At 66.2% G+C, this 56,207-nt stretch carries 53 protein-coding genes and 2 tRNA genes (1 of these 55 running past the window's edge); 19 read left to right on the top strand and 36 right to left on the bottom strand.

The genetic code is table 11. The annotated features are described in order from the left end of the window. A protein-coding gene (locus OKW37_RS18405; protein WP_429357139.1) for a PQQ-dependent sugar dehydrogenase crosses the window boundary here: on the bottom strand, positions 1 to 397 show its 5' end (the start). It extends 698 nt beyond the left edge of the window; only the first 397 of its 1,095 coding nucleotides appear in the window; its start codon is at positions 395 to 397; the stop codon falls past the left edge of the window. 261 nt (positions 398 to 658) lie between these two features. On the opposite strand from OKW37_RS18405, the gene rpsP reads away from it, so the two are divergent. The 6 genes from rpsP (at position 659) to OKW37_RS18375 (ending at position 5,047) form a co-directional block, all read left to right on the top strand. Next, positions 659 to 913, top strand: a complete 255-nt coding sequence (gene rpsP, locus OKW37_RS18400; protein ID WP_013090118.1) for a 30S ribosomal protein S16 — start codon at positions 659 to 661, stop codon at positions 911 to 913. A gap of 134 nt (positions 914 to 1,047) precedes the next feature. Beyond that, a complete protein-coding gene (rimM, locus tag OKW37_RS18395; protein ID WP_184061361.1) occupies positions 1,048 to 1,782 on the top strand; it encodes a ribosome maturation factor RimM in 735 nt (244 codons plus the stop codon). A gap of 25 nt (positions 1,783 to 1,807) precedes the next feature. Then, on the top strand, positions 1,808 to 2,575 hold the full coding sequence (gene trmD, locus OKW37_RS18390; RefSeq protein ID WP_184061362.1) for a tRNA (guanosine(37)-N1)-methyltransferase TrmD: 768 nt from the start codon (positions 1,808 to 1,810) through the stop codon (positions 2,573 to 2,575). A gap of 149 nt (positions 2,576 to 2,724) precedes the next feature. Then, complete coding sequence (gene rplS / locus OKW37_RS18385) at positions 2,725 to 3,111, top strand: 50S ribosomal protein L19 (RefSeq protein ID WP_013090115.1); 387 nt, start codon at positions 2,725 to 2,727, stop codon at positions 3,109 to 3,111. A gap of 87 nt (positions 3,112 to 3,198) precedes the next feature. Further along, positions 3,199 to 3,957, top strand: a complete 759-nt coding sequence (locus OKW37_RS18380) for an NUDIX hydrolase (protein WP_429404860.1) — start codon at positions 3,199 to 3,201, stop codon at positions 3,955 to 3,957. A gap of 151 nt (positions 3,958 to 4,108) precedes the next feature. Continuing rightward, positions 4,109 to 5,047 (top strand): CobD/CbiB family protein, encoded by a 939-nt coding sequence (locus OKW37_RS18375; RefSeq protein ID WP_187612408.1) that lies wholly within the window; start codon positions 4,109 to 4,111, stop codon positions 5,045 to 5,047. A gap of 72 nt (positions 5,048 to 5,119) precedes the next feature. Here the strand turns inward: OKW37_RS18375 and OKW37_RS18370 are convergent, their stop codons facing one another. From OKW37_RS18370 to OKW37_RS18360, 3 genes are read right to left on the bottom strand one after another with little or no spacing between them, the layout of a single operon-like run. Beyond that, the gene (locus OKW37_RS18370; protein ID WP_184006321.1) at positions 5,120 to 5,440 is read right to left on the bottom strand and encodes a DUF2007 domain-containing protein; all 321 of its coding nucleotides are present in this window, start codon (positions 5,438 to 5,440) and stop codon (positions 5,120 to 5,122) included. 1 nt (position 5,441) lies between these two features. Continuing rightward, complete coding sequence (gene rsgA / locus OKW37_RS18365) at positions 5,442 to 6,440, bottom strand: ribosome small subunit-dependent GTPase A (RefSeq protein ID WP_429404863.1); 999 nt, start codon at positions 6,438 to 6,440, stop codon at positions 5,442 to 5,444. After that, the gene (locus OKW37_RS18360) at positions 6,437 to 7,696 is read right to left on the bottom strand and encodes a M48 family metallopeptidase (protein ID WP_184061366.1); all 1,260 of its coding nucleotides are present in this window, start codon (positions 7,694 to 7,696) and stop codon (positions 6,437 to 6,439) included. Before OKW37_RS18360 ends, rsgA begins: the two co-directional genes overlap by 4 nt. 228 nt (positions 7,697 to 7,924) lie before the next feature. On the opposite strand from OKW37_RS18360, the gene orn reads away from it, so the two are divergent. Further along, positions 7,925 to 8,536, top strand: a complete 612-nt coding sequence (orn, locus tag OKW37_RS18355; protein WP_429404865.1) for an oligoribonuclease — start codon at positions 7,925 to 7,927, stop codon at positions 8,534 to 8,536. Between the two features lie 38 nt (positions 8,537 to 8,574). Here the strand turns inward: orn and mog are convergent, their stop codons facing one another. After that, the gene (gene mog / locus OKW37_RS18350) at positions 8,575 to 9,216 is read right to left on the bottom strand and encodes a molybdopterin adenylyltransferase (protein ID WP_429293661.1); all 642 of its coding nucleotides are present in this window, start codon (positions 9,214 to 9,216) and stop codon (positions 8,575 to 8,577) included. Next, a complete protein-coding gene (gene yjgA, locus OKW37_RS18345) occupies positions 9,197 to 9,814 on the bottom strand; it encodes a ribosome biogenesis factor YjgA (RefSeq protein ID WP_187619756.1) in 618 nt (205 codons plus the stop codon). Before yjgA ends, mog begins: the two co-directional genes overlap by 20 nt. 150 nt (positions 9,815 to 9,964) lie before the next feature. On the opposite strand from yjgA, the gene pmbA reads away from it, so the two are divergent. After that, positions 9,965 to 11,335 carry a metalloprotease PmbA gene (pmbA, locus tag OKW37_RS18340; RefSeq protein ID WP_184061368.1) on the top strand — a complete coding sequence of 457 codons (1,371 nt, stop codon included), beginning with the start codon at positions 9,965 to 9,967 and terminating at the stop codon, positions 11,333 to 11,335. A gap of 97 nt (positions 11,336 to 11,432) precedes the next feature. On the opposite strand, the gene OKW37_RS18335 is transcribed toward pmbA, so the two are convergent. The 9 genes from OKW37_RS18335 to OKW37_RS18295 form a co-directional block, all read right to left on the bottom strand. Further along, positions 11,433 to 11,933 (bottom strand): dihydrofolate reductase, encoded by a 501-nt coding sequence (locus OKW37_RS18335; protein ID WP_184061487.1) that lies wholly within the window; start codon positions 11,931 to 11,933, stop codon positions 11,433 to 11,435. A 71-nt stretch (positions 11,934 to 12,004) separates the two neighbouring features. Beyond that, positions 12,005 to 13,564, bottom strand: a complete 1,560-nt coding sequence (locus OKW37_RS18330; protein ID WP_184061369.1) for a sigma-54 dependent transcriptional regulator — start codon at positions 13,562 to 13,564, stop codon at positions 12,005 to 12,007. Positions 13,565 to 13,588: 24 nt separating this feature from the next. Continuing rightward, positions 13,589 to 15,040 carry a hypothetical protein gene (locus OKW37_RS18325; RefSeq protein WP_429404868.1) on the bottom strand — a complete coding sequence of 484 codons (1,452 nt, stop codon included), beginning with the start codon at positions 15,038 to 15,040 and terminating at the stop codon, positions 13,589 to 13,591. 92 nt (positions 15,041 to 15,132) lie between these two features. Then, complete coding sequence (locus OKW37_RS18320) at positions 15,133 to 15,942, bottom strand: peptidase C39 (protein WP_429404870.1); 810 nt, start codon at positions 15,940 to 15,942, stop codon at positions 15,133 to 15,135. Between the two features lie 7 nt (positions 15,943 to 15,949). Then, positions 15,950 to 16,663: a C39 family peptidase gene (locus tag OKW37_RS18315; protein WP_429404872.1), complete on the bottom strand. Its 714-nt coding sequence runs from the start codon at positions 16,661 to 16,663 to the stop codon at positions 15,950 to 15,952. 105 nt (positions 16,664 to 16,768) lie between these two features. Next, positions 16,769 to 18,160 (bottom strand): hypothetical protein, encoded by a 1,392-nt coding sequence (locus tag OKW37_RS18310; RefSeq protein WP_184061373.1) that lies wholly within the window; start codon positions 18,158 to 18,160, stop codon positions 16,769 to 16,771. A gap of 25 nt (positions 18,161 to 18,185) precedes the next feature. After that, positions 18,186 to 18,854: a hypothetical protein gene (locus OKW37_RS18305; protein WP_429355936.1), complete on the bottom strand. Its 669-nt coding sequence runs from the start codon at positions 18,852 to 18,854 to the stop codon at positions 18,186 to 18,188. Further along, on the bottom strand, positions 18,851 to 19,402 hold the full coding sequence (locus OKW37_RS18300) for a hypothetical protein (RefSeq protein ID WP_429404875.1): 552 nt from the start codon (positions 19,400 to 19,402) through the stop codon (positions 18,851 to 18,853). The genes OKW37_RS18305 and OKW37_RS18300 overlap by 4 nt, the downstream gene beginning before the upstream one ends. Positions 19,403 to 19,521: 119 nt before the next feature. Next, complete coding sequence (locus tag OKW37_RS18295) at positions 19,522 to 19,998, bottom strand: hypothetical protein (RefSeq protein WP_429404876.1); 477 nt, start codon at positions 19,996 to 19,998, stop codon at positions 19,522 to 19,524. 538 nt (positions 19,999 to 20,536) lie between these two features. On the opposite strand from OKW37_RS18295, the gene OKW37_RS18290 reads away from it, so the two are divergent. Next, complete coding sequence (locus OKW37_RS18290; protein WP_184061377.1) at positions 20,537 to 21,931, top strand: sigma-54 dependent transcriptional regulator; 1,395 nt, start codon at positions 20,537 to 20,539, stop codon at positions 21,929 to 21,931. A gap of 334 nt (positions 21,932 to 22,265) precedes the next feature. After that, entirely contained in the window at positions 22,266 to 23,237 is a 972-nt protein-coding gene (locus OKW37_RS18285; RefSeq protein ID WP_090801238.1) for a thymidylate synthase, read from the top strand. Between the two features lie 112 nt (positions 23,238 to 23,349). Here the strand turns inward: OKW37_RS18285 and OKW37_RS18280 are convergent, their stop codons facing one another. Beyond that, the gene (locus OKW37_RS18280; protein ID WP_429404878.1) at positions 23,350 to 25,905 is read right to left on the bottom strand and encodes a DUF6600 domain-containing protein; all 2,556 of its coding nucleotides are present in this window, start codon (positions 25,903 to 25,905) and stop codon (positions 23,350 to 23,352) included. Positions 25,906 to 26,054: 149 nt separating this feature from the next. Continuing rightward, positions 26,055 to 26,768, bottom strand: coding sequence for an ArsR/SmtB family transcription factor (locus tag OKW37_RS18275; protein ID WP_184061380.1), 714 nt, complete (start codon positions 26,766 to 26,768; stop codon positions 26,055 to 26,057). A gap of 210 nt (positions 26,769 to 26,978) precedes the next feature. Here OKW37_RS18275 and OKW37_RS18270 point away from each other — a divergent pair, with 210 nt between their 5' ends. Both OKW37_RS18270 and OKW37_RS18265 read left to right on the top strand, forming a co-directional pair. Then, the gene (locus tag OKW37_RS18270; RefSeq protein WP_167368602.1) at positions 26,979 to 27,119 is read left to right on the top strand and encodes a hypothetical protein; all 141 of its coding nucleotides are present in this window, start codon (positions 26,979 to 26,981) and stop codon (positions 27,117 to 27,119) included. Positions 27,120 to 27,237: 118 nt separating this feature from the next. Beyond that, positions 27,238 to 27,744, top strand: a complete 507-nt coding sequence (locus OKW37_RS18265; protein WP_090801232.1) for an acyl-CoA thioesterase — start codon at positions 27,238 to 27,240, stop codon at positions 27,742 to 27,744. A gap of 10 nt (positions 27,745 to 27,754) precedes the next feature. On the opposite strand, the gene fumC is transcribed toward OKW37_RS18265, so the two are convergent. The 5 genes from fumC to OKW37_RS18240 all read right to left on the bottom strand — a co-directional run bounded on the left by fumC (position 27,755) and on the right by OKW37_RS18240 (position 34,250). After that, the gene (gene fumC, locus OKW37_RS18260) at positions 27,755 to 29,152 is read right to left on the bottom strand and encodes a class II fumarate hydratase (protein WP_429404881.1); all 1,398 of its coding nucleotides are present in this window, start codon (positions 29,150 to 29,152) and stop codon (positions 27,755 to 27,757) included. Between the two features lie 15 nt (positions 29,153 to 29,167). Then, on the bottom strand, positions 29,168 to 30,769 hold the full coding sequence (locus OKW37_RS18255) for a phospholipase D family protein (protein ID WP_429408370.1): 1,602 nt from the start codon (positions 30,767 to 30,769) through the stop codon (positions 29,168 to 29,170). A gap of 250 nt (positions 30,770 to 31,019) precedes the next feature. Beyond that, entirely contained in the window at positions 31,020 to 31,979 is a 960-nt protein-coding gene (gene panS / locus OKW37_RS18250) for a ketopantoate/pantoate/pantothenate transporter PanS (RefSeq protein ID WP_429404883.1), read from the bottom strand. Positions 31,980 to 32,312: 333 nt separating this feature from the next. Then, complete coding sequence (locus OKW37_RS18245) at positions 32,313 to 33,737, bottom strand: MATE family efflux transporter (RefSeq protein WP_429404885.1); 1,425 nt, start codon at positions 33,735 to 33,737, stop codon at positions 32,313 to 32,315. A gap of 294 nt (positions 33,738 to 34,031) precedes the next feature. Continuing rightward, positions 34,032 to 34,250, bottom strand: a complete 219-nt coding sequence (locus OKW37_RS18240; protein ID WP_013090085.1) for an RNA-binding S4 domain-containing protein — start codon at positions 34,248 to 34,250, stop codon at positions 34,032 to 34,034. A gap of 339 nt (positions 34,251 to 34,589) precedes the next feature. Here OKW37_RS18240 and OKW37_RS18235 point away from each other — a divergent pair, with 339 nt between their 5' ends. Continuing rightward, positions 34,590 to 35,108, top strand: coding sequence for a hypothetical protein (locus OKW37_RS18235; protein ID WP_429404887.1), 519 nt, complete (start codon positions 34,590 to 34,592; stop codon positions 35,106 to 35,108). A 73-nt stretch (positions 35,109 to 35,181) separates the two neighbouring features. Then, positions 35,182 to 37,377, top strand: coding sequence for an ATP-dependent helicase (locus OKW37_RS18230; RefSeq protein ID WP_429404889.1), 2,196 nt, complete (start codon positions 35,182 to 35,184; stop codon positions 37,375 to 37,377). Between the two features lie 89 nt (positions 37,378 to 37,466). On the opposite strand, the gene OKW37_RS18225 is transcribed toward OKW37_RS18230, so the two are convergent. From OKW37_RS18225 to fdxA, 8 genes are all read right to left on the bottom strand, one after another. Next, a complete protein-coding gene (locus OKW37_RS18225; protein WP_184061386.1) occupies positions 37,467 to 38,234 on the bottom strand; it encodes a DUF4088 family protein in 768 nt (255 codons plus the stop codon). 335 nt (positions 38,235 to 38,569) lie between these two features. Beyond that, positions 38,570 to 38,893 carry an AzlD domain-containing protein gene (locus OKW37_RS18220; protein ID WP_187612389.1) on the bottom strand — a complete coding sequence of 108 codons (324 nt, stop codon included), beginning with the start codon at positions 38,891 to 38,893 and terminating at the stop codon, positions 38,570 to 38,572. After that, the gene (locus OKW37_RS18215; RefSeq protein WP_429404892.1) at positions 38,890 to 39,651 is read right to left on the bottom strand and encodes an AzlC family ABC transporter permease; all 762 of its coding nucleotides are present in this window, start codon (positions 39,649 to 39,651) and stop codon (positions 38,890 to 38,892) included. Before OKW37_RS18215 ends, OKW37_RS18220 begins: the two co-directional genes overlap by 4 nt. Positions 39,652 to 39,829: 178 nt before the next feature. After that, a complete protein-coding gene (locus OKW37_RS18210; protein WP_429404894.1) occupies positions 39,830 to 40,672 on the bottom strand; it encodes an AraC family transcriptional regulator in 843 nt (280 codons plus the stop codon). 120 nt (positions 40,673 to 40,792) lie between these two features. Continuing rightward, positions 40,793 to 41,269 carry a CreA family protein gene (locus OKW37_RS18205; RefSeq protein WP_090805411.1) on the bottom strand — a complete coding sequence of 159 codons (477 nt, stop codon included), beginning with the start codon at positions 41,267 to 41,269 and terminating at the stop codon, positions 40,793 to 40,795. Between the two features lie 159 nt (positions 41,270 to 41,428). Further along, positions 41,429 to 41,504: transfer RNA gene (locus OKW37_RS18200), tRNA-Asn, on the bottom strand. Positions 41,505 to 41,566: 62 nt separating this feature from the next. Next, positions 41,567 to 41,642 (bottom strand) — tRNA-Asn (locus OKW37_RS18195). Positions 41,643 to 41,760: 118 nt separating this feature from the next. Further along, positions 41,761 to 42,084, bottom strand: coding sequence for a ferredoxin FdxA (gene fdxA / locus OKW37_RS18190; protein ID WP_090801209.1), 324 nt, complete (start codon positions 42,082 to 42,084; stop codon positions 41,761 to 41,763). A gap of 291 nt (positions 42,085 to 42,375) precedes the next feature. On the opposite strand from fdxA, the gene pncB reads away from it, so the two are divergent. The 5 genes from pncB (at position 42,376) to OKW37_RS18165 (ending at position 48,435) form a co-directional block, all read left to right on the top strand. Then, entirely contained in the window at positions 42,376 to 43,572 is a 1,197-nt protein-coding gene (pncB, locus tag OKW37_RS18185; protein ID WP_187612385.1) for a nicotinate phosphoribosyltransferase, read from the top strand. Positions 43,573 to 43,758: 186 nt separating this feature from the next. Continuing rightward, the gene (locus OKW37_RS18180) at positions 43,759 to 44,421 is read left to right on the top strand and encodes a LutC/YkgG family protein (RefSeq protein ID WP_018421304.1); all 663 of its coding nucleotides are present in this window, start codon (positions 43,759 to 43,761) and stop codon (positions 44,419 to 44,421) included. A gap of 139 nt (positions 44,422 to 44,560) precedes the next feature. Beyond that, the gene (locus tag OKW37_RS18175) at positions 44,561 to 45,952 is read left to right on the top strand and encodes a sodium:proton antiporter (protein ID WP_429408372.1); all 1,392 of its coding nucleotides are present in this window, start codon (positions 44,561 to 44,563) and stop codon (positions 45,950 to 45,952) included. Between the two features lie 48 nt (positions 45,953 to 46,000). Further along, entirely contained in the window at positions 46,001 to 46,990 is a 990-nt protein-coding gene (locus tag OKW37_RS18170; protein ID WP_090801203.1) for a 2-hydroxyacid dehydrogenase, read from the top strand. Then, on the top strand, positions 46,987 to 48,435 hold the full coding sequence (locus OKW37_RS18165; RefSeq protein ID WP_429404898.1) for a DNA recombination protein RmuC: 1,449 nt from the start codon (positions 46,987 to 46,989) through the stop codon (positions 48,433 to 48,435). Before OKW37_RS18170 ends, OKW37_RS18165 begins: the two co-directional genes overlap by 4 nt. 18 nt (positions 48,436 to 48,453) lie before the next feature. Here the strand turns inward: OKW37_RS18165 and OKW37_RS18160 are convergent, their stop codons facing one another. The 6 genes from OKW37_RS18160 to OKW37_RS18135 all read right to left on the bottom strand — a co-directional run bounded on the left by OKW37_RS18160 (position 48,454) and on the right by OKW37_RS18135 (position 55,851). Continuing rightward, entirely contained in the window at positions 48,454 to 48,936 is a 483-nt protein-coding gene (locus OKW37_RS18160; RefSeq protein ID WP_429404900.1) for an N-acetyltransferase family protein, read from the bottom strand. Next, entirely contained in the window at positions 48,936 to 49,211 is a 276-nt protein-coding gene (locus OKW37_RS18155; protein ID WP_008923126.1) for a hypothetical protein, read from the bottom strand. Before OKW37_RS18155 ends, OKW37_RS18160 begins: the two co-directional genes overlap by 1 nt. A 100-nt stretch (positions 49,212 to 49,311) precedes the next feature. Continuing rightward, complete coding sequence (gene moeA / locus OKW37_RS18150) at positions 49,312 to 50,628, bottom strand: molybdopterin molybdotransferase MoeA (RefSeq protein WP_429509889.1); 1,317 nt, start codon at positions 50,626 to 50,628, stop codon at positions 49,312 to 49,314. A 61-nt stretch (positions 50,629 to 50,689) separates the two neighbouring features. Beyond that, positions 50,690 to 51,316 (bottom strand): molybdenum cofactor guanylyltransferase MobA, encoded by a 627-nt coding sequence (gene mobA, locus OKW37_RS18145; protein ID WP_429404902.1) that lies wholly within the window; start codon positions 51,314 to 51,316, stop codon positions 50,690 to 50,692. 11 nt (positions 51,317 to 51,327) lie between these two features. Then, positions 51,328 to 52,437, bottom strand: coding sequence for a GTP 3',8-cyclase MoaA (gene moaA / locus OKW37_RS18140; protein WP_429346142.1), 1,110 nt, complete (start codon positions 52,435 to 52,437; stop codon positions 51,328 to 51,330). A 186-nt stretch (positions 52,438 to 52,623) separates the two neighbouring features. Continuing rightward, positions 52,624 to 55,851, bottom strand: a complete 3,228-nt coding sequence (locus OKW37_RS18135; protein WP_429404904.1) for an Rne/Rng family ribonuclease — start codon at positions 55,849 to 55,851, stop codon at positions 52,624 to 52,626. Positions 55,852 to 56,207 lie beyond the last annotated feature (356 nt).

Here is a 56,207-nt window from a genome sequence, read left to right as displayed (position 1 = left end):
GCGTGTCCGTCGGCAGCTTGTCGGTGACAACGACCGGTTTCGGCGGATCGTTCAGGTGCGAGTCGATCGCATCGAAGCGCACGATTTTCGACACGGCCGACACATACAGCGCGCCGTCGCGCCACGCGACGCCAGCGGGCATCTGCAGCCCGGACGCGATCACGTGGTGACCCGTCACGCGGCCGTTCCGCAGCTCGAGCGCATACACATGGCCATCGTCGCTGCCCACGTAGAGAATGCCCTTGGGCGACAACGTCATCGCGCGCGCGCTCGGCACCTCGTCCGACAACACTTCGATGTGAAAGCCCGGCGGCAGCTTGATTTTCTCGATGGGCAGCGCGGCGATTGCCGTCAACGCCTGCGCGGCGATAACCGCGGCCGCTACCGCACGTAGAATCCGGCTGCACGAGGTGCGCGAAAGTCCAGCAAAGCGTACGAAAAAGGCACAAAAGGCGAACGGAAACGGGAGTTTCGGCTGGCGTTGCACAGGCGCTCCTTCAGGTAATTCGGGCGTTTGAACGGGTTCTCGCACCTCTTGTAGAAGGTGGGTGCAGCCCGGTTCCGCAGTTTATCCCGGTAAGTGTTTGTTATGGCGTCGGTTTCCCGCTATAATCGCGTGTTTCAGTCGTTCCGAACCCCGGTTTTCAAGGATTCTAGTATGGTCATCATCCGCTTGGCTCGCGGCGGCTCCAAGAAGCGCCCGTTCTACAACATCGTCGCCACCGACTCGCGCAGCCGTCGTGACGGCCGCTTCATCGAGCGCGTCGGTTTCTACAACCCGGTCGCTACGAAGGGCGAGTCCCTGCGTATCGCTCAGGATCGCCTGACGTACTGGCAAGGTGTTGGCGCGCAACTGTCGCCGACCGTCGAACGTCTCGTGAAGGAAGCGCAAAAGGCGCAGCCGGCTGCTTGATATGGCGGCCCGCAGGCGTATCGTCGTCGGTTCGGCCGGCGGCTCGCGCAACTCGCGTGAGCAGTCCGATGCGCAATTTGTTTTACTGAAGCAGACGCCAAAGCAGGCTGCGAAGTTGTTGTCGAGGTTATTCGATGTCTGAGCGTGATTCCGGCAGTTCTGGTAGCGTCAAGGCAGCTTCGCGCGCAAAGGCGTCTGGTCAGGCGTCGTTCGGTGCATTCGTCCGCAAGCCGGTCGAACGAACCGACGGCAAGGCGAAAGAGGCGCAAGCCAATGCCGCGAACGCCGATTTCGAAGCGGCAGAAATGCGCATCGAAACGGCGGCAAGCTGGCCGGCCGATGCGGTCGAAGTCGGCGCAATCGTCGACGCCTATGGTCTCAAAGGCTGGGTCAAGGTAGCCGCGCATGCGGATGCCGGGCAAGGCGGCGACGTCTTGCTGAGCGCGAAACGCTGGTGGCTGGTGAAAGGCCAGGAGCGCAAATCGGCGCCGTCCTTGCAGGCCAAAACACATAGCGACAGCGTGGTCGCCCGTCTGGGTGGCGTCGCTGACCGCGATACGGCGTTGGCTTTGCGCGGTTCCCGCGTATACATCGGCCGTAGCGAATTTCCGGCGCTCGAAGCCGACGAATTCTACTGGGTCGATCTGATCGGCCTGGACGTGGTGAATCTCGCCGGGCTCAACCTCGGCAAAGTCGCCAGCATGATCGACAACGGCGCGCAGTCGGTGCTGCGCATCGAATATCCGGCGACCGACAAAAACGGCAAGCCGGTCGCAGGCGAGCGTTTGATCCCGTTCGTCGGCGTCTTTGTCAAAACGGTGGACCAGGCGGCAAAGCATATCGTCGTCGACTGGGAAGCTGACTATTGAAATCTATCGTTGAGCGGGGAGAGCGATGCAGTTCGATGTCGTGACGCTCTTTCCAGAAATGTTCCGCGCGCTGACTGACTGGGGTATCACCAGCCGGGCCGCGAAGCAGCAGCGCTATGGGTTGCGTACGTGGAATCCGCGCGATTTCACGACCGACAACTACCGCACGATCGACGATCGCCCATACGGCGGCGGCCCCGGCATGGTTATGCTGGCCCGGCCGCTCGAAGACGCGATCAGTGCCGCGAAAGCGGCGCAGTCGGAGCAGGGCATCGGCGCGGCGCGCGTCGTGATGATGTCGCCGCAAGGCGCCACACTGAATCACGAGCGCGTGATGAAGTTCGCGGCCGAACCCGGTCTGATCGTGTTGTGCGGGCGTTACGAAGCGATCGACCAGCGTCTGCTGGACCGTGTAGTCGACGAAGAAGTAAGCCTTGGCGACTTCGTGCTGTCGGGCGGCGAGTTGCCCGCGATGGCGTTGATGGATGCGGTCGTGCGTCAGTTGCCTGGCGTGCTGAACGACTCACAGTCGGCGGTGCAGGATAGCTTCGTCGATGTGCTGCTCGATTGTCCGCACTACACGCGTCCCGAGGAATACGAGGGCGTGCGGGTGCCTGATGTGCTGCTCGGCGGCCATCATGCGGAAATCGAAGCGTGGCGGCGGCGCGAAGCATTGCGCAACACGTTGAACAAGCGGCCCGATCTGATCGTGAAGGCCAGAAAGAACAGAATGCTGAGCCGTGCCGACGAGGCGTGGCTCGCGAGTCTCGCGAAGGAAGAGCCGAAGGCCTGAGGCCCCGGTCTTTCGAGCGGACACAAGGCGGTGCCGTGCATGCGTGTGCGGTACCAGATGTGAACCCATCCTCTATCGGGGCCGTAGCCGAACGCAGTAAGCGCGTGAGGCAGGTACGAACGCCGACAAGATGGATCTAGGAGTCAGTGATGAATCTGATTGCAAAACTCGAGCAGGAAGAAATCGCGCGCGTTCTCGGCGAAAAGACCATTCCGGATTTTGGTCCGGGCGATACGGTCATCGTAAGCGTGAACGTGGTTGAAGGCACGCGTAAGCGTGTGCAGGCTTACGAAGGCGTCGTGATCGCCAAGCGTAACCGTGGTCTGAATTCGTCGTTCATCGTCCGTAAGATTTCGTCGGGCGAAGGCGTCGAGCGTACGTTCCAGACGTATTCGCCGCTGCTGGCTAGCATCGTCGTCAAGCGTCGCGGCGATGTGCGTCGTGCGAAGCTGTACTATCTGCGCGAGCGTTCGGGCAAGTCGGCTCGAATCAAGGAAAAGCTGGTCTCGAAAGACCGCGCTGCTTCCCAAGCGTAAATGCTGTAAGAAAAAGCACCCCTCGCGGGTGCTTTTTTGTTGGCCAGGTCAAAATAGCGGCATGTCCACGCTCATCAGAGAGACCCGTTGATCCGCCCCGTCTTTGAGCCCGAAACTCTGCCTGTCATCGCGACAGGCGCCGATCTGCCACCGGTCGCGCGCGAGCGTCTGACGCCCGATGCACTGCGGGCGCGCTTTGATCGGCAGCTTGCCTGGACACCCGAGAAAATTGCCGATGCGCCGTGGCGCAATACCGACCTCGATCCGCGCGTGGCCGCGGTGCTGGTGCCGCTCGTCGTGCGCGCGCATGGTCTTACCGTGTTGCTCACGCAGCGCGCGGACCATCTGAACGATCACGCCGGTCAGGTGAGTTTTCCCGGCGGCCGCCAGGAACCGTTCGACGCTGATGCGACTGCTACGGCTCTGCGCGAAGCGCGCGAAGAGGTGGGCCTCGACGCGTCGCGCGTCGAAGTTCTCGGCGCGTTGCCCGACTATCTCACTGGCACCGGCTTTCGCGTGTCGCCGGTCGTCGCTCTTGTGCACCCGCCGTTCTCGCTGGAGATCGATACGCTCGAAGTGGCCGAGGTCTTCGAAGTGCCGCTCGCGTTCCTGATGGACCCGTCCAACCACGAAGAGCGCCTGTTCCGCTACGAGGGCGGAGAGCGCCGCTTCTTCGCGATGCCGTATCCGCGCGGCGAATTGACGGCGGCTCCGGAGGCCGCCGAGCAGCGCGGCGCGCAACACGCGCAGACGGTCACGCCAGCAGCCGTGCAAGGCGGCCATCATTTCATCTGGGGCGCGACGGCGGCGATGCTGCGCAACCTGTATCGGTTCCTCGCCGCATAAATTACGTGACTCGCATCGCCGCGTCGACGATGCACAGTTGCGCGAACGACGCACTTGTCGGCGCTTTGTCAGCGTCCGCGTTCAGACTCATCCGACCCTGTGCTATCGTTATAAAACAATCGTAAAAAACTTAAAAAGCACGGCGCATCGCATGACTTTTTTCTCCGTATTGCTGGCTCTGATCATTGAACAGGTACGCGCGCTGTCGCCGAACAATCCGTTGTCCGCGTTGCTTCAATACCATGCGGAGTCGGCGGCGCACGGATTCGATGCTGGCAAGCAACGTCACGGTCTGCTCGCGTGGCTCGTCGTGGTGGTGCCCTGGACGCTCGCGGTCGCGCTCGTCTACTACGTGCTGTATCACATTCACTTCATGCTCGCGTTCCTGTGGAACGTCGTGGTGCTGTACTTCACGCTCGGCTTCCGGCAGTTCAGCCATTACTTCACCGACATCCATCTCGCGTTGAACAACGACGACGTGCCACGCGCGCGCGAAATTCTCAACGAATGGACGGGGCTCGAGACCGTCGACATGCCGGTCAGCGAGATCGTGCGTCACACGCTGATCCACGCGGTGGTCGCGTCGCATCGTCATGTGTTCGGCGTGTTCTTCTGGTTCCTGATTCCGGCCGGTCCCGCTGGCGCGGTGCTGTACCGTTGCGCGGAATATCTCGCGCGCGCATGGGCGCGGCCGGCCGACGACCGCACCGTCGCGTTTTCGAGCTTCGCGCAGCGCGCGTTCTTCGTGATCGACTGGGTGCCGGCGCGGCTGACGTCGCTGGGCTTTGCGATCGTCGGCAATTTCGAGGATGCGATTTACGCGTGGCGCAATCATGCGCGGCAGTGGCCCGATACGAACGACGGCGTGTTGCTCGCCGCGGGCAGCGGGGCGCTCGGCGCGCGCCTGGCCGGGCCACTCGCGGAGCCGTCGAGCCTCGACGCGCTCGCCACCGGCGACGGCGGTCCGATGCAGGTCGGCGACGACTGCACGCCGCGCACGCTGCAATCGGCAGTGGGGCTGGTGTGGCGTGCAGTCGTACTGTGGATGATCCTGCTGTTGATGCTGACCATCGCGGTGTGGCTCGCCTGAAGCGGCGAGGCCACGCGCGCAGCACAAGAAGAAGCCGGGCAATGCCCGGCTTCTTCAATTCCCGACTCCGCTTCACCCCTTCAACGGATCGCGCACGGTCCCGCATTGCCAGCACACGGTGAACTGCGCCTCGAGCACCTCGCCGCACTGCTGACATTGCCATGGAGGCGCGCCCGGTGCCGGTCCTCGCGAGGCCGCTTCGATCAGCCGCCGCGCGATCGCCTCATCGCGTTCATCGACGAGCCACAACTCCGGCGCGCACTGGTCGGCCGGAATCTCGCCGAGCGCACCGTTCAGATAGCGGTTGTGCAGCTCGCAAGCGATGCCCGCGGTCTCCAGCACGTTGACCCAATGCTGTCCGATGATCAGGTTCGGCGCGCGCATCAGTTTCATGTCAGCGGACAATCTGGCTCGCCTCGTGCACGAGCTGCGCATAAAGCGCATGCCGTTCGCGGCGGATACGCCCGTCGGCGACGGCTTCGAGGATCGCGCAGCCAGGCTCGTGCAAATGATGGCAGTTATAGAAACGGCAGTTTGGCAGCAGCGGCCGGAACTCGGGGAACGCGCGTTCGAGCCGGCCTTCGGTCAGGTGATGCAGGCCGAATTCCTGAAAGCCCGGCGAGTCGATCAGCGCGCCGGCCGCGCCGTTGACGCCATTCACGCCGGTCGTGCCCTCCGACCGTTGCAGCGGATAAAGACGCGTGAACGTCGTGGTATGGCGCCCGCTGTTCAGCGCGGTCGAGATCTCGCGCGTCGCGACTTCGGCATCGGGAATCAGCAGGTTCACGAGTGTCGATTTGCCCATGCCGGACTGGCCGAGCAGCAGCGTCGCGTGACCATGCAGATGTTCGGTCAGCGTGGCGCGTGCCGCCTCGGGCTGCATCCGGATCGACGCTTCGAGCACCGGATAGCCGAGAGCGCGATACGGCTCGAGCCGCTTGCGCGCGCCGTCCAGAGCATCGGTGACGTCGATCTTGTTCAGCACGATCAGCGGCTTCAATTCGTTCGCCTCGGCGGCGACGAGCGCGCGGCCGAGCAGATCCTCGCTGAAATGCGGCTCGGTGGCGAGCACGATCAGCAACTGGTCGAGGTTCGCGGCGAACAGCTTCGACTTGTACTGATCCGAGCGATACAGCAGATTGCGCCGCTCGCCGATCTCGACGATCACGCCTTGATCCGCCGAGGTCGGCTCATAGATCACGCGATCGCCGACCGCGACCTCGCTGCGCTTGCCGCGTGGGAAACATTGCAGCAACGCGCCGCCGTCTTCAGGAGCGACCAGATAGTGGCGGCCGTGCGCGGCCACCACGAGGCCGCCCGTGCGCACGCCGTACATGCCGGATGCGGTGGCCGACGCGCCGCGCGACGCCTTCTTCGGAGCGCGGCCGCTCATGCGTGCTGCAGCAGTCGGTCGATCCGCTGCGAGGCCGGCGGATGCGAATAGTAGAACGCGGTGTAGATCGGATCGGGCGTCAGCGTCGACGCGTTGTCCTCGTACAGCTTGACGAGGGCGTTGACGAGATCGTGCGCGTCGGTTTGCGTCGCCGCGAACGCGTCGGCTTCGAACTCGTGCTTGCGCGAGCTGAGACTGCCAAGCGGCGTGACGAAGAACATGAACACGGGCAGCGCGAGGAAGAACAGCACGAGCGCGAGTCCGCTATTGCCGCCTACGAGCGACGGCCGCACGCCGAGCCCTTCGTAGAACCACACGCATTGCGTCAGCCAGCCGAGCAGCGCGAGCATCGCGAGGCTGATCGCGAACGTCACCAGCATGCGCTTCATCACGTGACGACGCTTGAAGTGGCCGAGCTCGTGCGCGAGCACCGCTTCGATCTCGCGGCCCGACAGGCGCGCGAGCAGCGTGTCGAAAAACACGATGCGCTTGCTCGCGCCGAAGCCGGTGAAGTACGCGTTGCCGTGTGCCGAACGGCGGCTGCCGTCCATCACGAACAGGCCCTTCGCGGCAAAGCCGCAGCGCTTCATCAGCGCCTCGATGCGGGTCACGAGCGCTTCATCCTTCAGCGGCTCGAACTTGTTGAAGAGCGGCGCGATGAAGGTCGGGAAAATCAGCAGGCCGAACATCTGGAACGCGACCCACACGACCCATGCCCACAGCCACCACAGGTTGCCCGCGCGGTTCATCAGCCACAGCACGACGAACAACAACGGCAGGCCGAACGCGATGCCGAGCAGCGCGCCCTTCAGACGGTCGAAAAAGAACAGGCTTTTGCTCATGCGATTGAAGCCGAAGCGTTGCTCGACGACGAACTGCCGGTAGTAATCGAACGGCAGGTCGATCGCGCTCGTGATCGCGATCACAGCGGCTACCAGCGCGATCTGACCGACGTAGCCGCGGCCGAGCCAGTCGGAGATCGCGAGATCGAGCAATTGCACGCCGCCGAGCAGCGTGAGCCAGATCAGCACGGCCGCGCCGACGACGATCTCGACCATCGCGAGCCGCGTGCGCTCGACCGTGTAGTCGGCCGCGCGCTGATGCGCGGTGAGCGCGATGGTGTTCGCGAACTGGCTCGGCACCTGTTCGCGATGCGCGACGACGAAGCGGATCTGCCGCGACGCGAGCCAGAGTTTGGTGCCGACCATCGCGACGACGGCGACGACGAACAGGGCGGTGAAGTACAGGGTAGGCATCCGGGGATTCCGTGGTATCTATGCGAGAATTATATGTTTCTTCCCGCCTCGCGGCGGAGATACGGTTTAAAGCGACGGTTCAACGCACGAGCTCCGGCGTAGCAGTTCAGGGCGGCGCTTTGGCGCGGCCGGCCCGGCTCGAACCGCGCGAATCGATTTCAAACGAACACATGCCGCGCCGCGCGGGTTTCCAGCGAAGCCCGCCGCGCGGCCCTCAGGGTTGCCTTCATGACTGACATCCTCGCATCCACCGAACAGCCGCCGCTCGTGCGCTGCGACATGAATCTCGTCTGGCTGGACATGGAAATGACCGGGCTCGAGCCCGACACCGACCGCATCATCGAGATCGCGGTGGTGGTGACGAATTCGACGCTCGACAGGATGGTCGAAGGTCCGGTGCTCGCGATTCATCAGAGCGATGAAACGCTCGCGAAGATGGACGCGTGGAACCAGAACACGCATGGCCGCTCGGGGCTGATCGATCGCGTGAAGGCGTCGACGGTCAGCGAGGCCGACGCGACCGCACAGATCCGCGAGTTCCTCGGCCAGTACGTGCCGCCGGGCAAGTCGCCGATGTGCGGCAACTCGATCTGCCAGGACCGCCGCTTCATGGCGCGCTGGATGCCGGATCTGGAGAGCTTCTTCCACTACCGCAACCTCGACGTGAGTACGCTGAAGGAGCTGTGCCGGCGCTGGCAGCCGGTCATCTACAAGGGCTTCCAGAAGCGCGCGATGCACACGGCGCTGGCCGATATCCACGAGTCGATCGACGAGCTGAAGTACTACCGCGAGCATTTCCTCGTGCCGTCGGCGCCGGACGCCGCCGCGAGCGCTCAGTAAAGCGCGGGCCTGCACGGGCAGGCCCCGAACCTCGAACCTCAGTCTTGCCGCGGCGCGCGTTGCGCGCTTTTCGGCCGGAACGCCTTGACCACGTCGACGTTCGTTTCTACGTAAGGGCCGCCGATCAGGTCGATGCAGTACGGCACCGCCGCGAAAATCCCTGGCACCTTGACCATGCCGTCATCGCGCAGGCCTTCCAGCGTTTCCCTGATGGATTTCGGCTGGCCGGGCAAGTTGATGATCAGCGCGGCGTGTCGTTCGGTTTCGCGGATCACCGCGACCTGGCGCGACAGGATCGCGGTCGGCACGAAATTCAGGCTGATCTGCCGCATCTGCTCGCCGAAGCCGGGCATCTCCCTGGTCGCGACAGCGAGCGTCGCCTCGGGCGTCACGTCGCGGCGCGACGGTCCGGTGCCCCCGGTCGTCAGCACCAGATCGCAGCCCACTTCGTCGACCAGCTCGATCAGCGTCGCCGAGATGGTCGGCGCGTCGTCGGCGATCAGCCGCGTGACCACCTGCCATGGCGAGCTCAAGGCCGCGCCGAGCCACTCCTGCAACGCCGGAATGCCCTTGTCCTCGTACACGCCCGTCGACGCGCGGTCGCTGATCGACACGAGGCCGATCACGATTTCGTCGGGGTGCTGACGTTGCTTACGTTGATCAGGCGTCGCGGTCGTCATCGTCGTCTTCCGCGGCGAGGTTGGGGTCGTGCGCGTCTTGCGCTTCGTCGTCGGTGCCGGCCGCGCTCTTGATCCACTGGAACAACTCGCGGAAGTAGCGCGGCGGCTTGCTCTGCTCCGCTTCCTTGCGCGCGTTGCGGATCAGCGTGCGGCCCTGCTGCGGGTCGGCGCTCGGGTGCCGGCGGATGAACTCGGTCAGCGCGGCGTCGTCGGCCAGCAGCTTTTCGCGGGTGCGCTCGATCCAATGGAGCTTCGCCGTCTCCGACTTGTTGATGCCCTTGTAGGTGTCGAGCGCGGTGCGCAGCGCGGCGGTTTCGGTGTCGAGCAGCGAGCGCATCACGCGGCCGACGTACTGGATCTGGCGGCGCTTGCCTTCGTGGTCGGTGATGCGGCGCGCTTCGCGCACGGCTTCGTCGAGCTTTTCGGGCATCGGCATGCGCTTGAGCGCGTCTTTCGGCAGCGCGACGAGTTCCAAGCCCAGATCCTGCAACGCCTGCATTTCGCGTTTGACCTGGGACTTGCTCGGACGATCGTAGCCGTTTTCGTCGACTTCCGTGACGACGGATTCGATCGGTTGAATGCGGGTTTTGCGTGTCATGCCGGTATTGTAACTTGCCGCGCCGGCCCGACCCGCGGCGGCGCGTACCTTGCTATGATCGCGGGATGCATCTATCCCGCACCCGCGCGCCTGCCCCGAATACGGTGTGCATACCCAGGGCCGCGCGGCCCCAACAGGACGGCAACCACAATGGCAGCAGACATGGACGTCAAGCAGCGCTTTTTTCCGCATACCCAGGATGAGCTGAAGGAAATCGCCTCGGACATCCTTCGTCACGCGAAGGCGCTCGGCGGCACCGACGCCGCGACCGAAATCTCCGAAGGCGACGGCCTGTCCGTCTCGGTACGGCGCGGCGAAGTCGAGACGATCGAGCACAACCGCGACAAGATGGTCGGCGTGACGGTGTTCATCGGCAACAAACGCGGTAACGCGAGCACCTCGGACTTCTCGCCGCAGGCATTGAAGGACACGGTCGCGGCCGCCTACAACATCGCGCGCTTCACCGCCGAAGACAATTGCGCGGGCCTCGCCGAAGCGGAGCTGCTCGAAACCGCGCCGCGCGACCTCGATCTGTACCACCCGTGGAATCTGTCCGCCGACGAAGCGGTCGAAATCGCGCGCCGCGCCGAAGACGCCGCGTTCGCGACCGATCCGCAGATCAAGAACTCGGAAGGCGCGAGCGTGTCGGCACAGCACTCGCAGTTCGTGCTGGCGACCTCGCGCGGCTTCCTCTCCGGCTATCCGTATTCGCGCCACTACGTCGCGTGCGCGCCGATCGCCGGCAGCGGCCGCAACATGCAGCGCGACGACTGGTACACGTCGACGCGCAGCGCCGACGAACTCGCCGATCCCGAAGCGGTCGGTCGTTACGCGGCGCAGCGCGCGCTCGCGCGCATCGGCGCGCGCGGCCTCGACACGCGCAAGGTGCCGGTGCTGTTCGAGGCGCCGCTCGCGGCGGGCCTGCTCGGCGCATTCGTGCAGGCGACGAGCGGCGGCGCGCTGTATCGCAAGACTTCGTTTCTGGTCGACAGCCTCGGCAAGCCGGTGTTCGCGCCGCACGTGCAGGTGGTCGAAGACCCGCACGTCGCGCGCGCGATGGGCAGCGCGCCGTTCGACGAGGAAGGCGTGCGCACGCGCCAGCGCTCGGTCGTGAAGGACGGCGTCGTCGAGGGCTATTTCCTGTCCACCTACTCGGCGCGCAAGCTCGGCATGAAGACCACCGGCAACGCGGGCGGCTCGCACAACCTGTCGCTGCTCAGTTCGAACACGCGCCCCGAGGACGACTTCGAGGCGATGCTGAAGAAGCTCGGCACGGGTCTGCTGCTGACCGAGCTGATGGGGCAGGGCGTCAATTACGTGACCGGCGACTACTCGCGCGGCGCGTCGGGTTTCTGGGTCGAGAACGGCAAGATCCAGTATCCGGTCGAGGAAATCACGGTCGCGAGCACGCTGCAGGAGATGTTCCGCCATATCGTCGCGATCGGCGCGGATACGATCACGCGCGGCACCAAGCAGACCGGCTCGGTGCTGATCGAGCGGATGACGATCGCGGGGCAGTAAGCCGCACGGCGCGTTCCAACGCAGCCCCGTATCAAACGAAAACGCCACGCAACTGAACGTTGCGTGGCGTTTTTTATCGCTTGCGCGGCGCGCGCCCTCAGACGTCCTTGCGCTGATAAGTGACGAATGCGTAATCGAAGTCGTTGGGCGCATTCGAGTGATGCGCTTCGCGCGCGATTTCTTCCCACACTTGCGGGTCGATCGCGGGGAGGGTCGCGTCGCCGTCGAAGTCGGCGGCGATTTCGGTGACGATCAGCTTGTCCGCATGGCGCAGCCCTTCGTCGTAGAGCTCTGCGCCGCCGATCAGAAACGCCTGCGGCGCCTGGTCCTGCGCGGCGAGCGCGAGCGCTTCGTCGAGATTGGTCGCGGTGTCGCAGCCCTGGAAGCGTCGCGAGGCATCGCGCGTGACGACGATGTTGCGGCGTCCCGGCAGTGGCCGGCCGATCGATTCATGCGTTTTGCGGCCCATGATGATGGGCGCGCCCATCGTCGTGCGCTTGAAGAATTTGAGGTCTTCGGGCAGTCGCCAGGGCAACTGGTTGTCGCGGCCGATCACGCCGTTGCTGGCGCGAGCGACGATCAGGGTGAGCGTCGTCATCGAATGGAAAGAGGAGGGTAACCGGGCGATTCTACCCGAGCCGTCGATCCACACCGACGCGTACCCGCCGCTCACGCCCGCGCCGGCCCGTCCGCGGGGAGCGCTCCCTTGTCGTCGGCGCTGCCCGGTTCGCGCAAGCCGTGCACGCCCATCAGCCGATACAGCGTCACGCGGGAGATGTTCAGATCCACCGCCGCCTCGTTCAACCGGTGCCGATGGCGCAGCAGCGCGGCCTCGATCGCGCGCTTCTCGGCAGCCTCGCGCGCCTGCGTGAGCGTCATGCTTTCCTGCTCGGTGTAGCCCGCGAGGTCGAGGTCGTCGGCCGAGATCAGCTTGTTCTCGGCCATCACGATCGCGCGGCGCACGCGGTTGATCAGCTCGCGCACGTTGCCGGGCCAGTTGTAGTTGTAGAGCGCCTCGATCGCCGACGGCGTGAAGCCGCGAATCTTGCGCGCGTTGTCGGTCTTGAACTTGTGCAGCATGTGGTACGCGAGAATCTCGATGTCCCGCCCCCGCGCGCGCAGCGGCGGCTCATCGACGCGCAGCACGCACAGGCGATGAAACAGATCCGCACGGAACTGGCCCTCGCGCATCGCGCCGTCGAGATCGACGTGGGTCGCCGAGATGATGCGCACGTCGACCGGAATCGATTCGCGTCCGCCGAGCCGCTCGATCTTGCCTTCCTGCAGAAAGCGCAGCAGGCTCGCCTGGCTTTCGAGCGGCAGATCGCCGATCTCGTCGAGAAACAGCGTGCCGCCGTCTGCCGCCTCGACGCGGCCGATCTTGCGCTGATTCGCGCCGGTAAAGGCGCCGCGCTCGTAGCCGAACAGTTCGGATTGAAGAAGATGAGGCGGGATCGCGCCGCAGTTGATCGGTGTGAAAGGCGCCTTGCGGCGCGGCGAGCGCTCGTGGATCGCGAGCGCGGTCAGCTCCTTGCCAGTGCCCGATTCGCCCGCGATGAACACGCTCGCGTCGGTGTTCGCGACCTTGCGGATCGTGCGAAAAAGCTGTTGCATCGCCTCGCAGGTGCCGACCATTTCCTCGTCGCCCGCTTCGCTGACGGGCGGCGGAAGTTCCGGGTCGCACAGCGCGACCATGCCGAACGCGTGGCCGGCCAGATAGTCGATCGTGGCGTGCGCGACGGGCAGCTTCACGAAGTCGAAGCAGTAGTGGCGCACGAGGCGTCGCACGAGCGGATCGTCGAGCCGCTCGTTGGTCGCCAGCGCGATCCAGCCGATCTGCTGCTGACGCAGGCTCGCCTCGAGCCCGCCGATGTCGCGCGGCGCGAAGCTCGCCAGATCGACGATCCCCGCGCATGCGATGTCAGGTTTCACGAGCCGCCCGAGTTCGTGCGCCGAGCGCGCCGCCGCGACCTGCCAGCCGCGGCTTTTCAGATGCGCGATCAGCGTTTCGTCGGGCGTGCGCGCGACGTACAGCAACTGTCGCTCGACGCCGCGCACCGCGGCGCTCGCCGGGGCGCCGGCTTCGTTGCTTGCCGGTGGGGGAACGCCCGGCGCCGCCGCGGACTCGGCGGACGGCATTGCGGCGCGCTGCTTCGGCACCGCGAGCGACAGATGCGATCCCGCTGCCGCGACGGAAGCCACACTGGTCAGATGAGGTGATTCACGCACGTTCGACCTCGTATCGTTGGCACGTCAGAAGGTGTACGGAAAGCGCATGCCGACCACGAAGTTCGGCGCGTCGGGTGTGAGTCCGATCGATACCGAGCCGTTGATGGTCAGATGCTTGTTCACGACGTGGTTCAGGCCAAAATTCATCGCCGCGGCCGTGGTTTCGCTGCCCGGCACCTTCTGATAGCTGCTGCCCGGCGACTTGGTCTGCGACGCGGGTTCGAGCGCCATCGTGAACGACACGCTGGCCGAATCCTTGTCGGAGAACGCGAGCGCGACGCCTCCGCCGAACTGCACGATGTCGCCGAGCTTGACCGTCGCCGGTTCGGTTTGTCCCTGCACCGACGAGATGTCCGCGAACGAACGCGCAAGGTTGTAGGTATAGGAAACGCTGCCGAACAGCACGACCGGGTCGTAGGTCTTCAGCACCGACAGACCCGCCGTGATGTTCCAGAAGCCGGTGCCGGTCGGCAGTCTGGTCGGCGCGACGAGGTTGGTGTTGTCCGCGTCGACCTGCACGACTTTTTCGCCGAACGGCGAGCTGCCGGTCGGCGCCTTCACGCGCAGACTGCCGACCACGTCCGGCAAGGCATTGGTTTCCCTAACGAACTGGTAGTAGATGCCGAAGTTCACGTCGCCGATGTCGTGACTCGACACCGTCGCGTCCGACAGCGTGCTCGCCGCGCCGCCCGCGCCGCCGACGATGAAGGTGCTGCGCCGATACACGTACGGCACGTCGACGTCGACATTGATGCGGTCGGACACGCCGTAGCGCGTGTCGAGGTCCGCCATCACCTGGTGCGACTTGGTCTGGCCGAGGTTGATGTTGCCGAGGAAAATCGCGTCGAGCGCGAGGAAGCCCGACAACTGCAACTGGCGACGGTCGTAGTAGGTGTCGCTGATGCCGAAGTCCATCGTCAGCTTGTGGTCGAAGAGCGGCGCATGCTCGCGTTGCACGACCGCCTGCTCGGCCTGCGTGCGCACCGGTTCGTTCGCGCGCTGGGTCCGGCCGACCGCGCCGCTGCCGTCCGTGGCGGCGGGCAGGCCGCCGGCGCTGGCGTTGCCTGCATTGCTGCCGTCCGGCGTCGGCGGATTGACCGGCACGCCGGTCGCGGTGCCGGTGGTGCCCGCCGGCGCGGGCGCGCCGGGCGCGATCTGCGCGAGCGGCGGCAGCGGCACCGGCAGGCCGTCGGCGCCGGGCTGCTCGGCCACCGTGTCGCTGCCCGCGGGGGCGCCGGCGCCCGGCACGCCGCGTCCGCGCTGCGCCATCTCGAGTTCGGTGACCTGCCGTTCGAGCGAATGGATCTGCCGCTGCTGCTCGTCGACGACGCGCATCAGCGTGTTAAGACGGTCCTCCACGGATTGACCGGCGAGCGCCTGCGCGCTCGCCGACTGAGAAAGAGCCCACAGCATGACGGCGGCCGGAATGGCCGCGAGAGCCATGCGCGGTGCCCTGGTCGATGACACTTTTTTCATTTTTGCTCCCCCGGTGGTCCGGCCGCGCGGTGCTGACTGCGCGGCCGTTTCTTTACTGCTTGTGCTGCAACTGGCGGTGGCGGCCCGCCTCGTCATCTCCTGTTTTGCAGTGCCTGTAGCACGCCCAACTGACGAAGCATCGAAGCCGACATCTGCTGGGTTTGCAGATGCAGTTGCAGGGCGTTGGCGACTTGCTGGTTATTGCCTGCAATCTGCAGCAACTGGGCGATCTGCCCGTTGCTCGGCGCGATGGTCTGGGTGGCGAGCCCAGCGGGTGTCTGCAGCGCCACGTTCACGCCGTTGCTGGCGAACGAAATGCCGGCTTTCACGGAGCCGGTCGAATTGCTGGCCGATGCCGACGGCGCGTTGGCGGAGCCCGTCAGCGTCACGGCGCTGTTGTTGAAGTCGATTAGCGCGGTGTTGGTGCCGCTGTTTCGATCGCCCGCGACCTGGGTGACCTGCGACACGCCATTGACGCCGACGCTCTGGCCGCCGCGCGCCTGGGCATTCGGGTTGGCGCCCGAATCGCCTGGATGGCCGTGCGCGCCGCCGCTCACGCTGGCGAACGTGCTGACGGAGCTCGTGAGCTGGCCGCCGCCGTTCTGCACCGCGCTCAGCGATCCCTGGGCGAGCGCGCTCGCGCCGTTGGGCAACTGCCATTGCGAAATGACGTTCAGCACGAAGCCGGAGATCATCGTCGCGCCGGCGTATTTGCCGGTCTGGGTCGCGAGCACGTCGTCGCCGACGAGTTGCACCCGCAGGGGCGCGGCGCCTGGCTCTGGCGGTATCGAAAGTTCGGGAGCCGGTGGCGAGGCGGCGCCCTCCGAAGCGTGGGCAAGGCCGCCTGCGCCGCAGGCGATGGTGCAGAGCACGAACCCAAGCTGTGTGAAGTGTGACTTCATGGCGGGATCAGAACATGTCTGCCTTGTTCAAGCCGTACTCGAAAAAGGGAGTCGCGGCGGTGCCGGCTGCCAGCGCAGCGGCGCGCAGCTTCAGCGCGAGCGACTCGTTGTCCTGCAACAGTGGTGAATCCTCCCTGAAGGGTTTGCCGAGGACCGCGAACACGAGACCGTTCCAGGTCTTCGCGAAGTCCTCTTCGAGCACGATGCGATTGCCGAGCGCCGGGTCCGCGATGAACACGCGGCCGTCCTGCGCATGCTTGACGATCACGAAATGCTCGTAGCCGTCGATGTTCATCAGGACCATCACGGGGATCTGAAGATGGTGGAGCGCTTCGACGTTGACGCGAAAGCCGCGGCCGCGCAGTCCGATGGTCTCGACGAAGTGCTTCATGTCGAGCATCGAGAAGCCGTTCTTGACGACGACTTCGGGGGTTGAAAAGACCATCATCCGGCGAATCAGTTCGGTTTCCGGAATATCGATGCCGTAGCCGTACTTGAGGAGGGTGGCGAGCGCCGCCGCGCCGCAGCTGTAATCGAATTGCTGATTGACGATGTGGTTGTAGCGCAGGTCCTTCATCGAACGGACCGTCTTCGTCAACGGCACGCCGACGAACGTGGACGTGTCGATGCTCGACTGTGCGGCGGCGTGATCCGCGCACAGCATGCACCCTGCCAGCGCTACGGCGAACGGTAGCGCCGGGAACCCCTTGAACCCGGTCATGCTGGTCTCCTGCCCGATCCGCGCCGGCAGCTTCGATGGCTGCCGGCGCGCCCCTCCGACTGCTTTGTGCTTCTTCTGCCTGCCCGCGCTCGCCGCGTCGTCGGCTTACTTGCCGCTGTTCAGCGCCGCGATGGCGAGGCCGTTGTGCTGCAAGTTGCCCGCGCCGCCGGCGATGTTCACGCCGATGTTTCCGGAGGCGCCTTTCAGCGTATCGGCACCCAGACTCGCGGTGCCCTGGAATTGCCCGTGGACGGTCATCGTCGCGGATTGCGAGTTGTCGTCCGTCGCATCCATCGCGGTGGTCAGCGCCTTGCCCGGCGAGGTCGTCGTCACGGCGCCGGCAAGCGCGTTGTCCTGCGCGTTGCCGATACCGGAAGCGATGTTCACGCCGACGTTGCCCGTCACACCCGACAGCGACCCGTTGCCGACCGACGCGTTCAGATTGAAGTTGTGGATCGTCGCGCTGCCGCCCGAGGACTGCACGTTGAAGGCCTGCGCGTTGCCGAACACGTTGCCGACGTCGACCGAGGCGAGCGACACGTCGTTGCTCTGCGCGTTGTCGATGCCTTCCGCGATGTTGATGCCGAGGTTGCCCGACACGTTGCTGGCTGCGTTGGTGCCGGTGGTTGCATTCAGCGTGGCGGCAGCTTCGTTGTTGATGTGCTGCGTGATCGAGCCGCGCGTCGTCACGTCGGTCGTCGACATGCCTGCGTCGATGCCCCAGGCGGCGCCATACGAGTCGCTCGACGAGGAGCGGCTGCGCGAGTAGCCCGACGATTGCTCGCCGACCATCGCATAGCCGGAGCCTTCGCTCGCCCTGAAGCCCCATGAACGGCTTTGCCCGGACGCTTCGCTCGCTTCGAAGCCGCCGGCGACGCCCGACGAGTTCGCGTAGCTCGATTCGCGATAACCGGCCTGCAGGCCACCGCGGGCGCTGAACGAGCCGCTGCCGTGCGAGAACGTGTTGTGGTCCTGATAGCTGTAGCTGCCGCCGATCGAGCCGCCGGCCGACAGATGGCCGCCCGAGTTCTGACTTGTGTGCGAGAAGCTGCCCGCAATGCCGGCTGCCTGCTGGCTGGTTTCATAGCCGCCGCTCGTCACGCTCGCGCTCTGGCTGCCGTACGCATAGCCGCCGGAGGCTTCGAAGCCCTGCGAGCCCGAGCTCGACGACGTATGGTTTTGCGTCGTGAACGCGAATGCCGAGCCGCCGCCCCTGACCGACGTTCTGCTGTTGTTCAGGGTCGTGGTCACGTTGCCGCTGGTGTAGGTCTGCGCCTGCGGATCGAGCGTCGCATTCACGTTGACGGTCTGATTGTTGTTGATCACAGCGTTAGCCGTGCTGGAGACATGCACGCAGCCAAACAGTCCGACCAGACCTTCGACGCCGACCATCTCACCGACGACCGTCGTATTGAACAGGTAGGCCTTCTGCGGCGCGGCAAGCACGCTGCCGGACGCGGCAACGAGAACGGCCGTGGCAATAAGAGTGCGCTTCATGATTCGCTCCGATACTTAAGTGTGGTCAGTTAAAAAAAGTGCCCGCCGGGGGACGGAGCACAAAACTGTTTGCCGTGGCATTACCGGCGCCGGCTGCCTGGTTGACCTGCACGATTCCGTTCGCGTTGCGCAAGGCATCGCTGGAAATGCTTGCCTCGCGCACGCCGTGAATCGCGTTCGACTGCCCCGGACTGCCGTTTTTCGGGGCCGTCGCGGATAGCTCCCCATCCGAGACGGTCTCGACTCCGAGCGCCGCAGTCCCGATCTGGGTACTGTTGCGCTGCAGATTCCCTGCTCCGGCCGACTGGTTCACCAGCACCGCGCCGGATGTGTTCGAAAACGCATTGGCTTCGATCGACGCCTGCGCGCGCGGCACGTTCGCGGCCACCGACGCGCTTTGCACGCTCGCATTCGCGTTGCCGACCGCGGCGCCGTTCGTCACCGTGATCTGGTTGGCCTGCGCGTTGTCGAGGCCAGCCGTTTCGTTGACCGTGAGCGCGCCCGTCGCGCCCATGCCCGCGCCGGTGCCGATCGTCGCGATGGCGCCGACGATGGGCACCGCTTGCGCCTGCGCGTGAGCCGCGCCGGCGACGAACGCAGCGACGCCCATGCACAGGCACGCGCAGACGCGCAGGGCCGGGCGTGCCGCAGCGATTTGCCGCGAGCGCAGCGAGGGGCGCAGGCGTGTGCTCATTTCAGACCTCCGAGCGCGCCGCCGAGGACGTTCGATAGCGGCGCGAGCGCGCCCGTCACCGACGAGCTGATCGTGCCGCCGACGCCCGTCGCCGGTCCGCCAATGCCGCCCGAGTTCAGCGGGATCGTGTTGCCGGTCGCCTTGCCGGAGAGGATCTGCGTGACGGCCTGCATGCCGGTGCCGCCGAGTACGCCGCCGGCGGCGACGCCGTTCGAGCCGTGCGCGTTCGTCAGATCGGTGTCGCCGACGAGCGTCGCGATCGTCGGATCGAACGAGTTGGCTGGGAACGTGGTGGCGCGCACGGCGACCGGGTCCTGGTCGCGCGGCACGGGGACGAACGCGTCGCGCGGCGTGACGCTGCGCTCGACGACGAGGTCGCCCGGATTGGCAACCTGCTCGGCATAGGCATGGCTCGTGAAGCAGACGGTGACGAGGACGCTGGCGAGAAGGGCGGTGCCGGCCGAGGCGGCGCGCGGCAAGACGGGAACGTTGCTGAACGACGCCGCCGGCAGCCCGAGGGCGTGCGGCGTCTGTTGGTTCGTACTCATGTCCCGGTCCCTTCTCTCTTGTTGCCTGTGTCCCGCCGTCGTGGGGCGCGTCACTGCTCGCGCGGCCACCGGTCCTGCATTGCTTGGTTATTTGCCGTCTGTTCGTGGCTTTGTCCTGCTTACTTGCGCTGGTATGTCGCGACGTTGCCCTGGGCGGCGCGCGCGGCATCGACGGGCACCGGCAGCGGCGAGGGTGGCGCGATCTCGTCCCACAACGTCACCTGGTTGCCGCCGCTTTGCATCAACCGGGGCGTCGCGGCGACCATCAACATGCCGAGCGCGCCGCCGCGTTGCCGCGACAGCATCTGGTCGTCGAGCGAAATATCGTTCATGGATGCAGCATCGGCAGCCGGGGTCGACGGGTTGGCGGCAACCTGGCTGTCGTCCTCCGCGGCAACCGGCGTGGTGGCTTGCAGGCTGGCGGAGGCGGGGTCGGCGGCATCGCTGGAATCCGTCAGCGTGGCGAATCGCGCCGGGGCGGCTTGCGCTGTCGGCGTGCCGGCACTCGCCGGCAGGGCGCTGAACGCGAGAGCTGCGCAGATCGCGAAATATGGTGCGCGGCGGCTTATCAGATCGATGCGGAATGCGAGTCGCATGATGTGTCTCCCTGGTGCACGCCAATTAGCGAAACGTGTGCCATCGCTCGCAATCCATTGATACGTCTGGCGCCAACCAGCGCAAACACGACTAATGCGTTCCAAATCGGGAAAAAACGTTGCAACCCTGAAACGGATCAGCAGAAAATACCTATAATTCGTTAATCCGCGAGGTACGAAATACTGTCGCGAGAACGCCACGAAAAGCGCTTCCACTAATGTTTGATTTGTCGGCTGAATAAATCGCGATCGGCCGCTAAGCCTTGATGGGCAACGGATCAATCGATTAAATTCGCATAATTGTTTTCGAAGCGGCGCGCGTATAGTAAGCTCTCGAAAACAGCTTCAGATTTAAAAAAGGCCCATATCGGGCCGTCTCGAACACACACGCCGCTTTCTTGGGGATCAGCTGTCCGCACGGAATGGAATGGCCGTTCGGGTTTTGCGATTCGCGAATCCTGGACGAGTCAGCGTGTCTGAACCGCAATTTCAGGTGCATGCGTCGTCCTTAACGTTCGTTGGCGAGAGGATCTGAATAATGGAACCCGCAACGCGGCAACTGATTTACGTTTCGCGTGACCCGAGCGCGGAACTGAATACGCGTTTTATGCAGCGTGGCTGGCATGTCGAAGTCGTGGGATCGGCGCGCGACGCGCGCCGGGCAGTGCGCACCGGCACGGCTGCTGGCGGCCTGCTCGATCTGTCCAGTGATTTCCAGCCGCACGAAATCGCCGCTTTTGAATCCTGTTTGACCATGCCGAACGTCGGCTGGGTCGCTGCCACTACGCCTGGCCAACTCCAGGACGCCGCGTTGCGCCGGCTCGTGCGCGACTACTGTTTCGATTACGTGACTGTGCCGTCTTCTGGCGACCGTATTGTCGACTCGGTCGGTCATGCGTACGGCATGATCTCGCTGAGCGAAACGGCGTCGCACGACGGCTCGCAAGGCGCCGAGGGCGAGATGGTCGGCTCGTGCGACGCGATGCTCGCGCTGTTCCGCTCGATCCGCAAGGTCGCGATGACCGACGCGCCGGTGTTCATCTCCGGCGAATCGGGTACCGGCAAGGAGCTGACGGCAGTCGCCATTCATGAACGCTCGGCGCGGCGCAACGCGCCGTTCGTGCCGATCAATTGCGGTGCGATCCCGCCGCATCTTCTGCAATCGGAGCTGTTCGGCTATGAGCGCGGTGCGTTCACCGGCGCGAACCAGCGCAAGATCGGCCGGGTCGAGGCGGCCAACGGCGGCACGCTGTTTCTCGACGAAATCGGTGATCTGCCGCTCGAAAGCCAGGCGAGCCTGTTGCGCTTCCTGCAGGAGCGCAAGGTCGAGCGGCTCGGCGGCCATAGCGCGATCGACGTCGACGTGCGCATCATTTCGGCCACGCACGTGGACATGACCGCGGCGATGATCGAAGGGCGCTTCCGTTCCGACCTCTATCACCGCCTCTGCGTGCTGCAGATCGACGAGCCGCCGCTGCGCGCGCGCGGCAAGGACATCGAACTGCTCGCGCGGCACATGCTCGAACGTTTCAAGAAGGATGCGAGCCGCCGCCTGCGTGGCTTCGCGCCCGACGCGATCGCCGCGCTGCATAACTACGGCTGGCCCGGCAACGTGCGCGAACTGATCAATCGGGTGCGGCGCGCGATCGTGATGTCGGAGGGACGCGCGATCACCGCGCGCGACCTCGAACTTGCCGAATACGTCGAGATCGTGCCGGTGTCGCTCGCGCAGGCGCGCGAAGCGGCCGAGCGTCAGGCGATCGAGCTTGCGTTGCTGCGGCATCGCGGGCGGCTCGGAGACGCGGCGCAGGAACTTGGCATCTCGCGCGTAACGCTGTACCGGCTGCTGTGCTCGCACGGCATGCGTCATATGGAAGGTGAGCCGATGGCGCCGCCGCACGGCGATTTGCCGGCGTCCGTGCAACATCTGTAGGCGGCGGGCGAGCGGCGAGACGGGCGACGTGGCATGTGAAGGTCTGGCGCGTCGCCGGGGGTCTCGGGCTGTGCCGGTTCGGACGGATTGACTGTGCCTTCCGGGCGCAGCGACGCCAGCCGGCAAGCGTCGCGTCGAAGCACTTTTGCATGCACGTGTTTGCCGCCCGTATATCGCGTCCCGCGGTGTTTTCCTTTCCGTCTGATATTTCCCTCGATATTCCCCATGCGGCGCGCCATGCCCCGGCGGCGTGCGGTCGCGCTTGCTAGAATCGGGTTTTGCTCAATTCCGTGTGCGCGCCTGATCGGGTTCGCGCCGCGCCGAAGGAAACTGCATGAAACAATACCTGGACCTCGTCCGTACGATTCTCGACACCGGCACGTGGCAGGAAAACCGCACCGGCATCCGCACCATCAGCATGCCCGGCGCGATGCTGCGCTTCGATCTGCAACAAGGCTTTCCAGCGGTCACGACGAAGAAGCTCGCGTTCAAGTCGGCGATCGGCGAGCTGGTCGGGTTTCTGCGTGCTTCGCGCAGCGCCGCGGATTTCCGCGAGCTCGGCTGCAAGGTGTGGGACGGGAACGCGAATCAGAACGCGCAGTGGCTCGCCAATCCGTATCGCGAGGGCCCGGATGATCTCGGTGATGTCTACGGCGTGCAATGGCGCAAGTGGCCGGCCTACAAGGTGCTCGACGCCAGCGCAAGTGCGCAACTCGCTGACGCGCAGGCGCGCGGTTTTCGCGTGATCACGCAGTTCGACGAAGAAGGCCGCTCGAAGGTGCTGCTTTACAAGGCGATCGACCAGCTGCGCCAGTGTCTCGACACGATCATGCAGAACCCCGCCGATCGACGCATTCTGTTCCATGCCTGGAACCCAGCCGTGCTCGACCAGATCGCTCTACCGGCTTGCCATCTGCTGTACCAGTTTCTGCCGAACGTTACGCGCCGCGAAATTTCGCTGTGCCTGTATATCCGCAGCAACGACGTCGGGCTTGGCACGCCCTTCAATCTGACCGAGGGCGCGGCGCTGCTGCATCTGGTCGGACGGCTGACGGGCTATACGCCGCGCTGGTTCAGCTATTTCATCGGCGATGCGCACATCTACGAGAATCAGCTCGATATGCTGCACCAGCAGCTCGAGCGCGAGCCGTACGAGAGTCCGCGGCTCGCGATTTCCGATCGCGTGCCCGACTACGCGAAGACCGGCGTGTACGAGCCGGAATGGCTCGAGACGATCGAGCCTGCGGATTTCTCTCTGGTCGGCTATCGGCATCACGAGCCGCTGACGGCGCCGATGGCGATCTGATGTCGGTGGGAGCGGGGCGGTAGCGCTCGCCCTTGTCGTCGTCGAATAACAGAAGCCCCGCGATGGTTTGCATCGCGGGGCTTTATTGTTGCCGGGACGGCAGGCGTCCTGCTTAGCTCTTGTGATGCTCGTCGCGATTGCCGCCGCCCTGGTGCTGCTCGGCATGTTGCGGTTGCGGCTGGGGTTGCGGACGTGGCTGCTGCACCTGCTGGGGCCGCGGTTCGGGGCGTGGCTGCTGCATCTGCGGATGCGGCTCGGGCCGGGCTTGCGGCATCGGCTGCGGACGCGGTTCGAAATGCGGCTGCTGCGCCTGCTGGAACTGCGGTTCGGGCCGAGGGGCTTGCGGCATCGGCTGCGGACGCGGTTCGACACGCCGCTGTTGCGCCTGCTGCATTTGTGGTTCGGGACGCGGTTGCTGCGGCGGGACGGCGCGCGGCGCCTGTTGCGTCACAGGCGGATGCCAGTTTGGCACACGCGCCTGTTGCTGCGCGGCCGGGTTGTCCGGCGGATGGGGCACAGCGGCCTGTTGCGCGAAGCTCGGCTGTTGCGGGCCGCCCGGCTGCGCCATGCGCGGTGCCTGCTGCGCCATCGGGGTATGCGGCTGCGTCCATGCCGGCTGAGACCTGCCGACCGCGCCCCATTCCTGCGGCGCGCCGCGCTGCCGTGCGTACGCCGCCGCGTTGGCCGGATTCCCACCGGCTGCTTGCGGTGGCCGCGGCACACCATTCGACGGATGGCCCATATTGCCCGCGAGCCCGCTCTCGCCAGACTGCGGCGGACGCGGCTTGCCGACCGTCTGCGGCGGCATGGCCGGACGCGCTTGCGGCGCTTCGCCATGCGGCCCCACGACGCCGGCTTCGCCGGGCCGCTGGCCAGCCTGCTCGACGCCATGCGGGCCGTTACCGCCCATTGCGCTGGGGGCGCCAGGCGCGCCAGGCGCACCCGCGGCCATCCCCGGCGGACGTCCCGGCACATGCGATTGCACGACCCGCACGTTCGCCATCGGCAGCGCGCTCGGTGCGCCGGTCATATGCGCCGGCACCGCGGTGCGCACGACCGGCTGGCCGCCGCCGGGCACCCGACCGCCGCTTTGCGCGAAGCGCTGCGCGAGTTCGTCGTGATAAGCGGCCGGCATGACGGGATTGCGAGTCGCGACGACCGGCCGGCCGACGACGCTCGCCGGTGGCCGGTAGTTCGCGCGCCGCAGATCCGACCCGAAGCTTTCGCGCACCGGCGCGATCCCCGGTGCGCCCGGGTTGATCCGCGCGTTGCGCCACAGCGCCGGATCGACCTTCTGCGAAAAGCGTCGGACTGGCTGACCGTGCACGAACGCTGTCGCCGGCACGGCTGTCACACCGCCCGGCACGCGATAGTTCACGTATGTGTTGTGGATGTTCACGTTGCGGCGGTAGTCGTTGACGATCGTCGTGCGGTTCACGCGGTCGTAGTACCCAGCGCTCCAGCGGTCGTGACCGCCCCAATGCGGATGCCACCGCTCGCCCGGCCCGAGCGGAAACCACGCGACGCCCGCCGCGACGACGCCGCCGACCGCCAGGTTCACACCCCAGTCGACACCGCCGTCGTCGTCGCCGACGAATGCGACCAGCGCCGGCGCATAGACCGGCGCCGCGTCCGCTTCGAGCGGACCTGGCACCCAGGCCCACGTGCCGTCGACCTCGGCCCAGCGGCCGTAGTGGTACGGCGCGAAGCCCCAAGGTTGGTCGTCGACCCAGGTCCAGCCCCACGGCGCCTGCCAGACCCAGTGGCCGTCGTGATACGGCGCCCAGCCGGCCGGCGTCGCATTCGGCACCCACACTTCGCCGTACTGCGGCGTCTCGCGCCATGTGCCGTTGGCATCGAGGTCCTCGTAGCCGGGGATGTCGCGCGACACGTAGCGCGCCGACAGCGAGCGGTCTTCGGTGGCGTCGCGGCTGGCGGCCCACTGGTCGAGTTCGTCGAGAGCAGGGGCGCGGTTGTCGGCCAGCTGCTGCAGGCTGGTGCCGGCAAAGCGGATCTGCTGACCCGCCGCGACCGGCACCTGGCCGCCGTCGCCGTACGCGATCGCGCTGCCGCTGCGCACGGTGACGGTCGTGCTGCTGCCGTCCGGCGCGACGTCGACGCGGTAGTCGCCGGGACCATTTACGCCGAGCGCAAGGTTCGGCGTGTCGATTTCATACGACGAGCCCGGCGCGAGCTCGCGCACGCGCGTCGATAGCGTGCCTTGCGCGACTTTCAGTTGCGCGGTCGTGTCGTCGAGATTGAGCACGTCGAGGCTCGTGTTCTGGCCGAGGCGCACCGCGGTCGAGCCGATGTGCAGCTCGGAGCGTGCGTTCTGGTCGTTCCATAGCTGGTCGCCGGTCGTCAGCGGCCGGTTGATCTGCGCGTACGACCAGTCGGTCGCGCCGGCGGGCTCGGTAGTCACGGCGCCGGCCGTGTAGTTCAGCCGCGCGACGCGCCCCGGCGGATCGCCGCCCGACGGAGCGCCGCCCGACGGATCGCCGCCCGCCCCGACGGCCGCCGCGGCGGCCGCCGCGGCTTGTGGCGTGGGTGTCGCTTGCTGCGCCAGGGCGCTCTGCGCCGCGAGCGCGACGGCGGCCGCGATCAGCGTATAGCCGCTCATCCGGCGTCGGATCCCGGCATGCTGCACGGGCTGCTTGGCGTGTGTCATGACTGATCTCCGACGGACGTGGCAATGGGCCGGGTCCGTTCACTCACTGTACCCGCCGCCTATGTTTCAAGACTCGCTCATTTGTAAGGTGGATTCGCTGGCGTGTAACAAAAGGTCTCGCCACGTCGGGCCGCCGGCAGGTGAACGGTCTATCCGGCCAGAAACGCATCGAACTGTTGATGGCCGGCCGGCGTGACGCGCAGCACGCGCGGCCGCTCGGTCCGCTCGACCCAGCCATGCGCCGACCACGCATCGAGCAACGCCGCGCCGAGCGCGCCGCCCAGATGCGGCCGGCGCATGCTCCAGTCGAGGCAGGTGCAAGCGAAGCGCCGCCGTCGGGTCTTCTGCGCGGCCATATCGATGCCCCAGTCGGCGAAGCGGGCGACGCCCTGCGCGGTCGCTTCGAGCGATGCGCCGTCTTGCGTCAGCAGTCCGCGCTCGAGCATGCGCTCGAACATGCGCACCGACAGCTCGCCTGCCATGTGGTCGTAACAGGTGCGCGCATAGCGCATTTCTAGCGGCACAGTGCGTGCCGGACGCGGCACGGAGCGCTGTGGCGCGCTGACCTGCGCGACGTTGGCGAGTGCTTCGATCGATGCGGCGATGTCCGCCGACGCGATACGGAAATAGCGATGCCGGCCGCGCACTTCGAGCGCGAGCAGCCCGCCGTCGGTGAGCCGTCCGAGATGGGCGCTCGCCGCCGATGGCGACAGCCCCGCGATCATCGTCAGTTCGCCGGCTGGGCGGGCGCTGCCGTCCATTAGCGCCCACAGCATCGCGGCGCGGCCGGGATCGGCGAGTAGCGCGCCGATGCGGCTCAGGCCGGGGAAGTGGTTCTGGTCGTCTAAGAGGGGGGCGGTCATGGCGCGTCTCCTGAATGGGCGGCACAGGGCAGCGCGGTCCAATCGCAAAGCCCGCCGCCACGATTCCTACTCTACGCGCATCGGGTATTCGATGTTTCAGCTTCGCGTGAACAATCGATGCGACGGACGTGTCCGGCTCGGTCCGCGTTTGCGCGTCGTCGCGAGCCGCCAGGCTAGAATCGAAGCCTGTCCTTGCAGGAAATCGATGTGATGAAAACTCTTCTCGCCGTCGCCGCGGCGGTTCTGCTGTCCAGCGCCTGCGCGGGGGGCGGAGCCGGCTCGGGGTCGGCCGGCAGCGGCAGCATCAACATGTACGGCACCGTCGACACAGGGATCAGCGTCCACAACTAGGCCCATCCTCGGCCCATCGGCGCGCTTCGCGCCGCGTCCCCAATCGACGCCGCGCCGCGCGCAATATTGCGCTCGTATAATCGCCTCCTTTCAATGCATCCGATTGACCGGAGTCAAGATGAGCACTGTTCCCACCGCACCGCTGGACCGTTCGGAAACCACCTTCCGCTTTCTCGCCGAGCCGACCTCGGTCAACTTCGGCGGCAAGGTGCATGGCGGCGCGCTGATGAAGTGGATCGACGAAACCGCCTACGCATGCGCCGCGGTATGGTCTGGGCGCTATTGCGTGACGGTCAGCGTCGGCAATATCCGTTTCCGTCGGCCGATCCTCGTCGGCAATCTGGTCGAGCTGCGCGCGCGCGTCGTCGCGACGGGCCGCACCAGCATGCACATCCACGTGTCGGTGCACGCGGGCGACCCGAAGGGCGGCGAACTGCTGCAGACCACCGACTGTCTCGTCGTCATGGTCGCCGTCAACGAGAACGGCCATCCGGTGCCGGTGCCCGCCTTCCTGCCAGAGACCGACGAACAGAAACGCCTCGCCAGGTACGCGATGGACGTGAAGGAAGCGCTCGACGCGATCGTCGAGCTGAAGCCGGAAGAAGTCGCGCAGGGAAAGATCTAAGCGCGCATCATCATGCGGTGCGTCCGACCATATCCTTCGGTCGCACCCACTCGTCGAACTGCTGCTCGGTGACATAGCCGAGCGCCAGCGCCGACGCCTTCAGCGTCGTGCCTTCCTTGTGCGCCTTCTTCGCGATCTGCGCGGCCTTGTCGTAGCCGATGTGCGGATTGAGCGCCGTCACCAGCATCAGCGATTCGTTGAGCAAGGTATCGATGCGCTCGTGATTCGGCTCGATGCCGGCCGCGCAGTTGTCGTTGAAGCTGTGCGCGCCGTCGGCGAGCAGGCGCACCGACTGCAGCACGTTGTGCGCGATCATCGGACGGAACACATTGAGCTCGAAGTTGCCGCTCGCGCCGCCGATGTTCACGGCGACGTCGTTGCCGAACACCTGCGCGCACAGCATCGTCAACGCTTCGGACTGGGTCGGATTGACCTTGCCCGGCATGATCGAGCTGCCCGGCTCGTTTTCGGGGATCGACAGCTCGCCGAGACCGCAGCGTGGGCCGCTCGCGAGCCAGCGGATGTCGTTGGCGATCTTGTTCAGGCTCGCGGCCACCGTTTTGAGCGCGCCGTGCGCGAATACCAGCGCGTCGGCGGCTGCCATCACCTCGAACTTGTTCGGCGCCGACACGAACGGTAGACCGGTCAGCTTGCCGATCGCGGCGGCGACGCCGTCTGCGAACTTCGGGTGCGCGTTCAGTCCCGTGCCGACCGCGGTGCCGCCCTGCGCAAGCTCGTACAGATGCGGCAACGCCGACTCGACGTGCCGGATGCCGTGCTCGAGCTGCGCGACATAGCCCGAGAATTCCTGGCCGAGCGTGAGCGGCGTCGCGTCCTGCAGGTGCGTGCGGCCGATCTTGACGACGTCGGTGAACGCTTTCGCCTTGCCGTCGAGCGTGTCGCGCAACGTCTTCAGCGCGGGCAGCAGATGCTTGACGATGGCATCCGCGGCAGCCACGTGCATCGCGGTCGGAAACACGTCGTTCGACGACTGCCCGCGATTCACGTCATCGTTCGGATGCACCTTGCGCGCTTCGCCGCGCTCGCCGCCGAGCAGCTCGCTCGCGCGGTTCGCGATCACCTCGTTCAGGTTCATGTTGGTCTGCGTGCCCGAGCCGGTCTGCCAGACCGCCAGCGGAAATTCGTCCGGATGCTTGCCGTCGATGATCTCGTCGGCCGCCTGCATGATCGCGTGGGCCTTCTGCTCGTCGAGCACACCGAGGCCGAGGTTGACCTCGGCGGCCGCGCGCTTGATCACCGCGAGCGCGGTGATCAGCTCGGGCGACTGCTTTTCCGTCGAAATCTTGAAGTTCTGCAGCGAGCGCTGCGTCTGCGCACCCCACAGGCGGGCGTTCGGCACCGCGATTTCGCCGAACGTGTCGCGCTCCATCCGTACGTCTTCAGTCATGGTTGACTCCGCTTCTCAAAGTTCCGAGTTGACAGGCAATAACGAGAATAGACCCGTTAGCGCATTCCGGTAAAAACCGGCCTGCGGATCGAAAATGTAGGTGCGTGTCTGGCCGTTCTCGACGTCGGTCCAGACGAGCGGCGACAGGGGCGCGCCGATCGAGCGCAGATAGGCGAGCTGGGCCGCGTCGGCGAGCGTCACGTGGTAGCTGTGATCGGGCTGGATGGCACGCTCGAAGATGTTGGCGACCTGATTCGCGAGTTCGGGGCTGTGGATCACGAGTGCGAGCTCGGTGTTCAGATTGGCCGAGCGCGGGTCGAGGTTCATCGAGCCGATGACGAGAATCTGGCGGTCGATCACATAAGTCTTCGCATGCAAACTCGCGCGCGAACGCGAGCCGACCAGCCCCACGTTCGGCGTGTCCTGGTATGACCTGAATTCGTACAGTTCGACGCCTGCCTTTAGCAGCGGCACCCGGAACGGGCTGTAGCCGGCCTGCACGGCGACCGCGTCGGTAGCCGCGAGCGAGTTGGTCAGCACTGCGATGCGGATGCCGCGGCGCGTGAGCTCCCCGGCCGCCTGCACGCCCGACGCGTGCGGCACGAAGTAGGGCGACACGATCAGGAAGTCGTGCTGCGCGTCGCGCATCAGTTCGCGCAGCCGCGCGAGCGGCGGGCTCACGTAGTCCGGCGACGGATGCGCGATCTTCTCCGGCAGGTCCGCCCTGAATTCCGCACCCGCCCACGTGAGGCCGAGCTGCTCGCTCGTAATCTGCGCGGCGAGCGGCGTCGCGTTCAGCGGTTTCGCGTTGTACGGATCGGCATGGGTGCGCCAGTGGTGGCGCAGGTCGTCGCGCGTCCGGTCGAGTTCTTTCTGGTCGAATTTCTGCTTGTTCAGCGCACGCAGCGGATAGGCGAGGTCGCTGTTCCAGTAGTCGTCGAAACTCGCTGAGACGTCGGCGACGATCGGGCCCGCCGCGAGCACGTCCATGTCGCGGAACTGCAGCGTTTCGCTGGCGCTGAAGTACTCGTCGCCAAGATTGCGCCCGCCGACGATCGCGAGCTGGTTGTCCGCGATCATCGCCTTGTTGTGCATGCGGCGCGTGAAGTGGCCGATCTGCGTGAATACGTTCGTGGTGCGCTCGAACATGCCCTGCTGGGCGCTGCCGAACGGATTGAAGACGCGAATCTCGATGTTGTCGTGCGAGTTCAGCCCCGCCATGATGCGGTCGATGTCCTTGAAGTTCAGATCGTCGACCAGCATGCGCACGCGCACGCCGTGATCGGCCGCATACAGCGCGGCGCCGAGCAGCAGCTTGCCGGTGGTGTCCTCGTTGGCAATGTAGTACTGCATGTCGAGGGTTTTGGTCGCCGCGCGCGCGAGCGCGATGCGCATCTGCAGCGCGTCGGTGCCGTTCGCCAGCACGCGAAAGCCCGACTGCTCCGGATGCTTCGCCTCGAACGGCGCGAGCGCTTCGCGCAGCGGCGTATCCGCGGTGGCGGGGAGTGCGTGCGTGAGCTGGCGGTTGAACGCGGTGGCGGGCGGCTTCGTCGCGCAGGCGGTCACCAATGCCGCCGCGCAACAGAGCAGGAAAAATTGCCTCGTCGTGCTGACTATCGAGTGGCGGCGCGCGGCCCGCCGAGGTTGTTCGAATTGGCCCTGCACGCTGTTTTCCCCTTGTTTTGCAAGCTTTTCGCGTGGCGACAGCGAAGGCCTGCGCACGCTGTCGAGAAAACCATTCTAAGGGAATTGGGGCGCGTGTTCGTCGTTCGTCCGCAAACGCAGCAGCGTGCCGCGCGTCGGTCGGGAGCGCGCCGCGGTTCGGTGATCCATCACCCGATGCGAACCGCGGCGCGCGGACGCTCTATCAGACGCGCCCGGCGTGCAGCGCGCGCTCGCCGTCGGGATGGGTCGAGCCTTTCGCCGGGCGACCCGCCCACACTCCCGCGAGCAGCGAGCCCGACAGGTTGTGCCAGACCGAGAACAGCGCACCCGGCAGCGCGGCGAGCGGCGTGAAGTAGAGCTTGCCGAGCGTCGCGGCGAGACCGGAGTTCTGCATGCCCACTTCGATCGCGAGCGTACGGCAGACGGCTTCGTCGAAACCGAGCAGACGGCCGCCCCAGTAGCCGCCGAGCAGGCCGATGCCGTTGTGCAGGATGACGCCGACCATCACGACGAGGCCCACCGACGCGATGCTCTTCTGCGTGCCGCCCACCACCGCGCCGATGATCAGCACGATCGCGACCATCGACACGAGCGGCAGGATCGGTTCGATCTTGCGCACGAGCTTGCCGAACAGATGATTGACGACGAGACCGACGACGATCGGCAGCGCGACTATCTGCAGGATGCTCATCAGCATGCCGTGCACGTCGACGACGATCGACGCGTCGACGTAAAGGCGCGTGAGCAGCGGGGTCGCGAACACGCCGACGAGCGTCGACAGCGCGCTGATCGTCACCGACAGCGCGACGTCGCCGCGCGCGAGATAAATCATCACGTTCGACGCGGTGCCGCTCGCGACGCTGCCGACCAGCACCATGCCGGCGGTCAGGTCGGGCGGCATGCGCAGCGCCTTGGCGATGACCCACGCGGCGAGCGGCATCACGAGGTAGTGCAGCACGATGCCGGCGATCACCGGCGCGGGCCGCGAAAACACGCGCAGGAAATCGCCGGCCGACAGCGTGACGCCCATCGCCAGCATGATGATCGTGAGGAGCGTGGTGACGTGCGGCGCAACGCCGGAAAACGAGGCCGGCGAGAAGTACGCGGCGACCGAGACGAGCACGGCCCAGAGCGGGAACAGGCGGGTGACGCGGGCAAGCATGGCGGGTGGTCCTTGGTTATGTTGTATCGCGGGAAAGTGGGGCTGCGGCGCGGCCGGGTGTCGGCTGACGGCTGGCGTTGCGGCGTTTGCCGCGCCAAAGCGGGTGAAGCGGCTACGGCAAGCGCCATGTCGAAAGCGCGGCAAAAACGGGCGGCCAATTGAAGCCGCACGCGAAGCGGGCAATGGTGAGCGCGCGAGCGGCGCCAGTCCGGCGCCTGCCTTCGTGAGGCGCGCCGTCGTGCGGTTCGTGACGCGTGAGCGCGGGTTAGCGCTCGCGTGCCGCGGCAGCCATTTTACCTTTTACAGGGAGTGCTTCAGGAGTGGAGCGTACGGCTACTTCGCTCGAACCGAGCGCGCGGGCGGCGTGGCCGATGCCGCCGTCGGCGCCTGCCGCCGGCTCAGCCTGTGAAAACGCAGCGTCATCAGCAGCGCGACGCTCGCGAGACCTGCGGCGAGTCCCCACCACAAGCCGCGCGCGCCGAGGCCGGCGTGAAACGCGAGCAGATAGCCGGTCGGAAAACCGATCACCCAGTAGCCGAACGCGGCGGCGATCATCGGCACGTGCGTGTCCTTCAGGCCGCGCAGACAACCGGAGCCCACCGCCTGCATCCCGTCGACGATCTGGAAAATCGCCGCCACGCCGAGCAGCGAACTGGCGAGCGCGATGGTCGGGGCGTTGGCCGGGTCGTCCAGATGCAGATACAGACCGACGATCCAGTGCGGCGCGGTGATCAGCACGAGGCCCGACATCGACATGAAGCCGACGCCGAGTGCGAGCGCGACGAAGCCCGCGTGGCGCGCGGCGAGCGGCTGACCGGCGCCGGCCCAGTAGCCGACCCGCACGTTGGCCGCCTGGCCGATCGACAGCGGCACCATGAACGCGACCGACGCGACGTTCAGCGCGATCTGATGCGCGGCCAGTTGCGATTCGCCGAGCAGGCCGACCATCAGGCCAGTGGCGAGGAACAGCGTCGACTCGACGCCGTAGGTGATCGCGACCGGCCAGCCGATGCCGAACAATTCGCCCATCAACGGCAGCTTCGGCCGCGTCGCGACGACGAAATGGCGGAAGCGCGGCCGCAGATGCAGCAGCGCCATCAGCACGAGCGCGGTCAGCCACACGGTGATCGTGGTCGCGGCCGCCGAGCCGAGAAAACCCAGCCGCGGCAGCCCGTACGCGCCGTGGATGAGCCCGTAGTTCAGGAAGCCGTTCACGCCGACGCTCGCGATCGACACCCACAACAGGCGCCGTGCCGCGCCGATCGCCGGCAGAAACGAGCGCATCAGGCCGACGCCGATCAGGCTCGCGGGTGCGCCCCAGCGCAACACCGCCGCGTATCGGCCGACGTTGTGCGCGAGCAGGCCCGGCTCGCCGACCGCGAGCAGGATCCTCGACGCGAACGACAGCAGGATGAACGCCGGCACCGACAGCAGCACCGACAGCACGAAACCGGTCCAGTAAATATGCGGCACCCGGCCGTCGTCCTGCGCGCCGCGCGCGTGCGCGACGCTGACGCTGACCGAGGTCAGCACGCCCTGCAGCAGCGTGACGACGACGAAAAAGAGGTTCGCGCCGAGGCCGCCGGCGGCGAGCGCATCGGGGCCGAGCGAGCCGAGCAGGATCGTGTCGGTGACGCTCATCGCCATTTGCGACAGTTGCGCGATCGCGAGCGGCGCGGCGAGCCGCGCGGTGTCGGCCGCGTGGCGGGATAGGGTCGGCGGCCGGCTGGCCACGCGAGCGAAGCTGGGTTGAGTCATCGAATGCCTGACGGCGAAAAGTGGCAGCGGTGGCAACAGCGGTGGCAACAGCGAAAGGCGGGCGCAAGCGGCGCCGCATTGCATCTCGCCGCGCGCGCCGACGGGCGTTGGAGCGGCCGGGCAGCGGGCGGGAAAAAACCGCGACACGGCGCCGAGCCGGTCAGCCGACTCCTCGCCCGTGGCGCGGTCCGTCGTGTACCTGTCGAAACCGACAGCTTATTGCCTCCCCCGGCCGCTGTCGATGGACGACGCACAATTCTGGTGCGTGCCGTCCTGCGATTTTCCGGACTGCCGTCAGCCTTCGTGGACCGCGATCCGCGTATCGCCGAGCAGCACGACCTGGCCCGCGCGGATCTTGCAGGTCTTACGCGTCTCGACCCGGCCATCGACCATCACGGCGCCGTCGGCAACCATCATTTTCGCGGAGCCGCCACTATCCGCGAGGCCCGTGATCTTCAGCAGATTGTGGAGTTCGACGTATTCGCCGGTCAGCGTGAAATTGAGGTTGGGCATGGCGTTTGCACCTTTGGGCACGGGGTCGCGTTGGGGTTCGCATCATAAGGCAAGCGCACCCGGAGCGGCGGCGCGGCCATCCAGCGAGCCCTTCGCGCAAGCAAATGAAAGTAGATGTTATTCAGTTGTCGGAAAGTGAAACGTTCCGTAACGCTGGTCGCACCGAATGGATTTCACTCCTAGAGTGCAGTTCAGCAGCAAAGCCCGCTGGCTTCCGGGATCGCTCCCCGGCCGCCCATCCAGCGACGCACAGACCGGACGAGGCGCGCGCGACGTTCCGTCATCACGACGCCAGAGAGTCCGCCCGTGTCACAACAACTCCATCCAGAGAGGATAGCCATGACCCAGATTCGTTCGCTCCTGATCGGTACCGCCCTCACTGCCTTTGCCGCGACGGCGGCCATTGCGCAGACCGCGCAGCCGGCAGCAGGCATCGGCGCTCAGGCGCAGATCCAGAGCCAGGGCGCCGCCGGCATGGCGCCGCCGTCCGCGGCTGGCGCCCAGCGCATGCAGGTGGCGCCTTCGACGCAAGGCATGCAGCAAGTCCCGGGCGCACCCGCCGCGCAAGGGGTCGAGGCGCCGCCGCCGGCCCGTTTGACGGCTTCGGGCTCCACCGACCCGCTCGTGCAGAAGCGCGACGCCGATGCGAAGGCCAACGCCGAGTATCGCGCGGCCAGGAAGTCCTCGAAAGCGGAATTGAAGGCGGAGCAGAAGGCCGCGAAGGACCAGTACAAGGAGCAGGTGCGCGGCGCGAAGCTGAACCAGAAGGCGGACAAACAGACCGCCAATAACGAAATGAAGATGAACATGGAAGGGCAGGGTGCCGCGCAGGGCGATGGCGCGGACGTCAAGCACTAAGCCCTGCTGGATGCCGCGGCGTAAACCGGCGGATAGGCGCCCGAAAAAAGGGGCGCTTGTCGCATGAGGTTGTATGGATATACAGTCTGCGTCGCATCCTGAAGATCCATCCAACCCGCGAAACCGATCAGTGTCTACCGTCGCCGAATCCGCTCCGTCGTTCGATACCGCCGCCTGGCTAGCGAAGCTCAACGACGCCCAACGCGAAGCCGTCGAATACGGGACCGACACGCCAGACGCGCTGCCCGGCGCACTGCTCGTGATCGCGGGCGCCGGCTCCGGCAAGACCAACACGCTCGCGCACCGCGTCGCCAATCTGGTGGTGAAGGGCGCCGATCCGCAGCGCATCCTGCTGTTGACCTTCTCGCGCCGCGCGGCGCTCGAAATGATCCGCCGCGTGACCCGCATCGCGGGCGCTGCGGCCACTACCGTCGGCCCACGCGCCGCGCTCGCGCAAGGGCTCACGTGGGCGGGTACCTTCCATAGTGTCGGCGCGCGGCTGTTGCGCGAATACGCGGATCTGATCGGCCTCGCGCCCGCGTTCACGATCAACGACCGCGAAGACTCCGCCGACCTGATGAACCTCGTGCGCCACGAGCTTGGACTGTCCGCGAAGGAGCGGCGCTTTCCGGCGAAGGGCACCTGCTTCGCGATCTACTCGCGTGTCGTCAACACCGGCGCATCGCTCGGCCAGGTATTGGACCGCGCGTTTCCGTGGTGTCGCGAGTGGGAGGGCGATCTGCGCCGGCTGTTCGCCGCATACGTCGACGCCAAACAGAAGCAGAGCGTGCTCGACTACGACGATCTGCTGCTCTACTGGTCGCACATGGCCGCCGAGCCCAGCATCGCGGCCGATCTGTCGGCGCGTTTCGATCATGTTCTGGTCGACGAATACCAGGACACCAACCGCCTGCAGGCGTCGATCCTGCTCGCGATGAAGCCGGACGGCCGAGGCCTGACCGTGGTCGGCGACGACGCGCAGTCGATCTATTCGTTTCGCGGCGCGACGGTGCGCAATATCCTCGACTTTCCCACGCAGTTCGAGCCGCCCGCCAGGCAGGTCACGCTCGAGCGCAACTATCGCTCGACCGAGCCGATTCTCGCCGCGTCGAACGCGGTGATCGAACTCGCGAGCGAGCGCTACACCAAGAATCTGTGGACCGACAAGGCGTCGGCGCAGCGCCCGCGCCTCGTCACGGTCGCCGACGATGCCGCGCAAGCTCGCTACGTCGTCGAGCAGGTGCTCGAAGCGCGCGAGCAGGGCGTGAAGCTGAAGTCGCAGGCGGTATTGTTTCGCGCCGCGCATCACAGCGCCGCGCTCGAGATCGAGCTCACGCGCCGCAACATTCCATTCGTCAAGTTCGGCGGGCTCAAATTTCTCGACTCGGTGCATGTGAAGGACGTGCTCGCGGTGCTGCGCTGGGCCGGGAATCCGCGCGATCGCGTCGCCGGCTTTCGCGTCGTGCAGCTGCTGCCGGGCGTCGGCCCGGCCACCGCGGCGAAGGTGCTCGACGACATCGTCGTGCGCGCGGACGGCGGCGATCCGGTCGCGACCGCGGGCGGTGTGCTGGCCGCGTTTGCGGCGCCCGCGCGCACGCAGGAAGACTGGCATCCGTTCGTCAAGCTGATGTCGAGCGTGTACGGCCGGCAAACGCCGTGGCCCGCCGAGTTCGAGATGGTGCGGCGCTGGTACGAGCCGCATCTGGAGCGTAATCACGAGGACGCCGCGATCCGTCACGCGGACCTGCTGCAGATGGAAAGCATCGCGGGTACGTATCCGTCGCGTGAACGCTTCCTGACCGAATTGACGCTCGATCCGCCCGACGCGACCAGCGACGAATCCGGCGTGCCGCTGATCGACGAGGACTACCTGATCCTGTCGACGATCCATTCGGCGAAGGGTCAGGAGTGGCGCAACGTGTTCGTGCTGAACGGCGTCGACGGCTGTATTCCGTCCGATCTCGGCACCGGCAGCGACGAGGAAATCGACGAGGAGCGGCGCCTGCTTTACGTGGCGATGACGCGCGCGAAGGAAGACCTGCACATCGTCGTGCCGCAGCGCTTTTACGTGCACAACCAGACGCATCTGGGCGACCGCCATGTGTGGGCGTCGCGCACGCGCTTCATCGCCACGCCGATGCTGCCGCTGTTCGACGCCTATGCGTGGCCGCGCATTGCGGTGGCGAGCGCGCCGAGCGCGGCAGGGCTCGCCGCGGCCGCGCAGGCGAAGATCGAGATCGCGGCGAAGCTCAGGAAGATGTGGGATTGAGCGGCTAGCACCGCGCGTTGGGATCGACGCGCGGGCAGGGGGCGCATTTATCCGACGAAGGGACGTGCGCCGCGCGGGTCAGTGGAAGCTCAGCGCGACTGCCGCTGCTGTTGCTGCGCGACCGGAGGCGCCGGCACGAAGAAATTGCGCAGCCATGCCGCGAGCCGCGAGAACACGTCGTACGGCTCCTCGACGAAAATCTCCGGCTTCAAGAGCCGCAGATACTCCATGATCTGCTGCGCTTCCTGCTTCTGGAACGTGCCGTGCGAAATGCCTAGCCGCAACAGCCCACGCAGTTCGCCGAGCTTCTCGCGCGCGGTGCTGCCCACGCTCATCTCGCACGCGACCTTCGCCTCGTAGACGCGCTGACGCAGCGATTCGACGAGCCGCCATGCCGGCGTCTGCATCACTTCCTCGAGCGCCTGAATGTCCTGCACCGTGCTCTTGATCTGCGAGGCGAGGGGGTCGACCAGCGTCGCGTCGCCTTCCGCCTCCTTGACGATTGCGGCGGCCCAGTCGCGGCATTGCTTGGTGAGCTCCTCGGGCGTCCATTCCGAGCGCGCCGCGAAACCGAAGCCGAACTCGCCCGCCTGCCGCATCAGGATCGACACGACGTCCGGGAATTCCTTGTCGAGCGTGCGTTTGGCCCACGCGTACTGGCCGCCTTGCAGCATCCGCTGTACCGCGTGCTCGGTGAGCGGCACCATGTTGTCGAGCAGCTTGGCGCGTAAGAAATCCTCGAACGAAGGCGTCGCGAACTGCGGATCGAGCTTCAGCGAGACCCGTAAAAAGGCCTCGAAGTCCTTGCGCAGCGACGCGACGGTCTCGTCCTTGAGCTTCAGGGTGATTTGACCCATGTGTTATCCCGTTTAATGCGGCCGCGCGCGGCGCGCCGTCGCAAGATCGCCCGGCCGCGCGCGGACCGAGGCGATGCGACGCCGGTCGCCGACGCGCTTGATTCCAGCCTGTTGCCGCGTAACCAGCGGGACGACTCCCGATGAGCGGACCTCGACTGCATATCGGCGGGGTGGCGGGAAACTTGAGAGCGGCCCGGCGACGCGCGGGCGCTTTGGAGGGAAGCTTCGGGCAATGGCCCGCTTGGGAGTCGCTTGAACGGGAGTGCGCGGCCCGCGACGCGGCGAGGTGTCGACGGGACCGCTGATGAGTCGATGAGCGTAGAGACAGGGCGCGCTTACTTCAGCACCACGCACTGCCAGACGAAGAACACGCCTAGACCGACTGCGATCGTCAGCAGCGGCCGGCGCGTCAGCGCGCTAACGACGATCGCGGCGAGCGCGCCGACCAGCTGCGGATTGCGCCAGTTCAGCTCGGCGTTGTTGCCGTGCGGCGACACGGCCATCGGGACGATGATCGCGGTCAGCACGGTGACCGGCACGAAGCTAAGCGCGGTGCGCAGAAGCGGCGGGAACACGAGCCGGTCGCCGAGCACGAACACGGCCGCGCGGATCAACCATGTAATCGCCGCCATGCCGACGATCAGAACGACGTAGTTCATCGCGCGGTCTCCACGGGACGGCGCGCGCCACGCAGGTTCAGACGCGACATCGACAGCAGTACACCGACCGCGACTCCCGCGAACACTGCGCCGAGCAGGCCGAGCTTATACGGCCACGCCTGCCAGAAAAACGCCAGCGCGCCGGCGGTGACGGCCGCCGCGATATAGCGCAGCGCGACCAGTTGCGGCACGACGATCGCAATGAACGTCGCAACCATCGCAAAGTCGAGACCGAGCGACTGCAGGCCGGGGAAGGCCGAGCCGAACAGCAGGCCGGCGACGGTCCATAGCTGCCAGTTCAGATACATCGCGACGCCGGCGCCGAAGAAGTAGTACGGGCCGACCGTGCCCGGCTCGCGATGCCGGTAGTGCTCCCACGCGACCGCGAAGACTTCGTCGGTGAGCAGCGCGCCGAGCGCCCAACGCCAGCGCTTCGGCAGATGCGCGACGTGCGGTGCGAGCGTCGCGCTATACAGCACGTGACGCAGATTGACGACGAGCGTGGTCGCCCAGATCACGGCGAAGCTCGCATGCCCGGCGATCAGGCCGAGCGCGATGAACTGCGCGGAGCCCGCGAAAACGACGAGCGACATCAACTGGCCGTGCCACAGATGCAGCGGGCTGGAGGTCACGAGCGTGCCGAAAATGACGCCGAACGGCGCGGCGCCGACCATCATCGGGATGATGTCGCGCGCGCCGGCGGCGAATTCTTTGAGATGGCCGCCCCGGGTGGGCTGGCCTTGGGTGGAATCGGTCAATCTAAGCCTCCTTGATGTCGGAAGCATAGCGGCTGACCGGCGTTCGGACTTGTACGTTCTTGCGGCGGGTTGCGGATGGGGTGCTACGGTGTAGCGGGGGGATGGCTGATGACGGGCTGACGGATTGCGGCGGCACGCTCACGGCGCGCGGTGCAGGCGCCGGCGGTGCCACATCGCGTTACGAACCGCGCTGCGTTCCTTGCCATTGGCCCGGCGGCACGCCGAACATGCGCCGGAAATGCCGCGTGAAATGGCTCTGATCGGTGAAGCCGCTCGCGGCGGCGACGTCGGTCACCGGGACGCCGGCGCGCAACGGCGCGAGCGCGCGCTGCAGGCGCACCTGATTGCGCCACGCGTGGGGCGGCAGGCCGGTCGATTGGGTGAATAGCCGCGCCGCGTGGAACGGCGACAGACCCGCTGCCTTCGCGACCTCGGCGAGCGTCACCGGTTCGACGAGGTCGCCGGTCAGACGCTCCTGCATCAGTGCGACGCGAGTGTCGTCGGTGGCGACGCGAGCGGCGGCGGGGCGCGTCCGCGCATAGCGGACCAGCAACGTGGACAGCGCGTCGAGCATCGCGGTTTCGGCGGCGAGCGCGTCGTCGCCGGCTTCGAGCAGACGGTGGGCGTGCGCGAGCCGCGTCGCGAGATCGGAATCGCGGATCACGCCGGGCGCGAACCACGGTAAGGCCTGCGGCTTGCCGGCGACTTCGTCGGCCAGCGCGCAGAGGAACCCGACCGGCGCGTACATCACGCGATAGCGCCAGCCCGCCTCGACCGCCTTCGACCCCGTGTGCAACTCGCCCGGGTTGATGACCGGCACGCTGCCCGCTTCGGCGACATGGTGCTCGCCGTTATACCGATAGCATTCCGCACCCGCGACGATCACCGGGATCGTGTAGGCGTCGTGCCAATGCGGCGCGAACTCGTGATCGTGATATTCGGCGGTGAGCAGATCCGCGCCGGGCAGTAGCGGCGTGCGCCAGTAGCGGGCGGAATCGCGGAAACGAGGGGTGGCGGTCATGAGGAAAGTCTGGCTGGACCGGTCAGTTTAACGCGTCGTTGTCGGGGACGGCGGCGGGTGTGCAGCGCCGCGCCGCGTGCCGCGGGTGCCGTCAATTGCCGGTACTTGTCCTGACTTGCCTTACTTGACCGGAATCGTCGTGCCAGTGGGCATCGGCACGGCGCTCACGCTGTTTTTCGCGCTGCCGCTGACGACGCGGTCGCTGTAGGTCAGATAGACCAGGGCGTTGCGCTTCGTGTCGACCACGCGCACCACGTGCAGCGACTTGAAGATCAGCGACATGCTGACCGAGAACACGTCGTCCTTCTGCTTGACGGGGCCGGTGAAATGCAACTCCCCGAGCTGGCGGCACGCGATCGACGCCTCGGTCGGATCTTCGGCGATGCCGAGCGTGCCTTTGACGCCGCCCGTCCGCGCCCGCGACACGTAGCAGGTGACGCCTTGCACGATGGGATCGTCATAGGCCTCCACGACCACGCGGTCGGAGCCGGTAACGTGAAAATTCGTATTGACGCTGGCGATTTCTTCGCCGCGCGCCGAAGAAAGCAGCAGGGCGCCGGCGGCCGCGAGCGCGATGCGTAGCGAGGTGGATTTCATGAGCGTGCCGGTTGAGTGTCTGGAGTGGGCCGGCGCCAGAGCGGGGCGAAACGTGCGCCGTGAAGGCGCCATCGTATAACGGCGCGCGGCGCGCGTGAGGCTGTCCGTCGTGGCACAAAAACAAAAAGGCCCGCATGGATGCGGGCCTTTCAAAATTTTTGGCTCCTCGACCTGGGCTCGAACCAGGGACCTACGGATTAACAGTCCGGCGCTCTACCGACTGAGCTATCGAGGAACAGCAGTACAACTTGATCTACATAAAAAAAACCCGTCTGATTAACGGGCTTTTGCAATTCTTGGCTCCTCGACCTGGGCTCGAACCAGGGACCTACGGATTAACAGTCCGGCGCTCTACCGACTGAGCTATCGAGGAACAGAACAACAACAGCAGAGAAACGAAATTTTAGAGGCAGCTGAAAAGTCTGTCAATACCTCGGCGTTCATCCTGATACTGAATTTGAACGGCCAAGGCAGGTGACAGGCGGCCGCGCTCAGCGCGCGAGCAGCGCGAGCTTTTCCTTCACATCCTTGAATTCCTCGGCTTCCGGCAGCGGTGCCTTGGTCTTCGTGATGCTCGGCCACGCTTTCGCCAGGTCGGCGTTCAGCGCGATGAAGTCCTGCTGGTCTCCCGGCACGTCTTCTTCGGCATAGATGGCGTTCACCGGGCACTCGGCCACGCACACGGCGCAGTCGATGCATTCATCGGGGTCGATCGCGAGGAAGTTGGGACCTTCGCGAAAGCAGTCCACCGGGCACACATCGACGCAGTCGGTATAGCGGCACTTGATGCAGCTTTCGGTCACAACGTGAGTCATTCAGGCAGCTCCTGCATGCGGAATCGGGGAGGGCGCGGACGCCAAAAGCACTATTGTAACGTAACGTCAACAGGCGCATAAAGCATCGGGCCGTGCGTCTTATATGTTTTTGTGATTAGTTTATGGGGTGCCGCGAGCGGCCGCGCAATGGCGGCGAAGGCCCGGTGGCACGCTGGATGCGGACGCATTCGGGTAACATGCATCAGGTTGGCGCGCCGCTCGGCTCAGCGCGTCCGTTGCAAGGGTGCAGTGAGCCCTTTTCGTTTTTTCAGCGGTCCAGTTCGTACCATCATGATTATTACTTCGCTGCTCGATACCGATCTGTACAAGTTCACGATGATGCAGGTGGTGTTGCATCACTTCCCCGCCGCCAACGTGGAGTACCGCTTCCGCTGCCGCACGCCGAACGTCGATCTGGTGCCGTACGTCGACGAGATTCGCGACGAAGTGCGCAAGCTCTGCGAACTGCGTTTCACCGACGACGAACTCGACTACCTGCGCCGCATGCGCTTCATCAAGGGCGACTTCATCGAGTTCCTCGCGTTGTTCCATCTGAACGAGAAGTACATTTCGATCACGCCGTCGCCGAAGGGCAATGGCGAAATCGACATCGACATCAAGGGGCCGTGGCTGCATACGATCCTCTTCGAAATTCCGGTGCTCGCGATCGTCAACGAAGTCTATTTCCGCAACACCCAGCAAACGCCCGACTATCACGTAGGCCGTGGCCGTCTGCTCGACAAGATTCAACTGCTCGGCGCTCGTCCGGAGTTCGCCGACTGCAAGATCGCCGATTACGGCACGCGCCGCCGCTTCTCGAAGCAGTGGCACGAGGAAGTGATCCTCACGCTGAAGGACGGTCTCGGCGAGCAGTTCGCCGGCACGAGCAACGTCTTCTACGCGATGAAGCACAGCCTGACACCGCTCGGCACGATGGCGCACGAGTACCTGCAGGCTTGCCAGGCGCTCGGTCCGCGGCTGCGCGACTCGCAGATCTTCGGCTTCGAGATGTGGGCGAAGGAATATCGCGGCGACCTCGGGATCGCGCTCTCCGACGTGTACGGCATGCAGGCGTTCCTGCGCGACTTCGACATGTACTTCTGCAAGCTGTTCGACGGTGCTCGCCACGATTCCGGCGACCCATTCGACTGGGGCGAGCGCCTGCTCAAACACTACGAGGCGAATCGTTGCGACCCGCGCACCAAGGTCCTCGTGTTCTCCGACGCGCTCGACATCCCGAAGGTGCTGCAGCTATACGAGCGCTTCCGCGGCCGCTGCAAGCTCGCGTTCGGCGTGGGCACCAATCTGACCAACGACCTCGGCTACAACCCGCTGCAGATCGTGATCAAGATGGTTCGTTGCAACGGTCAGCCGGTCGCGAAATTGTCGGACTCGCCGGGCAAGAACATGTGCGAGGACAAGGCGTATCTCGCGTATCTGCGCCAGGTGTTCGGCATCGCGCAGCCGGAAGAAGAGGCGGCCAGGTAGCGCGCTTTGCGGACTGCTTTTCGGTTCATCGCCTGACCATGATCTGCTCGCGTTCGGGGGCACGGCGAACAGTGTCGCCGCGCGATCGACTGGCGGCAATATGCCGTTCGGCCAGGGTGTTCGCGCGGAGCGCGGCCGGTATAATCCTCGCCATATCGCACGGCCGTCGACACGAGGATTTCGCCCATGGACACATCGATTGCCCGCCGCAACATCCTGGCGCGCATCCGCGCCGCGCAAGGGCGCGAGCCCGAACCGAGCGCCGCCGAGCGCGAAGCCGCGGCGGACTATCTCGCGCGTCATCCGGCCGGCCCGCGTCCGGACATGCCCACCGATCTGCGCGCGCGCTTCATCGAGGAAGCGCAGAAAATGGCGAGTACTGTCGACACCGTTCAAACCTTCGCCGATGTACCCGCCGCCGCGCATCGCTATCTGACGCAACACGGTTTGCCGTTGCAGGCCATTGCGTGGCAAACGCTGCGCGATCTGCCGTGGGCCGCAGCCGGCCTCGCCGTCGAATTTCGCAAACCGCAAGACAATGACGTGGTCGGTCTCACCGGCTGTTTCTGCGCGACCGCGGAGACCGGCACGCTCGTGTTGCTGTCCGGTCCCGAGACGTATGCGTCGGCGGGGCTGCTGCCGGAGACGCACATCGCGATCGTGCCGGGCTCGCGGATCGTCGCGGGTCATGAAGAGGCGTTCGACCTGATCCGCAAGGAACGCGGCGAGCTGCCGCGCGCGGTCAATTTCGTGTCGGGACCATCGCGCACCGGCGACATCGAGCAGACCATCGTGCTGGGCGCGCACGGCCCCTACCGGGTGCATGCGATCGTCGTGCAGGATGCTTGAACGCGTCGCGCGGCGGCGTGCCAGCGCATACGCGACACACGCGTTATCTGTCGTGCGTGCGGTTGCAAGCCGTCGCGCGGCCTGTATCGGCATGAATTCGCAGGCCGGCCGCACGGGCCGGTGGCTCGCCGTTGCGTCGATGCTTGCGCTGTGCTCGCCGTCCGTGCAGGCTGAGACGCTCCTCGACGGCGCGCGCTTGTCGGCGTTGTGGGGCTTGCCCTTCGCGGGTGTGCTGCTGTCGATCGCGATCGTTCCGCTGATCGCGCCAGCCCTCTGGCATCACCACTTCGGCAAGATCGCCGCGGCGTGGGCGCTCGCGTTCATCGTGCCGTTTGCCGTGAGCTTCGGCGCGAGCGCGGCGCTCGGCGCGCTCGCGCATGCCATGCTCGACGAGTACATTCCGTTCATCATCCTGCTGAGCGCGCTCTATACCGTCGCGGGCGGCATCTGCGTGCGTGGCAACCTGCATGGCACACCGCGGCTGAACACCGCGATTCTCGCGCTCGGCACCTTGCTCGCGAGCGTGATGGGTACGACCGGCGCGGCGATGCTGCTGATCCGCCCGTTGCTGCGCGCAAACGACAATCGCCGCCACGTGACCCACGTGGTCGTGTTCTTCATCTTCCTCGTCGCGAACGTCGGTGGCTCGCTGTCGCCGCTCGGCGACCCGCCGCTGTTCCTCGGTTTTCTCGAAGGCGTGAGCTTTTTCTGGACCACTACGCATCTCGCGTCCCCGATGCTGTTCGTGAGCGGCATGCTACTTGCCGTTTTCTATGCACTCGACTCGTACTACTTTCACCAGCGCGAGGAAGTGCGTTCGGCTTTCCTCGATCCGACGCCCGACGGCGCGCCGCTCGGCATCGACGGCAAGATCAATTTCGTGCTGCTCGCCGCGGTGATCGCGTTCGTGCTGATGAGCGGACTGTGGCGCCCGCAAATCACATTCGACGTGCTCGGCACGCACGTCGCGTTGCAAAACATCGTGCGCGACGCCGCGCTGATCGTGGTCACGCTGCTATCGCTCGCGTGGACACCGCGCGCGGCCCGCGCGGGCAACGACTTCAACTGGGCGCCGATCGAGGAAGTCGCCAAACTGTTCGCCGGCATCTTCGTGACGATCGTGCCGGTCATCATGATCCTGCGCGCGGGAGAAGCCGGCGCGTTCGCGGGCATCGTCCAACTGGTCAATGATCCGTCAGGCGAGCCGCGCGACATCATGTACTTCTGGGCGACCGGCCTGCTATCTTCGTTTCTCGACAACGCGCCGACCTACCTCGTGTTCTTCAACCTGGCCGGCGGCGATGCGCAGACCTTGATGACCACCGGCGCGACCACGCTCGCGGCGATTTCGGCCGGCGCCGTGTTCATGGGCGCGAACACCTACATCGGCAACGCGCCGAACTTCATGGTGAAGGCGATCGCGCAATCGCGCGGCGTGCGCATGCCGAGCTTTTTTGCGTATCTGGGCTGGTCCGGCGCGGTGCTGCTGCCGTTGTTCGCGCTGACCGGCTGGCTCTTTTTTGAACGCTGACTCTGCAACGCCGAGACAATCCCTCGACGTGCGATACGGAGACTTGCATTGCAGAAAATCCTCGTTGCCCGTTCGATCTTTCCCGACGTGATCGACCGGCTCAAGCAGTACTTCGACGTCGACTGGAACGAGGGCGACGTGTTGCCCGCGGACGAACTGAAGCGCCGTCTCGCGGACAAGGACGGCGCGCTGACGGCCGGCGAGATGATCGACGCGGGCGTGCTCGCCGCGGCGCCGCGTCTGCGCGTCGTGTCGAACATGGCGGTCGGCTACAACAACTTCGACATGGCCGCGTTCAACGCGGCGAACGTACTCGGCACCAACACGCCGGACGTGCTGAACGAATCGACCGCCGATTTCGGCTGGGCGCTGATGATGGCCGCCGCGCGCCGCATCGCCGAATCGGAGCACTGGCTGCGCGCCGGACATTGGCAGAAGTGGAGCTACGACGGCTTCCTCGGCAGCGACCTATACGGTTCGACGCTCGGCGTGATCGGCATGGGCCGCATCGGCCAGGCGCTCGCGCGGCGCGCGCAGGGCTTCAACATGCGGGTCATCTATCACAATCGCTCGCGCGTCGCGCCGCAAATCGAGGCCGAGCTGAACGCGGAGTACGTGTCGAAAGAGGATCTGCTGCGGCGCGCCGACCACGTCGTGCTGGTGCTGCCGTACAACAAAGGCAACCACCACACGATCGGCGCGGCCGAACTGGCGCTGATGAAGCCGAGCGCGACGCTCACCAACATCGCGCGCGGCGGCATCGTCGACGATGCGGCGTTGGCCGATGCGCTGCGTGACAGGCGCATCGCGGCGGCCGGTCTGGACGTGTTCGAAGGCGAGCCGCAACTGCACCCGGCGCTGCTGAACGTGCCGAACGTCGTGCTGACGCCGCACATCGCGAGCGCGACCGAAACCACGCGCCGCGCCATGGCGAATCTCGCCGCGGACAACCTGATCGCCGGCCTCGGCGCAGGACCGCGCGCCGGTCAGCCGCCGAATCCGATCAACCCCGACGTGATCGGCAAGGCGCGTTCATGACAATGATTCTGGTGGCGGCCGTCGCGGTGCTGGCGGTTGCCCTCGTGATCGCACTGGCCTTGCTGCTACGCGGTCACGACCGCACGGAGCAGCGCGAACAGTTCGAGATGCTGAACGAACGCGTCGATGCCGTCGTCGACGCGCAGGCGCATACCGCCGAGCGGCTCGAGCGGCAACTGCGCAACGACATCGCCGAGACCGCGCGCGTGTCGCGCACCGAGCAAAGCGGCGGCTTCGCGCATTTTCAGCAGACGCTCGCCGCGCAGTTCAGCAGCATGACGACGGTGCAGGGCGGCAAGATCGACGGCTTCGCGCAACAGCTCGACGCCGTGCGTCACAGCCTGCAGGCACAGGCGCAACAGGCGCGCGACGAGCAGGGCCGCTCGCTGAAGCAGTTCGGCGACACGCTGAGCCTGCAACTCGGGCAACTAACCGAGGCGAACGACCGGCGCTTCGCCGAAGTGCGCGCGACGATCGAGCAGCGTCTGAAGGACATCGAGGCGAACAACGCGACGCGGCTCGAGGAAATGCGCCGCACCGTGGACGAAAAACTGCACGCAACGCTTGAGCAGCGTCTCGGCGAGTCGTTCAAGCTCGTGTCCGACCGGCTCGAACAGGTGCATCGCGGTCTCGGTGAAATGCAGACGCTGGCGGCCGGCGTCGGCGATCTGAAGCGCGTGCTGACCAACGTGAAGACGCGCGGCACGTGGGGCGAAGTGCAGCTCGAAGCCTTGCTCGAACAATTGCTGACCGCCGATCAATACGCGAAGAACGTCGCGACGGTGCCGAAAAGCGCCGATCGCGTGGAGTTCGCGATTCGTCTGCCGGGGCGGCAGGAGCCCGGCGGCGCGAATACGCCGGTATGGCTGCCGATCGACGCCAAATTCCCGCGCGAGGACTACGAGCGACTGATCGAAGCGCAGGAGCGCGCCGATCCGGTCGCGGTCGAGGAAGCATCGCGCGCGCTCGAAGTGCGAATTCGCGCGGAGGCGCGCACGATCGCGGAGAAGTACGTGGCGCCGCCGCATACGACCGACTTCGCGCTGCTGTTCCTGCCGACCGAAGGCCTGTACGCGGAAGTGCTGCGCCGACCGGGGCTCACGGATCTGCTGCAGCGGGACTATCGCGTGACGATTGCGGGGCCGACCACGCTGACCGCGTTGCTCAATAGTCTGCAGATGGGTTTCCGCACGCTCGCGATCGAAAAGCGTTCGAGCGAGGTGTGGCAGGTACTCGGCGCGGTGAAGACGGAGTTCGGAAAATTCGGCGACGTGCTCGCGAAGACCAAGGCGCAGCTCGAAACCGTCACACGTTCGATCGAGGCCGCGGAAACGCGCACGCGCATGATGAACCGCAAGCTGCGCGACGTCGAGGCGTTACCGGGCGACGAGGCGAGCGGGTTGCTCGGCGATGCGCTGTCGAATGTGGAGCCTGATGAGCAATGAGGGGCGAGGCGCTGGAATTCACGCCCTTGCAGCCAGACGCGCCAGCGCATCGCCTGTCACGCGCACGACGCGCCAGTCCGGCAACACCGCCGCCCCCATCTTCTGATAGAAGCTGATCGCCGGCTGATTCCAGTCGAGCACGGTCCACTCGAAGCGCGCGCATTGCCGCTCCACCGCCAGCGCCGCGACGTGTCGCAGAAGCGCGGTGCCGAGCCCGCTGCCCCGCTGCGCGGGCTGCACGTAGACGTCTTCGAGATAGAGCCCGCGGCGGCCCGCGAAGCTCGAAAAATTGTGGAAGAACAGTGCATAGCCCACGATGCTCCCCGCGTCTTCGGCAACCAGCGCTTCGATCGACGGCCGCGCGCCGAACAGCGCGTCGCGCAGGCTATGTTCCGTCGCGACGAAGATGTGCGTGAGGTTCTCGAACTGCGCGAGTTCGTAGGTGAGCGCGAAGATCGCGCCGGTATCCGCGGGCTTGGCGGCGCGGATCGTCGCGGGCATTACGCTTCTTCCGGTGCGTCGGCCAGATGGATTTCGATACCACCGAAGCGCGACGCGACCCAGTTGTAGGCGTGGCACGCGATCCACAACAGCACGAAGCCGAGGATCGCGTTCAGCAGCAGCGCGCTGAACACCGTGCTCAGCTCGACCGAGCCATAGCGCACGAACGCGACCACCACGCCGAGCAGCACGATCGGCACCGAGAACGTCAGATACACGAGGATCAGCGCTTTGGCCGTCTGTCCCGGTGCGATGAACGAGATCTGTTTTTTCATGTAAGTCAAACCCGTGTGTCGTAGTAGTGATAGTGCGTGGAGTGTCGATGAAGTGCTGCTGTGGTGCCGATGTCGTGCGATCGATGCGCCGCCTGGAACGTCAGATGAGACCGTCGAACAGCATGATCGACACGCGATCGCCGACGTCGATGTCGCCCTCGTCGTGGCCGAGCACGATGAAGCAGTTCGCTTCGCTCATCGAGCTCAGCACGCCTGAGCTTTGCGACCCGGTCGGGCTCACGTGCCAGTATCCGTGCGCGTCCTGTTCGGCGATGCCGCGCTGGAATTCGGTGCGGCCCGCGCGCTTGCCCACCGCCACGCGGCTCGTCGCGTGAATCACCGGCAGCGGCCGCGGCGTCGCGCCGGCCATCAGCAGCAGCGCTTCGCGCACGATCTGATAGAACGTCACCATCACGGCGACCGGGTTGCCGGGCAGGCCGAAGAATAGCGCAGGTTTGCCGAGCCCGGGCTGTGCGCCGGACCACAGGCGGCCGAACGCGAGCGGCCGGCCGGGGCGCATCGCGAGACTCCAGAAGGCGACGTCGCCGAAGGTCTGTAGCAGCTGCTTCGTGAAGTCCGCTTCGCCCACCGACACGCCGCCCGAAGTCAGCACCACGTCGGCGTTGGCCGCGGCACTGCGCAGCGCGGCTTCGAGCGCGGCCGGCTCGTCACGCACGACGCCGAGATCGAGCGCGTCGATGTTCAGGTGCCGCAGCATCGCAAACAGCGTGTAGCGGTTGCTGTCGTAGACCGAGCCCGCGTCGAGCGGCTCGCCGAGCGAGCGCAGTTCGTCGCCGGTCGAAAAGAACGCGACGCGCAAACGCCGCCGCACGCTGACTTCGCCAATGCCGAGCGACGCGAGCAGGCCGAGGTCCGACGCGCGCACGATGCGGCCGGCATGCAGCGCGACGTGGCCGCGCGCGAGGTCTTCGCCGGCGCGGCGGCGGTTCGCGCCCGCCGCCGCCGCGCTGGCGGCGAAGCGGATCGAGGTGGAATCCGCACCGTCGCGCTCCACCTGTTCCTGCGGCACGACGGTGTCGCAACCGGCAGGCATGCAGGCGCCCGTCATCACGCGCACGCACTGGTTCGCCGCGACGCGGCCCGCGAACGGATGACCGGCGAGCGCCTTGCCGGCGACCGTCAGCTCGACGCTGTCCGCGCCGCCTCGCATAGCGGCCGCGAGCGCCGCGTGATTGAACGCGTAGCCGTCCATCGCGGAGTTGTCGTGCGCGGGCACGTCGATCGGCGACACGATGTCGGCGGCTAGCACGCGGTCGAGTGCATCGCGCAACGCCAGGCGCTCGACGGCCGCGACCGGCGTCGCCCACTGCCGGACGATCGCCTGAGCGGCCGGGACGGGTAGCGCATGAGGATCGTACTGCGCGACGCAGCGGGAAAAGTCGTTGAGCGTGGTCATGAATGGCTGGGCGTCGCGACCGGTGATGGGCGCGGCTGTTGCCGTGCGGCCGGAGCGGATGTCAGCCGGGGCCCCGATTGCGTTCGAGGTCGGCGAGTTCTTGTAACGAGTTGGCATTGTAGAACGCGCGCTCGTCGGCAAAGACGACTTCGACCGTCTTGTGGCGCGCGTACCACGCGCGGACCTTGCGCTCGCCGGAGGCCAGAAACGCGGCCAGGTCGTCCGCGACGGCGGTGCGCATCAGCGCGAATACCGGGTGCAGGGAGGTTTCTCCACCGGCGTCGACGGTAGCGACCGTTGCGATGTCGGCGTGGTTCGCGTCGAGCGCATCCGCGAGGCGCGCGGCGAGGTTGGCCGGTAGCCACGGCGAATCGCAGGGCGCGCTCAGCAGGTACGCCGTGCCGGCGGCGCGCAGTCCGGCGAGCATGCCGGCGAGCGGGCCGGGAAAGTCGGGGAGGGTGTCGGCGACGAGCGTTGCGCGATATGGCGCGCCGAGCGCCGCATAGGTGTCGGGATGGCGGTTCGCGCTGATCATCAGCGGGCCGGTCTGCGGCGCGAGGCGCCGCAGCACGTGAGCGGCGAGCGGTTCGCCGTGCAGCGGCTGCAACCCCTTGTCGACGCCGCCCATGCGCGTGCCGCGCCCGCCCGCGAGCACGAGGCCAGTGATCTGTTCGCGGGGGATGGACATGCGTCGGCCGCTCAGCCGCCGATGTAGGACATTTCCACGCGACGCTTGGCCGGCTCGCCCTGATCGGCCGGCTGGCTGCCGCGCAGCTGCGAGTAGCGGTCGCCGCGGCCCTGCCAGATTTCGGCGATGGCGGTGGCGATCCCGGCATCGCTCGCACCGCCGCGCAACAGCGCGCGCAGGTCATGTCCGGTCGATGCGAACAGGCACAGGTATAGCTTGCCCTCGGTCGACAAACGCGCGCGCGTGCAATTGCCGCAGAACGCGCGGGTGACGCTCGAAATGACGCCGATCTCGCCGCCGCCGTCGACATAACCCCAGCGTTGGGCAGTTTCGGCGGCGCTGTGCGCTTCGAGCGGCACCAGCGGGAAATGCTCGGCAATGCGCGTGACGACCTCGGCGGAAGGCAGCACTTCGGTCATGTTCCAGCCGTTCGAGGTGCCGACGTCCATGTACTCGATGAAGCGCAGCACCGCGCCCGTGCCTTTGAAATGACGCGCCATGGGGACGATTTCGCCGTCGTTGGTACCGCGTTTGACGACCATGTTTACTTTGACCGGCGCGAGCCCGGCCGCTTGCGCGGCGGCGATGCCATCGAGCACGTCGGCGACCGCGAAGTCGGCGTCGTTCATGCGGCGGAACAGCGCGTCGTCGAGCGCGTCGAGGCTGACGGTCACGCGCGTGAGGCCGGCGTCCTTCAGGCTGCGCGCCTTGCGCGCAAGCAGCGAGCCGTTGGTGGTCAGCGTGAGATCGAGCGGACGGCCCGCAGGCGTGGTCAACCGGGCGAGCCGGTCGACCAGGAATTCGAGGTTTTTGCGCAGTAGCGGCTCGCCGCCGGTCAGGCGAATTTTCTCGACGCCATGCGCGACGAACAACTGCGCGAGCCGCTCGATCTCCTCGAAACTCAACAACGCGCTGTGAGGCAGGAAAGCGTAGTCCTTGTCGAACACGGCGCGCGGCATGCAATACACGCAGCGGAAGTTGCAGCGGTCCGTCACCGAGATGCGCAGATCGTGCAGCGGACGCGCGAGCGCATCGTGCAGCACGCCGCTAGGTGTCTGCACTGGGCCGGTGATGACCGGCGCCGCGCTGAGATCGGCAACAGGGATGATGCGTCGTGACATGAAATGGTTCGTCAGGTGCTTTAACGGACGGGGATGATTTGATTCTATCGGAAATGCCGGTGGCGGCAGATGCGCGACGGACGTTGTCGGGGTATACGGGGAGCGGCGCGGCTCGCGGCGACAAATGATCGCCTAAAGAAAAAGCCCGCCGGAAAGGGCGGGCTTTTTCACGAACAACGACGCGGCTTACTGCGGATGCTTGATCGTTTCGACCTGTTGCATCGGCGCGTGGTCGTCTGGCGGCAGCGCCTTGCGCTCACGGATCACGCGCGGCGGCTTGACCGTCTGCGCCGCCGCTTCCTGCGCGGCACGCAGCTTGTCGGCGTCGGTGTTCACCCAGATCAGGCCAGCCTGCTCGAGGATCGGCTGCAAGGCGTCGGCCGATGCGGCGGCGGGGGCTGCGCTGCGGACGAGGGCCGGCTGCGGGGCCGCGGCGACGGGCGCCGGTTCGACCACGGCCGGTTCCGTTGCGACGACCGGTTGCGGCTCGACGATTTCGGCCTGCGGTGCCGGCACGGCTGCGGGTGCCTCGACGATCGTGGCCGGAGCCGCGGTGTCGAGCGCAGCCGGGACGGCTCGCGGTTCGGTCGGGACGGTCGGCTGCACTTCCAGGGCCGGTTCGACTGCCGGGGATTCGGCATGCGCGGCGGATTCGACCGAAGCGGCCGGCGTAACCGGTTCGCTCGCGGCCGACGCGGCTTGCTCTGCCTGCGCTGGCGCTTCGATAGCCGGCTCCGCCGCCACGGGCTCGATCGACGCCGCCGGGGCCTCTTCCACCGGCACGACCTTTTCGGTCTTCGCGGCATTTTCCGCGGCGAGAGCCGGCGTTTCGGCTGCCGCATGCAGTTCGGCCACGACGGCGCTTTCCGTTGCGACAGCGGCGACCACCACTTCGACCGGGGTCACTTCCTTCGCTTCGCTGGCTGCAGGCGTGTGCTCGACCGGCTGCTGGGTGCGCACCGGCGCTTCGTCGCTGGCGGCAACGTTGTCGCCTTCTGCTTCCGCGACATCCGCCGCGAGATTGCCATTCACGTCCTCTTCACGCTCGCGACGACCACCACGACGGCCGCGGCGACGACGACGACGCTCTTCGCCGTCACGTGCGATTGTTTCCTGATCGACCGGCACGCCGTTTTCACCCGCTGCGGCGCGGTTGCGCGCCAGTTCGTCGGCAGCTTGCGTGTCGGTTTGCGTCAGCGCCGAGGCGGCTTCCGCCTGCGGCTTGCGACGCTCGCCACGCTCGACGCGTTCAGCGCGCTCGCCACGCTCGCGACGCTCACCGCGTGCTGTGCCTTCGACGGCTTCCGCGCGCTCGGCGCCGCGGGTGTCGCGTTCGCGAGCCTCGCGCGGCTCACGCGCTTCACGCGGCTCGCGAGCCTCACGCGGTTCACGGCCTTCACGCGGTTCGCGTTGCTCACGCGGCGCGCGCGGTTCGCGGCCCTCGCGTGCCTCGCGGCCTTCGCGTTCCTCGCGACGCGGCGACGGCTGCTGACCTTGCGCCTGACGGCCGCCGGTCACGCCTTCGCCACGCGCTGCCGTGTCGCGACCGCCTGCGCCGCCACGGCGATTGCGGTTGCGATCGCCGCCGCGCTCGCCGGTGCGCTCACCGCGCTCGGTGCGCTCGCCGCGTTGCGGACGGGCCTGCTTGTCGGTGGTGGCCGGCGCGGCGGGCGCCGGAGCAGCCGGCTGCATGCCGAACAGATTCTTCAGCCAGCCGATGAAGCCGCCACTGGCCGGCGTCACCGCGACCGGAGCGGGGATAGCCGCCGGGCGGGCCGGCGCGCTCGGAGCCGGCTTCTCGGGCGTGATGCCCTTGACCGCCGCTTCCTGCTTTGGCTTTACTTCCTCAGCGCGCTTGCTGTAGCCGGTTTCCGATTCGAGTTCGCGGGCCGCTTCTTCGGCCATCTTCCACGATGCGCGCGGCTCGTCGAGGCGCGCGTCGTCGTGACGCAGACGCTCGAGCTTGTAGTGCGGCGTGTCGAGGTGCTTGTTCGGGATCAGCACGACGTTGACCTTGAAACGCGACTCGATCTTGTTGATTTCGGCGCGCTTCTCGTTCAACAGGAAGGCGGTCACTTCGACCGGCACCTGGCAGTGGATCGCCGCGGTGTTTTCCTTCATCGCTTCTTCCTGAATGATCCGCAGCACTTGCAGCGCGGACGATTCGGTATCGCGAATGTGGCCCGTGCCGTTACAACGCGGACACGTGACGTGGCTGCCTTCCGACAGCGCCGGACGCAGACGCTGACGCGACAGCTCCATGAGGCCGAAGCGCGAGATCTTGCCCATCTGGACGCGGGCGCGGTCGTGCTTGAGCGCGTCTTTCAGGCGCTGTTCGACTTCGCGCTGGCTCTTGGCCGATTCCATGTCGATGAAGTCGATCACGATCAGGCCGCCCAGGTCGCGCAGACGCAGCTGGCGAGCGACTTCGTCGGCGGCTTCGAGGTTCGTGCGCGCGGCCGTTTCCTCGATGTCCGCGCCTTTGGTGGCGCGCGCCGAGTTCACGTCGATCGCGACGAGCGCTTCGGTGTGATCGATGACGATCGCGCCGCCCGACGGCAGCGGCACGGTGCGCGAGTACGCGGTTTCGATCTGGTGCTCGATCTGGAAGCGCGAGAAGAGCGGCACGTCGTCGTGGTAGCGCTTTACCTTGCCGACGTTGTCCGGCATCACGATGTCCATGAAGGCGCGGGCCTGGTCATGGATTTCGGTCGTGTCGATCAGGATTTCGCCGATATCGGGCTGGAAGTAGTCGCGAATCGCGCGGATCACGAGGCTCGATTCGAGATAGATCAGCATCGGCTGGCCGGCCGTGCCACTTTGCGACGCGGCTTCGATTGCGCGCCACAGCTGCATCAGGTAGTTCAGGTCCCACTGCAGCTCTTCGGCGCTGCGGCCGATGCCGGCCGTGCGCGCGATGATGCTCATGCCTTCCGGCAGCTGCAGCTGCGCCATGGTTTCGCGCAGTTCCTGACGGTCGTCGCCTTCGATCCGGCGCGACACACCGCCGCCGCGCGGGTTGTTCGGCATCAGCACCAGATAGCGGCCGGCGAGCGAGATGAACGTGGTCAGGGCTGCGCCCTTGTTGCCGCGTTCTTCCTTTTCGACCTGGACGATCAGTTCCTGACCTTCCTTCAGTGCGTCCTGGATGCGTGCGGAACGCATGTCGACGCCATCGCGGAAGTACTGGCGGGCGACTTCCTTGAACGGCAGGAAGCCGTGACGGTCTTCGCCGTAGTTGACGAAGCAGGCCTCGAGCGACGGCTCGATGCGCGTGATGATGCCCTTGTAAATATTGCCTTTGCGCTGTTCGCGACCGGCGGTTTCGATATCGATGTCGATGAGTTTTTGCCCATCGACGATGGCGACGCGCAGCTCTTCCTGCTGCGTCGCGTTGAACAACATTCGTTTCATTGAACGGCTCCAGAGCGGCCTCGCCGGCCCAGCTGCGCGGTTGTCAGTCGCGAGAGCGGGGGGAGTAGGCGTGCCGCGTCTTATTGTGTTTTCACAAACACGCTGGAGCGGGAAAGATGGCGGGAGAATTGCCTGAGAGGGCCCAGCCCGATAAAAACGGGCACGGTGCCGCAGGGCACATGCGAACACGGCTTCAAATCATGGCCTGACACGCCGCGTTTAGCCAGCAGACCTTCATAAGTCTTCGCCCTCTGAAGCCGGCGCGCCAAATGGGCGCGCGAGCGAAGGGCCGAAGTCCGCGGTCATGCCGCAACGGGAAGTTCGCGCAGGCGGCGCGTCTTTTCCTGCTGGGGGTG

This window comes from Paraburkholderia sp. MM5482-R2 (assembly GCF_050436125.1).
In the GTDB taxonomy this organism is placed as follows: Bacteria; Pseudomonadota; Gammaproteobacteria; order Burkholderiales; family Burkholderiaceae; genus Paraburkholderia; species Paraburkholderia tuberum.
The sequence above is the reverse complement of the archived record's forward strand: the minus strand, read 5'-3'. Positions and strand labels throughout refer to the sequence as shown.

Bases quoted from the DNA above. Each gene is read 5' to 3' on its own strand.
- OKW37_RS18265 (WP_090801232.1), top strand. From the start codon at position 27,238: ATGAGCACTGTTCCCACCGCACCGCTGGACCGTTCGGAAACCACCTTC.
- OKW37_RS18300 (WP_429404875.1), bottom strand. From the start codon at position 19,402: ATGAGTACGAACCAACAGACGCCGCACGCCCTCGGGCTGCCGGCGGCG.
- pmbA (WP_184061368.1), top strand. From the start codon at position 9,965: ATGGCAGCAGACATGGACGTCAAGCAGCGCTTTTTTCCGCATACCCAG.
- OKW37_RS18295 (WP_429404876.1), bottom strand. From the start codon at position 19,998: ATGCGACTCGCATTCCGCATCGATCTGATAAGCCGCCGCGCACCATAT.
- OKW37_RS18165 (WP_429404898.1), top strand. From the start codon at position 46,987: ATGACAATGATTCTGGTGGCGGCCGTCGCGGTGCTGGCGGTTGCCCTC.
- pncB (WP_187612385.1), top strand. From the start codon at position 42,376: ATGATTATTACTTCGCTGCTCGATACCGATCTGTACAAGTTCACGATG.
- OKW37_RS18210 (WP_429404894.1), bottom strand. From the start codon at position 40,672: ATGACCGCCACCCCTCGTTTCCGCGATTCCGCCCGCTACTGGCGCACG.
- OKW37_RS18155 (WP_008923126.1), bottom strand. From the start codon at position 49,211: ATGAAAAAACAGATCTCGTTCATCGCACCGGGACAGACGGCCAAAGCG.
- rimM (WP_184061361.1), top strand. From the start codon at position 1,048: ATGTCTGAGCGTGATTCCGGCAGTTCTGGTAGCGTCAAGGCAGCTTCG.
- moaA (WP_429346142.1), bottom strand. From the start codon at position 52,437: ATGTCACGACGCATCATCCCTGTTGCCGATCTCAGCGCGGCGCCGGTC.
- OKW37_RS18230 (WP_429404889.1), top strand. From the start codon at position 35,182: ATGGATATACAGTCTGCGTCGCATCCTGAAGATCCATCCAACCCGCGA.
- OKW37_RS18285 (WP_090801238.1), top strand. From the start codon at position 22,266: ATGAAACAATACCTGGACCTCGTCCGTACGATTCTCGACACCGGCACG.
- OKW37_RS18280 (WP_429404878.1), bottom strand. From the start codon at position 25,905: ATGACACACGCCAAGCAGCCCGTGCAGCATGCCGGGATCCGACGCCGG.
- OKW37_RS18320 (WP_429404870.1), bottom strand. From the start codon at position 15,942: ATGAAGTCACACTTCACACAGCTTGGGTTCGTGCTCTGCACCATCGCC.
- OKW37_RS18370 (WP_184006321.1), bottom strand. From the start codon at position 5,440: ATGAAACTGATGCGCGCGCCGAACCTGATCATCGGACAGCATTGGGTC.
- panS (WP_429404883.1), bottom strand. From the start codon at position 31,979: ATGCTTGCCCGCGTCACCCGCCTGTTCCCGCTCTGGGCCGTGCTCGTC.
- rpsP (WP_013090118.1), top strand. From the start codon at position 659: ATGGTCATCATCCGCTTGGCTCGCGGCGGCTCCAAGAAGCGCCCGTTC.
- OKW37_RS18375 (WP_187612408.1), top strand. From the start codon at position 4,109: ATGACTTTTTTCTCCGTATTGCTGGCTCTGATCATTGAACAGGTACGC.
- OKW37_RS18315 (WP_429404872.1), bottom strand. From the start codon at position 16,663: ATGACCGGGTTCAAGGGGTTCCCGGCGCTACCGTTCGCCGTAGCGCTG.
- trmD (WP_184061362.1), top strand. From the start codon at position 1,808: ATGCAGTTCGATGTCGTGACGCTCTTTCCAGAAATGTTCCGCGCGCTG.
- OKW37_RS18245 (WP_429404885.1), bottom strand. From the start codon at position 33,737: ATGACTCAACCCAGCTTCGCTCGCGTGGCCAGCCGGCCGCCGACCCTA.
- mog (WP_429293661.1), bottom strand. From the start codon at position 9,216: ATGACGACCGCGACGCCTGATCAACGTAAGCAACGTCAGCACCCCGAC.
- rsgA (WP_429404863.1), bottom strand. From the start codon at position 6,440: ATGAGCGGCCGCGCTCCGAAGAAGGCGTCGCGCGGCGCGTCGGCCACC.
- fumC (WP_429404881.1), bottom strand. From the start codon at position 29,152: ATGACTGAAGACGTACGGATGGAGCGCGACACGTTCGGCGAAATCGCG.
- mobA (WP_429404902.1), bottom strand. From the start codon at position 51,316: ATGTCCATCCCCCGCGAACAGATCACTGGCCTCGTGCTCGCGGGCGGG.
- OKW37_RS18160 (WP_429404900.1), bottom strand. From the start codon at position 48,936: ATGCCCGCGACGATCCGCGCCGCCAAGCCCGCGGATACCGGCGCGATC.
- OKW37_RS18235 (WP_429404887.1), top strand. From the start codon at position 34,590: ATGACCCAGATTCGTTCGCTCCTGATCGGTACCGCCCTCACTGCCTTT.
- rplS (WP_013090115.1), top strand. From the start codon at position 2,725: ATGAATCTGATTGCAAAACTCGAGCAGGAAGAAATCGCGCGCGTTCTC.
- OKW37_RS18240 (WP_013090085.1), bottom strand. From the start codon at position 34,250: ATGCCCAACCTCAATTTCACGCTGACCGGCGAATACGTCGAACTCCAC.
- yjgA (WP_187619756.1), bottom strand. From the start codon at position 9,814: ATGACACGCAAAACCCGCATTCAACCGATCGAATCCGTCGTCACGGAA.
- orn (WP_429404865.1), top strand. From the start codon at position 7,925: ATGACTGACATCCTCGCATCCACCGAACAGCCGCCGCTCGTGCGCTGC.
- OKW37_RS18360 (WP_184061366.1), bottom strand. From the start codon at position 7,696: ATGCCTACCCTGTACTTCACCGCCCTGTTCGTCGTCGCCGTCGTCGCG.
- OKW37_RS18290 (WP_184061377.1), top strand. From the start codon at position 20,537: ATGGAACCCGCAACGCGGCAACTGATTTACGTTTCGCGTGACCCGAGC.
- OKW37_RS18275 (WP_184061380.1), bottom strand. From the start codon at position 26,768: ATGACCGCCCCCCTCTTAGACGACCAGAACCACTTCCCCGGCCTGAGC.
- OKW37_RS18175 (WP_429408372.1), top strand. From the start codon at position 44,561: ATGCTTGCGCTGTGCTCGCCGTCCGTGCAGGCTGAGACGCTCCTCGAC.
- OKW37_RS18135 (WP_429404904.1), bottom strand. From the start codon at position 55,851: ATGAAACGAATGTTGTTCAACGCGACGCAGCAGGAAGAGCTGCGCGTC.
- OKW37_RS18335 (WP_184061487.1), bottom strand. From the start codon at position 11,933: ATGACGACGCTCACCCTGATCGTCGCTCGCGCCAGCAACGGCGTGATC.
- fdxA (WP_090801209.1), bottom strand. From the start codon at position 42,084: ATGACTCACGTTGTGACCGAAAGCTGCATCAAGTGCCGCTATACCGAC.
- OKW37_RS18180 (WP_018421304.1), top strand. From the start codon at position 43,759: ATGGACACATCGATTGCCCGCCGCAACATCCTGGCGCGCATCCGCGCC.
- OKW37_RS18270 (WP_167368602.1), top strand. From the start codon at position 26,979: ATGAAAACTCTTCTCGCCGTCGCCGCGGCGGTTCTGCTGTCCAGCGCC.
- OKW37_RS18305 (WP_429355936.1), bottom strand. From the start codon at position 18,854: ATGAGCACACGCCTGCGCCCCTCGCTGCGCTCGCGGCAAATCGCTGCG.
- OKW37_RS18310 (WP_184061373.1), bottom strand. From the start codon at position 18,160: ATGAAGCGCACTCTTATTGCCACGGCCGTTCTCGTTGCCGCGTCCGGC.
- moeA (WP_429509889.1), bottom strand. From the start codon at position 50,628: ATGACCACGCTCAACGACTTTTCCCGCTGCGTCGCGCAGTACGATCCT.
- OKW37_RS18205 (WP_090805411.1), bottom strand. From the start codon at position 41,269: ATGAAATCCACCTCGCTACGCATCGCGCTCGCGGCCGCCGGCGCCCTG.
- OKW37_RS18325 (WP_429404868.1), bottom strand. From the start codon at position 15,040: ATGAAAAAAGTGTCATCGACCAGGGCACCGCGCATGGCTCTCGCGGCC.
- OKW37_RS18220 (WP_187612389.1), bottom strand. From the start codon at position 38,893: ATGAACTACGTCGTTCTGATCGTCGGCATGGCGGCGATTACATGGTTG.
- OKW37_RS18225 (WP_184061386.1), bottom strand. From the start codon at position 38,234: ATGGGTCAAATCACCCTGAAGCTCAAGGACGAGACCGTCGCGTCGCTG.